A 55817-nucleotide genomic window follows, 5' to 3' on the forward strand; every position below is an offset into this window, starting at 1 on the left:
CGGGGGGGATGGGGTGGCTCGTGGCTGGGGTCGATTGCCAGACCGGCGCTCGTACCCATAGCGCTGCCCGCTTCCCCTCCCCCCGACAGCCTCTGAGCCGCACCGTCTTCGCGTCGACCGTCTCCCACCGCGAGGGCAGCCCCGCCGGGGTGTCGGTCGCCGGAATGCTGACCGCCAGAACCAGTCCGGCGAGCACCGCGGCCGCTGTCACGGCAGTGATCACCCGCCCGCGCACCGTGCGGTACCACGGACGCGGTCCGGCCGCGTCGGGGGTGGTCACGGCCGGACCGACAACGCTCCGCCCCGGCGGTCGGCCTCCGGTCTGCGGCGGGATCGACGACTGCGGATGCGCCACCGCGCGCAGCGCCTCCCGGACCCGCGCGGCGTTCGGGCGCGCCGCCGGATCCTTGTGCAGCAGCGCGGTGATCAGAGGCGACACCCGGCCCGCTTCGGGAGCGGCGGGGACTCGTCCCGCACGGCGAGCATCGTCGTGATCGAGTTGGCACGCCGGAACTTCCGACCGGAACTACGGGTGCTCGGCCGACGGACGCTCGACTGACGGACGCTCGGCCGACGGGCGCTCCGGCATCAGACGCGAGCCGCTGATCCTCTGACCGGAGACATCGTTCGGGTTGGAGAGCACGCAGTTCTCCAAGGACAGACAGCCGCAGCCGATGCAGTCGGTGAGATGGTCCCGCAGCCGCCCCAACTGATCGATGCGGTCGTCCAGTTCGGAGCGCCAGGCCGCGGAGAGCCGCGCCCAGTCCTCGCGGTTCGGGGTGCGCTCCTCGGGAAGTTCGGCGAGGGCGTCCCGGATGGTGGCGAGCGGGATGCCGACCCGCTGCGCCGCACGGACGAACGCGACCCTGCGCAGCGCGTCCCTGCTGTAGCGGCGCTGGTTGCCGCTGGTGCGGCGGCTGCTGATCAGGCCCTTGGCCTCGTAGAAGTGCAGGGCCGAGACCGCCGCGCCGCTGCGCGCGGAGAGCTGTCCGACCGTGAGTTCATGGAGTGTCTGTGGGATCTGGGGCACCCCTCCAACCCTACTGGCCCGCCTCCGGCCGGTCCGTCGTTGACAGGAACGCACCCGCCAACCATGCTGAGCAAGCGCTTAGACAGCGCGATGAAGGATGGACCGGAGCTGGAAGGGCAGGGACCAGGGACATGACAGAGCCGAGGATCTTCACGTCCGCGCAGGAGCTGCGCGACGGGGTGGGCGAGCAGCTGGGGCACAGCGACTGGCTGGAGGTGGACCAGAAGCGGATCGACCTCTTCGCCGAGGCCACCGGTGACCACCAGTGGATCCACGTGGACCCGGAGCGGGCCGCCACCGGGCCGTTCGGCACGACGATCGCGCACGGCTATCTCACGCTCTCACTGCTGCCGGCGCTCGTACCGCAGATCATGCGGGTCGAGGGCATGAAGATGGGCATCAACTACGGGACGAACAAGGTCCGTTTCCCGTCCACCGTGCCTGTGGGATCACGGCTGCGCGCCTCGGCCGTCCTGAAGAGCGTCGAGGAGGCCGGGGGCGGGGTGCAGGTCACCGCCGCCGTCACGGTCGAGCGCGAGGGCGGCGACAAGCCGGTGTGCGTGGCCGAGTCGGTGTCGCGCTACTACTTCTGACGTACCGCCGCTTCCGACCTACCGCGACTTCCGACGTACCGCCGCTTCCGACGTTCCGCTACTTCTGACGTTCCGCCGCGACCATGCGCAGCACGAGGTCGGCGTAGAGTTCGCCGACCTCGTCCGGCGTCCGGCTGCCCTGCGCGTTGAACCAGCGCGCCACATCGATGCAGAGCGAGAGCACCGCGAGCGTGGTGCCCGGGACGTCGGGGACGTCGAACTCCCCCGCCCGCACGCCTTCGCTGATGATCCGGCGCACCACCGCGTCGCTCCTGCGGCGCAGCTCGACGATCTCGGCGCGGTGCTCCTCGCCGAGGGCGTCGAGTTCGTACTGGACCACGCGGGCGGTGGTGTGCCGCTCGGCGTGCCAGCGGACGAAGCACCGTACGGCCTCGGCCAGCCGCTCGGCCGCCGTACCTCCGCCGTCGGCGGCCGCCTCCAGGACGAACAGGGCACGGTCGTGGCCGATCCTGCTGATCCGGTGGAGCAGCTCTTCCTTCGTCTTGTAGTGGATGTAGAGCGCGGCGGGGCTCATCCCCGCCCGGCCCGCGATGTCGCGGGTGGTGGTGGCGTGGTACCCGCGCTCGGCGAAGGCGTCGACGGCGGCGACGAGCAGCCGCCTGGCCGCCTCGGGCGTCACCTCGGCCCACGGCGCGCTGTCGCCGTCGGTCTCCTCCGCCGTGCTCATCGTCACTCGCCCCTCTCGTCAGCAGGACGAACACCATACCCCGAACCTGAGCAAGCGCTTAGGGTTCGTCCGGCGGGACCGTCAGAGCTTCTGGAAGGGGTCGTGCTCGGCGAGGATCTTCTCCAGCCGGGCCTGGTCGACCCGGCTGACGATCCGCCCCGCCTCCTGGCGGTCACGGATGACCTTGGCCAGGGTGAAGCAGGAGGTGACGAGGTAGAGGACACCGATCGCGAGGAATCCGCGGACCCAGGCGTCGGCGTCGAGGAAGTAGATACCGAGAGCCACCGCACCGATCGCCACCCCGAAGGAGGCGACGGCCTGGCCGTAGAAGGCCCCGGTGCCCTGCTGCTTGACCGTTGCTGTCTCACTCATGGCGCCCAGCATCGGCCGACGTGGCCGGCGCCACATCCGTTCCCGTACTCAGCCGGTACTCAGACGCCCGTTCGAGCGACGGTACGGGTCAGAAGGCGGAGACCCCCGTCAGCGCGCGGCCGATGATCAGCTTCTGGATCTGGCTGGTGCCCTCGTACAACGTCATCACGCGGGCGTCGCGCAGCAGCTTGCCGACCGGGTACTCGTCGATGTAGCCGTAGCCGCCGAAGACCTGGAGCGCGTTGTTGGCGGCGCGGACGGCGGCCTCGGAGGCGAAGAGCTTCGCCTTGGAGGCGGCGGTGGCGAAGTCCTCGCCGCGGTCGACGAGGTCCGCCACCCGCCAGGTCAGCAGCCGGGCCGCGTCGACGTCCACGGAGATGTCGCTGATGAGTTCCTGGACGAGCTGGTAGCTCGCGATGGACTTGCCGAACTGCTCGCGCTCGCCCGCGTAGCCCACGGCGGCGTCGAGGGCGGCCTGGGCGATGCCGACGCAGCCGGCCGCGACCGACATCCGCCCCTTGGCCAGGGCGGACATGGCGATGGAGAAGCCCTTGCCCTCCGGACCCAGGAGCGCCGACGCGGGCACCCGGACGTCCTCCAGGATCACCTCGGCGGTGGCCTGGCCGCGCAGGCCGAGCTTGCCGTGGATGGTGCGGCGAACGAGGCCGGGGGTGTCGGTGGGGACCAGGAAGGCGGATATGCCCTTGTGGCCGGGGGTGTCGTTGGTGCGGGCGAAGAGCAGCACCACGTCGGCCCAGGTGCCGTTGGTGATGAACATCTTGCTGCCGTTGATGACGTACTCGTCGCCTTCCCGGACGGCCCTCGTCGTCAGGTTTCCGGCGTCCGAGCCGGTGCCGGGCTCGGTGAGGCCGAAGCAGCCGATCGCCTCGCCCGCGGTGAGCCTCGGCAGCCAGTGCCGCTTCTGCTCCTCGTCGCCCCAGGCGGCGATGGTCTTGGTGACGAGCCCGAGGGAGACGGAGACGATGCCGCGGACCGAGGAGTCGCCGCGGCCCAGCTCCTCGGTGACCAGGCAGTACGCGAGGTGGTCGCCGCCCGAGCCGCCGTACTCCTCGGGGACGGTCAGCCCGAGGAAGCCGACGGAACCCAGCTTCTTCACGATCGACTTGTCGACGTTCTCGGCCCGGTCCCACTCCACGACGTGCGGGGCGATCTCACGGGCGACGAAGTCCTTGGCGAGCTGCCGGACGGCTTCCTGCTCCTCGCCGAGCTCCAGGTTCATCCTTCGACTCTCCACTTTTAATTAGCACTGCTAGTTTTTCGCTTGCAGGCCCTACTATGTGCCGCATGGCCCGACCGCGCAAGCCCCTCCTGAGCAGAGACCGCATCGTCGAGGCGGCGAGCGCACTCGTGGACTCCGAAGGGCTCGACGCCGTGTCCACCCGTCGGCTCGCGGCCGGACTCGGGGTCAGCGGACCCTCGCTCTACAACCACTTCCGCAACAAGGACGAGATCCTGGACGCGGTCGCGGACGCCGTGTCCGCGCAGGTCGACCTGTCGATGTTCGACGAGTCGGACACCCGCGACTGGCGCGCCGCCCTGCACGACTGGGCCGTCTCCTATCGTGCGGCGCTCACCGAGCACCCGCACATCGTTCCGGTGCTCGCCCAGGGTCCGGGCCGCCGGCCGGCCGGTCTCCGGGTCGCCGACGCGGTGTTCGGCGCGATGGTCAGGGCCGGCTGGCCGCCCGCCCAGGCGACGTACATCGGGGCCCTGATGCGGTACTTCATCACCGGTTCGGCACTGGGCTCCTTCGCCCGCGGCTTCGTCGACGACGAGACGGCGTACGACCCCGCCGACTACCCGCACCTCGGCCAGGCCCATCTGCTGGCCGAGCGCCGCCAGAAGGTCGACGAGGGGGCCTTCGAGACCGGGCTGCGGGCCCTGGTCGACGGTCTCTCGGTCCAGTACGAGCTGCTGGCGCCGGCCGGAACGGTTCGGCCCGCACCGAAGCGTTCCTGACGCATCCTGGTTCACATGGCACGCATGGCACACCCCGACCCGGCCGCGCCCCGGCTCGCCGCCCTGGCCGCGCTCCTCGCCGACGAGACCCGTGCGGCCTTCTGTCTGGCCCTGCTCGACGGCCGCGCCTGGACCGCCGGAGAGCTGGCCAGATACGCCTCCGTGGCACCGTCGACCGCCAGCGAACACCTCGGCAAGCTCGTCGCGGGCGGGCTGCTGGCCGAGGAGCGGCAGGGCCGCCACCGCTATCTGCGGCTGGCCGACGAACGGACCGCGCATCTCGTCGAGGACCTGGCTGCCCAGGTCGTCCCCGGCGCCGTACCCGAACGGCCGCGCACCCTGAGCGCGGTGAACGCGGGCAGCGCGATGGCCCGCGGCCGGACCTGTTACGACCATCTCGCGGGGCGGATCGGCATCGCGATCACCGACGCCATGACCGTACGGGGACTGCTGGAGCAGGACACCGGCTTCGCGCTGACCGAGGAAGGCCTGAGCTGGTTCGGCGAGCGGGGCATCGGCCTGGAGACCGGTTCGCGGCGTCCTCTCGTACGGAGCTGTCTGGACTGGACGGAGCGCAGGCCGCACCTGGCCGGGGTCGCGGGCGCCGCGCTGTGCCGCCACGTGCTGGACACCGGGTGGTGCGTACGGATCGGGTCAGGACGCGCGGTGAAGGCCACCCCGGACGGGGAGCGTGCGCTGTACGAACACCTCGGCATCGAGCCGGCAACAATTCGGTAGGGGCCGAACGGTCGCGGCCTTACGGTCGTGGCCATGACGACCCCGACCTCCTCCCCCGCCGGTCCGCCCGCTCCGCACCGTGACTGGCGGGCCGCCGCCGCGGCCGGTACCGCCGTGCTGCTGTGGGCCTCCGCCTTCGTCTCCATCCGCAGCGCCGGCGACGCCTACTCACCCGGTGCGCTCGCCCTCGGCCGGCTGCTCGCGGGTTCCCTGGCGCTCGGCACGCTCCTGGTGGCGCGGCGCGAGGGGCTGCCTTCGCGGGCCGCCTGGCCGGGGATCATCTGGTCCGGGCTGCTCTGGTTCGGCCTGTACATGGTGGTGCTGAACTGGGGTGAGCAGCAGGTCGACGCGGGCACGGCCGCGATGGTGGTGAACATCGGCCCCCTGCTGATAGCGCTGCTCGGGGCCCGGATGCTGGGCGAGGTGCTGCCCCGCAGGCTGCTGGCGGGCATGGCCGTGTCGTTCGCGGGCGCCGCGGTGGTGGGGCTCTCGATGTCCGGTGACGGCGGCGCGTCGGTGCTCGGCGTACTGCTGTGCCTGCTGGCCGCCGTGGCGTACGCGACCGGCGTGGTGCGCCAGAAGCCCGCCCTGCGGCACGGCTCCGCGCTGCAGGTCACCACCTTCGGCTGCCTGGTCGGCACCGTCGCCTGCCTGCCGTTCTCCGGTGCGCTGATCTCCGACGCCGCCGACGCACCGCTGTCCGCCACCCTGAACATGGTCTATCTGGGCCTCTTCCCGACCGCGCTGGCCTTCACCACCTGGGCCTACGCGCTCGCCAGGACCACGGCGGGACGGATGGGCGCCACCACGTACGCGGTGCCGGCACTGGTGGTGCTGATGTCCTGGCTGCTGCTGGACGAGGTGCCCGCGCCGCTCACCGTCGGCGGGGGGCTGCTCTGCCTGGCCGGGGTGGCGGTCTCCCGGACGCGTCCGCGGACCGGCGTGACGCGGCGGAATCCGGCCCGTGAGCCGGACCGGATGGCCGTGGACGATGCGGAACGTCGCGCTGCTCACGGCGAAACCCCCGGCCGCCTCCAGGAGCGGCCGGGGTCCCTTCCGGACGGGTCCTAGAAGACCACCAGGGCCCGCCCGCCCTTGCCGGCGATCATGTTGTCGAACGCCGCCGGGATGCCGTCGAGGGTGATGCGCTCCGTCACCAGGGCACCCAGGTCGAGCCGCCCCTCCCGGATATGTCCGGCCAGCACGGGCAGGTCCCGCGCCGGGTCGGAGTTGCCGTAGACGCAGCCGGAGAGGGTGCGTCCCCAGTGGAAGAGCTCCAGGGCGTTGAAGGTGACCTGCTGGTCCTTGCCGCCGATGCCGACGACCGTGGTCCGGCCGCCGCGGCGGGTCGACTCCCAGGCGGTGCGGATGGTGACGGCGCGGCCGACGCACTCGATGGCGGCGTCCACCCCCTGCTTGCCCGTGAGGGCCCGGATCTCACGGGCGGTGTTCTCCGAGGCGACCACGTAGTCGGTGGCGCCCGCCCGGCGGGCCAACTCCTCCTTCTGCGGGGAGACATCGACCGCGACGATGCGCGAGGCACCGGCGATACCGGCGGCCTGGAGCGCGGCCAGGCCCACTCCCCCGGCGCCGAACACGGCCACCGTCTCGCCCTCGCGCAGCCGCGCCGAGTGGTGCACGGCGCCGTATCCGGTGAGGACCGCGCAACCCAGGAGAGCGGCGTCGGTGAGCGGGATGCCGCCCGGAACGGGCAGGACGCAGCCCGCGGGGACCACCGTCTCCTCGGCGAACGCGGCGACGTTGAGACCGGGGTGCAGTTCGCCGCCGTCGTCCGCGCGCCGGGCGTGGACGGCGCCCGCACCGTTCAGGGCGTTCGCGCACAGCCAGACCTCGCCCAGCGTGCAGGCGTGGCAACTGCCGCAGGAGGGCGCCCAGTTGAGCACGACGCCGTCGCCCGGCGCCACATGGCCGACACCCTCGCCGACCGCGACGACGGTGCCCGCGCCCTCATGGCCGAGGACGGCGGGGACGGGCACCCGCATGGTGCCGTTGGACAGCGAGAGGTCGGAGTGGCAGACGCCGGCGGCGGCGAGGGCGACCCTCACCCGGCCGGGGCCGGGCTCCGGGAGTTCGATGTCGGTGATCTCCAGGGGAGCTCCGACGGCTGGCAGTACGGCGGCGCGGACCACGAACAGGCTCCTTGAGGGGCGGCAGCAGGGGAAACGGGCGGGGCGGAAGGGTCGGAACCGCAGGGACGCGGAACGGTCAGAACTGCAGGGACTTGGTCTGGAGGTACTCCGCGAGCCCGTGGGAACCGAGTTCGCGGCCGACGCCGGACTGCTTGTAGCCGCCGAACGGGGCGAGCGGGTTGAACCGGCCGCCGTTGATGTCGACCTGCCCGGTGTCCATCCGCCGGGCGAACGCCACCGCCTCCGCGTCGTCGCCCGCCCAGACCGCGCCCGCGAGGCCGTACACGGTGCCGTTGGCGATGCGCAGGGCGTCGTCCTCATCCTCGTAGCGGATGAGCGAGACGACGGGGCCGAAGATCTCCTCCTGGGCGATGGTCATCTCCGGGGTGACATCGGCGAACACGGTGGGGCTGACGAAGTAGCCCTGTTCGCGCGGGGCTTCGGGGCCGCCCGCGACGAGGCGGGCGCCCTCCGCCACGCCTCTCTCGATGTAGCCGCGCACCCGCGCGTGCTGCTTGGCGTTGACGAGGGGGCCGATGCGGTCGCCGTACTTGGCGGCAGCCTCCGCGGCGAGCGCGACCGCCTCGTCGTACTGCGAGGTGTGCACCAGCATCCGGGTCCAGGCACTGCACGTCTGGCCGGAGTTGCCCATGACGTTCGCGACGCCGACGCCGACGGCCTTGGCCAGGTCCGCGCTCGGCAGGATGACGTTGGCGGACTTGCCGCCCAGTTCGAGGGCGACGCGCTTGACGGCCGCGCCGGCCGTGGCGCCGATCTGCTTGCCGACGGCGGTGGAGCCGGTGAACGAGACCAGGTCGACGCCGTCGTGCTCGGCCAGGGCCTGTCCGGCGACCGGGCCCAGACCGGTGACGAGGTTGAACACGCCTGCGGGAACGCCCGCTTCATGGACGGCCTCGGCGAAGAGCTGGGCGGTCAGCGGGGTGTCCTCGGCGGGCTTGAGGACGACCGTGCACCCCGCCGCGAGCGCGGGGGCGACCTTGGCGACGATCTGGTGCAGCGGGTAGTTCCACGGGGTGATCGCACCGACCACACCGACCGGCTCGGCGTACACGGTGGAGTTGCCGACCTTCTCCTCGAAGGCGTACGAGGCGGCGAGCCCGGCGTACGAACCGGCCACCAGGACCGGTACGCCCGCGTGCACCGCCTGCGAGAACGGCAGCGGCGCGCCGAGTTCGGCGGTGACGGTCTCGGCGATCTCGTCCTTGCGGGCGACGAGCACATCGCGCAGGGCGGCGATCCGCGCGGCCCGCTCGGCGGGGGCGGTGGCCGCCCAGGCGGGGAGCGCGGCGCGGGCGGCCCGTACCGCGGCGTCGACGTCCTCGGCCCCGCCGGCCGGGACCTCGGCGATGACCTGTTCGTCCGCCGGGTTCACCACCGCGATCGTGTCCCGTCCCGCGGCGGGCCGCCAGGCTCCGTCGATGTACATGCCGTCGTGGGCCTTCATCGCTGTTCCTCCCGGACACGGTTGCGGACGGGGGCGTCCACAACCCCAAACTAGCGCTGTTAGTTTTCGGGCGCCAGAGACGCCCGTCACGCCGAGGGCTGCCGGCCGAGCTCCGCGTGCTCCGTACCGGGGTTCTCGAACTGGGTCCGGTACAGCTCCTCGTACCGGCCGCCCGCGGCGAGGAGTTCGTCGTGCGTGCCCCGCTCCACGATCTGCCCGTTCTCCACGACCAGGATGAGGTCGGCCGCCCGGACCGTGGAGAGCCGGTGGGCGATCACGACCGCCGTGCGTCCGGCGAGCGCCTCGGTGAGTGCTTCCTGGACGGCCGCCTCGGATGTGTTGTCGAGGTGGGCGGTGGCCTCGTCGAGGATGACGACGCGCTGGCGGGCCAGCAGCAGCCGGGCGATGGTCAGCCGCTGGCGTTCGCCGCCGGAGAGCCGGTAGCCGCGTTCGCCGACGACGGTGTCGAGCCCGTCGGGCAGCGAGGCGACGAGACCGTCCAGGCGCGCGCGGCGCAGCGCGTCCCAGAGGTCCTCCTCGGCGGCTCCGGGGCGGGCGAGCAGCAGGTTGGCGCGCACCGACTCGTGGAAGAGGTGGCCGTCCTGGGTGACCATGCCGAGGGTGTCGCGCAGGGTGTCGGCGGTCAGGTCGCGTACGTCGACGCCGCCGATGCGTACCGCGCCCTCGTCCGTGTCGTACAGCCGGGGCAGCAGTTGGGCGATGGTCGACTTGCCCGCACCGGACGAGCCGACGAGTGCCACCGTCTGTCCGGGCTCGGCGCGGAAGGAGACCCCGCGCAGTACTTCGTCGCCGCCGCGGGTGTCGAGGCTCGCGACGTCCTCCAGCGAGGCGAGCGAGACCTTGTCGGCGGACGGGTAGCCGAACCGCACCTGGTCGAACTCGACGGACACCGGACCGTCCGGGACCGCCCGTGCGTCCGGCTTCTGGTCGATGAGCGGCTTGAGGTCGAGGACCTCGAAGACCCGCTCGAAGCTGACGAGCGCGCTCATCACCTCGACGCGCGCCCCGGCGAGTGCGGTGAGCGGTGCGTACAGCCGGGTCAGCAGGAGGGCCAGGGCCACGACCGCGCCCGCGTCGAGCTGCCCGCGCAGTGCGTAGAACCCGCCGAGTCCGTAGACCAGGGCGAGTGCCAGCGCGGACACGAGGGTGAGGGCGGTGATGAACGCGGACTGGGCCATGGCCGTGCGGACGCCGATGTCGCGCACCCGGCCGGCTCTGACGGCGAATTCGGCGGACTCGTCGGCGGGGCGGCCGAAGAGCTTGATCAGGGTGGCGCCGGGTGCGGAGAAGCGCTCGGTCATCCGGGTCCCCATCGCGGCGTTGTGGGCCGCGGCCTCCCGCTGGAGCCTCGCCATCCTGGTGCCCATCCGCCGGGCCGGCAGCACGAACACCGGCAGCAGCACCAGTGCGAGCACGGTGATCTGCCAGGAGATGGAGAGCATGACGCCGAGGGTGAGCAGCAGCGTCACGACATTGCTGACGACGCCGGACAGCGTGTTGCTGAAGGCGCGCTGGGCTCCGATGACGTCGTTGTTGAGGCGGCTGACGAGCGCACCGGTGCGGGTCCGGGTGAAGAACGCGACCGGCATGCGCTGCACATGGTCGAAGACGGCGGTGCGCAGATCGAGGATCAGTCCCTCGCCGAGATTGGCCGAGAGCCAGCGGCTGACCAGGCCCAGTGCGGCCTCCGCGACGGCGATCACGGCGATGAGGAGGGACAGCCGGGTGACGGTGCCCGACTCCTTGCCGGACACGATCGCGTTCACGACGCGGCCGGCGAGAACGGGGGTGGCGACCGCGAGCAGCGCCGTCGCCACGCTCAGGATCAGGAACAGGGCGACCCGGCGCCGGTGCGGGCGGGCGAACGCGGCGATGCGCCGCAGGGTGGTCCGGTCGAAGGGGCGTCGGTCCGCTTGCGCGTTCATGACGTTGTGGAGCTGTGTCCACGCCGTGGTTTCCATACTCATGGGAGGAACGTACGACCTCCAGCGGACTTGAGGTCAACGGCCGGGTCCTGGCGGCAGTGAACTGCCATCGGCGGGTGTCAGGCGCGGTTGCGGTCGGCGTGACGCCGACCCGGCCGGGGTGCCGGTTCGGTCGGGGCGGCACCGGACTTCCGGGCCCGCCCGCCGCGTACGCCCAGTCCCGCCGCCGCGATCAGGAGGGCGCCGAGCATGACGAACGGCGCCGCGATGCCCGCCACCCCGGCGATCAGACCGGCGGACGCGGGGGCCGCGACCTGTCCCAGGCGGTTTCCGGTCAGCCGGAGGGCGAGCGCGGTGGACCGGGCCTCCGGCGGCGCGGCCTGGACGACGGTCGTCATCGAGAGCGGCTGCCCGACGCCGAGACAGAAGCCGAGCACGGCGAGCATCACGGCCAGCACGGCCACGGGGACGGGCAGGGCGATGCCCGCGCAGAGCACTCCGGCCAGCAGACAGGTCGTGGTGAGCAGCGCCGTGCGGCCGAGAACCCGGAGCATCGGGGTCATCACCAGGCGGCAGGCGATGGTGGCGGCGGCGCGCAGACTGAGCAGCAGTCCGATGGTGGCGGGGGCGATGCCCCGGTGTTCGCCGACGACGGGCAGATACGCGGTGAGGATGTCGGTCGCCGAGAGCACGGCGAGGCTGATGAAGATCCCGGCCGGGACGCCGCGGGCCCGCAGGATGCGGCCGACGGGGACCTTCGCGGCCGGGTCGGCCCGGCGGGCCGCGGGCGCGGACCGGTGCTCGATGCGCCGGAGCGAGCCGAGTGAGACGGCGGCGACGGCCGCCGAGACGAGCAGGGCGAGTGCGCTCGTACGGGCCATGGCACCGTCCCGCTCGGAGATCAGATACCCCGCGGCGATCGGGCCGATGAGCTGGCCGAGGGAGGCGCCGATGGTGAAGTGCCCGAAGTTGCGGTCCTGTTCGGCCGGGGCGGACTGACGGGCGACGATCGACTGGGCGCCGATGACGAAGCAGAGGTGGCCGAGCCCCATCACACCGCTCCAGGCCGCCATCGCCGTCAGCGAGTCCGCCCGGCCGCTCAGGGCGCAGCCGCCCGCGATCAGGACGACGCCGAAGGGCAGCAGGGGCGCACACCGGCCGTGGTCGGTCCGGCGCCCGAGCGGGACGGCGGCGAAGAGCGGGAGGAGCGCGTACACCCCGGTGATCACACCGATGGAGCGCTCGTCCGCACCGAGCGAGAGAGCCCGGTAGGAGACGGCGGGCCGGGCCATCGACACCGCCCCCTGCGCGAAGGCGAAGGCGATGACGAGGCGCAGCAGCCAGCCCCTGCCGGGCTCCTGGAGGGTGCGCACGGTCAGATGATGCCGAACAGGAGTCCGGCGCCGAGCACCACCAGCGAGGTGAGCGCGGCCCACTTGACGGTGAACCTGGTGTGGTCGCCGAATTCGACCTTCGCCATGCCGACGAGCACGTAGACGGCCGGGACCAGCGGGGACGACATGTGCAGGGGCTGGCCGACCAGGGAGGCGCGGGCGATCTCCAGCGGGGAGACACCGTGGGCGGCACCCGCCTCGGCGAGCACCGGAACGACACCGAAGTAGAAGCCGTCGTTGGACATGAAGTACGTCAGCGGGATGCTGAGGATGCCGGTGACGATCGCCATGTGCGGGCCCATGCCGTCGGGGATCGCGCCGACGAGCCAGTCGGCCATGTGCTCGACCATGCCCGTGCCGGAGAGGACGCCGGTGAAGACGGCGGCCGCGAAGACCATGCCGGAGACGTTGAGGACGTTGTCGGCGTGGGCGGCGATCCGGGCCCGCTGGTCGGGCATGTGGGGGAAGTTGACCGTGAGGGCGAGGGCCGCACCGAGCAGGAAGAGCACCGGGATCGGCATCAGTTCCATGATCATCGCGGTGAGCAGGGCGACGGTGAGGCCCGCGTTGAACCAGTAGAGCTTGGGGCGCAGGGTGGCCCGGTTCGGGTCCAGGCCCTTGAAGCCCTCGTCCTCGTCCTCGTCCTCGTCCTCGTCCGGCCCGGACTCCCCGGCTCCGTCGCCGTCGCCGTTCGCGCCTGCACCCGTGCCCGTTCCGGCTCCGCCGGAGTTCTTGCGGGTACGGTCGCCGCCGCCGCCCGCCCCGACGAGAACGGTCTCCGACTCCGCGGCCGTCTCGGTGGCCAGCACCTCGTCGAGGGTGAGCATGCCGAGCCGCTTGCGCTCGCGTCGGCCCAGCACGACGGCGAGGAGCAGGACGGCGACCAGTCCGATGCCGAGCGCCGGGATCATCGGGACGAAGATGTCGCCCGCGTCCAGCTTGAGCGCGGTGGCGGCGCGGGCGGTGGGGCCGCCCCAGGGAAGGGTGTTCATGACGCCGTTCGCCGTGGCGGCGACACCGGTCATCACGACCAGGCTCATCTTGAGGCGCTTGTAGAGCGGATACATCGCCGAGACGGTGATCATGAAGGTGGTGGAGCCGTCGCCGTCGAGGGAGACGATGGCGGCGAGCACGGCCGTACCGACGACGATCCGCATCGGGTCGGCCTTGCAGAAGCGCAGGATGCCCCGCACGATCGGGTCGAAGAGGCCGACGTCGATCATCACGCCGAAGTAGACGATGGCGAACATCAGCATCGCGGCGGTCGGGGCGAGATTGCCGACGCCTTCGATGACGTAGTCACCGAGCTTCGCGCCCTGCCCTACCGCGACGCAGAACAGCGCGGGGATCAGGACCAGCGCCGCGATCGGCGACATCTTCTTCAACATGATCAGGACCAGGAAGGTCGCAATCATGGCGAAGCCGAGGATTGTCAGCATGTGGATACCTATCGCTCACCCTTGAACTCCCACCGGACTCGGCGGTGCGGATGACGTTAGGGCGCGGTTCGCAGCGTTAACAAGATGTTGACATGCGAGCAATACGAGCAAAACCCCAGGTCAACGCGGGGATCACGGCTTGGGCACAACCGGCGCCCCCATCGGCGCATTCGCCCGCGCCCCCGTCGGCGCCTTCCCCGTTATCTTCTTCCTGGCCCTGCAAGAGGGCCGCTGGCCTCCGGGCCCGGTATGGCTTTTCCCCTGTCCGCGATGACCTGAGGGGTGGTGTCGCCGGGCCCGAGGGGTGCCGTCGGAGACGCTGATGAGAGGTCCGGCCACCGTCCGGCCCGGCGCAATGCCGGGCAGTCCGCGGACGGCAGGTCTGCATCTGGTCGAGGGTGCTCGCGGTGAACAGGGCCCGGGTGCGCAGGGCGGAGAGCAGCGCGGAGGGGTAGAGGGCGCCGGCCACGGTGTGCACGTTCGGGTTGCCGAGGACGACGCCGACCGCCCGCTGCCCGTGCTCCTCGGTCAGGGCGGGCAGGGCGCGGGCGATCGTGTCGAACGCCTCGTTCCAGGTCGCCTCCGTCAGGACGCCGTCCTTGCGGACGAGCGGGGTGCGCAGCCGGTCGGGGTCGGCGTCGAGCCCGCCGATGGACGCGCCCTTGGGGCAGATGAAGCCACGGCTGAAGACATCCTCCCGGTCGCCCCGGGCGCCGGTGACCCTGGTCCCCTCGATGGTGAGGCCGAGCCCGCAGGTGGCCTCGCAGAGGGGGCAGATGCGCAGGGCGGTACGGGGGCTGCTGGGGTCGTGCGACATGGGCCCTCCCCGGGGCGAGCGGCAGCGGCGGCGCGCGTACGTCGGCAAGCAGGGCGAGCATACCGACCGGTACGCACGGTGGGGAGGTGCTGACGCCACGAGCTTGCCCGGGGCGGCCGGACGGTGTCGCCCGGTCAGTCCAGGACGCGCGCCAGGTAGGCCCGGAGCAGGATGCGGGTCTCGGCGACGATGGCCCGGTCGCCCGACGGGTCGGTACGGAAGGCGAGTTGGAGGAGGGCGTCGGCGGCCTCGACGCAGACCAGGACGGTGCGCAGCAGATCCTCGTCGGGGGCGCGGCCGAGGTGGCCGGAGAGCAGTTCGGTGAGCCGTCCCGCGACCCGCTGGTTGGCGTCGCCTGCGGGGTCGTCCTCGGGGGCCGGCGCGCCGAAGTCGACGAGGGCGAATCCGGCCACGGAGCGCTTCATCGCCAGGTATTCGTCCAGCACGGCATCGATGGCGCTGCGCCAGTCCGCGGTCGGGATGACGGCCAGGCGGGAGGTGATGCGTTCGGCGTAGCTGTCCAGATTGCGCCGGGCCAGCGCGTCGGCCAGCGCGCGCTTGTTGGAGAAGAACCGGTAGACGGAGCCGATGGGGACCCCGGCACGGATGGCCACGGCCCGAGTGGACAGCTGCTCGTAGCCGGTCTCGTCGAGGAGTTCGGCGCAGGCGTCGAGTATCCGGGCGAGGCGCTCGGCGCTGCGCTGCTGCACGGGGGCGCGACGGAGGTTCGTGTTCGCATGGGGCACGGGCTCCATGATGCCGTGGGCCTCCTCCGGTGCGGGTGGCCGGTGGGTTCCGGTGCGGTCGCGGGCGGGTGGCCACCGGTCTCCGGCGCGGTTCTCACGCGATGAGCAGCGACAGCCCGCCGATGGTGTACGTGATCATCAGGACCAGCAGCGGGAGTTGTCCCGCGACGGCGCGGCCGGGCGGGAAGAGGCGCACGGACCGGTCGTGGGCGGCGATGACGCCGAGTACATGGCCGAGGACGATCGCGGCGACCTGGAGCGTGGCGACACCGCCGGGGCCCAGGGGCGGCTCGGGCGGGACCGGATTGTCGGTGCCGGATGCCACCATGACGGTGCGTGGACCTTCGGTCACGAAGAGTGTGAAGTAGTGGGCGACGAGATAGCCGAGCGCGATCGGGACGAGCGAGTGGGCGAAGGCGGTGAGCGGGTGGCGCAGTCGACCGGAGATCAGCCGGACGGCGCCGGCGCAGAGAGCATAGAGGGTGGCGACGAGGGCGACGGCGCCCAGGAGTCCGAGCGTGGCCGCGGTGGTGCGGCCCAGGGGTGAGGTCTGGACGGTGGTGATCCAGGACGGGGAGTCGGAGAAGCCGTCGTAGGCCGTGGAGCCGAGCATGACGCACACGGTGGCGACGAGTCCGGCCGTCTGCGGGGTGGCGTCGAGTCCGTTGAACGGGGAGCGGAGCACGAGGCGGCGGTCGGCGGGGCGGCGGCCGAGCGGGGAGAGCCGGGCGAGCAGTCCCGAGTAGACCTCGAAGGCATCCGCCCGGTCGAACCACCCGGCCCCGTGGCGGGCGGCGCCCGCGAGGTGGACGGCGGCGTAGAGGGAGAGGAAGAGGAGGAGGGCGGTGGTCGACGCGGGGTCGGGGGCGACGAGTTCGAGCCAGGTGAAGGCGAGGAGCCCGGCGGCGGCGGGCCACAGACCGAGCCGTGCGGGAAGGGGCCGGCCCGCGGCGGGGTCGCGGCCCAGCGTGCGGCAGACGAGGAGGTGGACGGTGCGCAGCGGGTTGACCGATCGCCAGACGGGACCGAGGAGGAGCGACGCGGGGACGAGCCCGACCCAGAGGAGTACGTACACGGCGCCGGGACCCGGGTTGCGGTCCGGGTCGTCCGGGCCGAGGAGGAGGTGGAGTGCGACGTACAGGGCGGCGGCGAGACCGAGCGCGCGCAGCGCGATACGGGTGGGGCGGGCGTCGGCGAGGCGCTGGACGGCGTACGGGAGCGGGCGGCCCGCCCGGTCGCCGCAGAACCGGGAGGCGGACCAGAGCAGGCCGAGCGCGAGGAAGGAGACGAAGAGCGCGGCGAAGGCTCCGGCGAAGGCGTAGAAGGGGGACAGCGGAAGGTCGTGCTGGGCGCCGATGCCGTGGGCGAGGACGCTCACCGTACGACGAGTTGGGTCAGGAGCAGGTCGGACTCGTGGGTCTCGACCTCGAAGAGCCCGCTGCGGTCGGCGGTGAAGGTCAGGGTGACGGTCTTGCCCGCGGGCAGCCGGGCCTCCTTGTCGTAGCCGTGGACATGGAGGGTGTCGGCGCGGTCGCTGCGGACCCGGAGCTCGACGATCCGGCCCTTCTCGATCTCGGTGCGGCCGGGATCGGGGCTGACCCTGCCGTGGGAGACGACGATCTCAACTGTCGTGTCGGGCTGGGGTGTTGCGGTTCGCTGCTCCTCCGGGGAGGTGGCCGTCGCGGAGGGCGCGGCGAGGGAGGTGGTGGCCTGGACCGGGGTGGCGTTCACGGCCCAGGCGGTGTGGTCGTCGGCGTAGAGCCGTGCGGTGAGGCCGGTACCGCCGCCGGCGGAACGGACGAGAGAGGCGGGGAGGTGGTACCAGGAACCGTAGACGCGGGCGAGGGGGTGGCCGTCGAGGAACAGCCGGGCGTGGCCGCGCCCGAGGAGGGCGGCGCCGCCCACGCTGTCCGGGGTGAACCTGAAGTTACGTACGGAGAGGTGGACGTTCCACCCGTCCTCGGAGTCCGGTCGTACGGCGACCGTCACCGAGGGGGCACCCTCGGCGTCGACCTGGCGCAGCCGGTTGCCGGAGCCGTCGTCGGCGGCGAGCAGCCGGCCGACGCTGCCGCCGGCCTGTTCATGGCTGGTGCCGGGTTTGTGATGGGTGGTGGCCCGCCCACCGCAGGCGCTCGCACCGAACACGAGGGCGCCCGCGGTGAGCACGGTGACGGCGGCGAGGACCGGCCGAGGGGCCCGGACCGGCCGGACCGACAGCGACGGTGTGGTGGAACGCTTCACGATGCGTCTCCTTCCGGGGCGGGGCGCGAAGTCGGGGCGGGGCCCGAGGCCGGGGCCGGGACGGCACCGGGGGCCGGGGCCGCGGAATCTTCCGGCGGGTTGCGGTCGCCGTGGCGGGCGGCGGCGATCACGGCCCACACCACCCAGACCACGCCGAGCAGTCCGCGCACCCAGGCCGGGCTGAGCGGAATCCACGGGATCATGAAGACGGCCTTGTCCACGGCGTCGAGCAGCGTGAGCGCACCCAGCACCACCGTGGTCCAGCCCAGCCAGGGCCGCTCCCTCCGGAGCACGAGACCGATGCCGGTCCACCACACCCCGGTCAGCAGCAGCGCCAGCGCGGGCACATAGGAGGCGGCCAGCCCCGTCGTCGATCCGGCCACGTCGAGCCCGAGGCCGATCACGCCGAGCCCCGTGGCCACCGTCGCGAGCCGGCTGCCGCGCAGTCTGCGCCACCACAGCACCCCGCCGACCAGCGCGAGCACCACCGCGACCGCCAGCGCCACCTGCACCTCGATGCGCTCGATGCCCCGAGCCCCGTACCAGTCGCAGCCGGCCGGCAGCCGGCGCGCCTGCACGTTGTAGTCGGCGCAGACCAGCAGCTGGGCAAGCTTGACCGGTTCGCCGACGAGCCGGTCGGTGCTCCCGGACACGGCGCCGCGCTCGGAACCGCAGGTGGGCAGGGCGCGCGGGGAGGACGGTCCCGCGTTTGCCTGCCAGCAGTTGCCCTCGCCCTGGCCGTCCCACCACACGTCGGTGCGGTTGGGCCGGGAGTTGCCCGCCTTGTCCCTGCCGAGGTGGTTGCCCGCGTACCGGTTGTGGTGCGAGGTGTCGGCCTGCTTGGACAGCGCGCCCTCGCCGCGGATGAAGGCGGGGACGGCGGTCAGGACGAAGGCGGCGCGCCGCTGCCCGTAGATCCAGTTGTTCTCGTACAGGTTCCAGTTGCCACCCGCGGTGATGATGCCGGAACCGGGCGGCATGGAGATCTGGGGGCAGACGACCCCCTCCTCGTAGCCCCGGTCCACGGGCGGCTTGGCGCAGGTGCCATCGGCGACGTAGGGGTAGTAGTCGGCGTTGTTGTCGTGGATCAGGTTGCGTTCGAAGCGGGCGTGGTTCTGCGGCAGGCCGGGGTGGCCGGGGAAGGCGCTGTCCATCGAGGCGCCGCCCATGTTGTGGTCGAACTCGTTGTCGTGGACGTAGACGGAGTCGCCCGCGGTGCCGGAGTAGCCGACCATGTTGTGGTGGCTGCGGCAGCCGGTGATCTCGATGGAGTAGCGCGGCACGTCGTAGCCGTACGCGTCGTTGATGTTCGACGCGCTGCCGGGGTAGATGCCGGAGTCGCCGTTTCCGTACGACTCGCAGTTCTTGTACAGCCCGTGGTCGCTGGCGAAGGTCAGGAAGCCGTACTCGTCGTTCCACCGGGTGAGGACGGAGTCGATGACGAAGCCGTCCTGGGCCAGGACGTACAGGGAGTTGAAGGTGGTGCGCTGAGCGGTGAAGTTCCTGAAGTAGATGCCGTCGGAGCCGTCCGCGCGGATCGCGTTGAGCTTCTGGTACTTGGCGTCGACGACCACGTCCGTGCGCTCGGCGCCGGTGCCCTCGATCTGGAGGTTCTTCTTGCCGAGGATCGCCACCAGGTTCTGGTTGTGCGGGCACCGAGCCTGCTGCGCGTACGACAGGATCTGGTAGCCGAGCTGGGAGTTGGGCGCCTTCAGCCGGGCGCACTCCCCCGTCGGCTTGGGCAGCGAGGGCTCCTCCTCGTACAGGCCGGGCAGGATGGCGATGTTCATGCCGGGCCTGTCGACCGCGTCGACGGCCTGTTGCAGATGGCGGTAGCCGGACTTCTGGCACCGGTCGAAGAGCTTCAGGTTCCGGGTCCGCAGCCCCTCCGGGAAGCCGGACACCCGGCGCTCGAAGTCCGCCCGGCCGCTCTTGCAGACCAGCAGATCGGGTTCACCGGTGCGGTACGCGGGGACGCTGCCGGTTCCGTCGGGCAGGGTGACCGGCCGTTCCTCGTGCGCCTGGGCGGCCGGGGCCGCGAGCAGGGCGGCGACGAGCGCCGCCAGAACCACCAGAAGTCTTCGTGTCCACGACATGTGCGGGAGAGTAGAGCATTGTTCAACTTTTTGAACCCCCCTGCGCATCACGTATTTGGAAGGCTCCGGGAACCTCCGGGAACCCGTGTGCGTCACGAATGCCGTTGACTCACCTCGATCCGATTCCTACGGTTACCCATAGGATTCCTTCGGCACCGGGAGCGCACATGAGCGGCAACGAGCAGGCGAAGAAGACGGCGGAAGCGCTGGAGCATTCCGCCGGTTTCGGCAATCAGCACAGCTCGGAGGCGGTTGCGGGGGCGCTGCCGCACGGCCGCAACTCCCCCCAGCGCGCACCCCTCGGGCTCTACGCTGAGCAGCTGAGCGGCTCGGCCTTCACCGAACCGCGCGCCCACAACCGCCGTTCCTGGCTCTACCGGATCCGCCCGTCGGCCGCTCACCCCCCGTTCGTCCGGATCGACAACGGGGCGATCCGGACCGCCCCGTTCACCGAATCCGTGCCCGACCCCAACCGGCTGCGCTGGGATCCGCTCCCCGAGCCCACGCCCGGGACGGACTTCCTGGCGGGCCTGTGGACCCTCGGCGGCAACGGCGACGCGACGCAGCGCACCGGAATGGCCGTGCACCTCTACCACGCCGACTCGTCGATGACGGACCGGGTGTTCAGCGACTCGGACGGCGAGCTGCTGATCGTCCCGGAGCGCGGCGGCCTGCTGCTCCCTACCGAACTGGGCCTGCTGCGTGCCGAACCTGGGCATGTCGCGCTGATCCCGCGCGGCGTCCGTTTCCGCGTGGAGCTGCTCGACGCCACCGCCCGCGGCTATGTCTGCGAGAACTACGGCCAGCCGTTCACCCTCCCCGACCTCGGCCCGATCGGCGCCAACGGCCTGGCGAACGCCCGGGACTTCCTCGCTCCCGTCGCGGCGTTCGAGGACGACGACCGCCCGGTGGAGGTGGTCAACAAGTTCTGCGGGAACCTCTGGTCGGCGACCTACGACCACTCACCGCTCGATGTGGTCGCCTGGCACGGCAACCACACCCCGTACGTCTACGACCTGCACCGCTTCAATGTCATCGGCTCGATCAGCTACGACCACCCCGACCCGTCGATCTTCACGGTGCTGACGTCGCCGTCCGACACCCCCGGTCTGGCCGGTGTCGACTTCGTCGTCTTCGCACCGCGCTGGCTGGTCGGCGAGGACACCTTCCGGCCGCCGTACTTCCACCGCAATGTGATGAGCGAGTACATGGGCCTGATCGAGGGCGCGTACGACGCGAAGACGGCCGGCAAGGGCGGTTTCGTGCCGGGCGGCGGCTCGCTCCACAACATGATGTCGGCGCACGGCCCGGACCGGGAGACCTTCGACCGGGCGAGCGAGGCGGAGCTGAAGCCGCAGAAGATCGACGACGGCCTCGCCTTCATGTTCGAGACCCGCTGGCCGGTGACGGCGACGGGGCAGGCGGCGACCGCCGGTCATCTGCAGCACGGCTACGACGACGTGTGGCAGGGTCTGAGCCGCAACTTCAGGCCGTAGGCGACACCGCCGCTCCCGGCCCGGTCCGAACGAAAGGCCCCAGGTGCCTCAGACGCCCAAGATCTCCCCGGGGCCGGCCTTCGCCCCCGATTCGCTGGTCCTGAACCGCAAGCTGCCGCTGTGGTACCAGGTCTCGCAGTCGTTGCGCGCCTCGATACTGGGCCGCGCCAGGGACGCCTCGGCCCGGCTGCCGACCGAGGAGCAGCTCGCCGCGCACTACGGCGTCAGCGTCCTGACGATGCGCCAGGCGCTCAAGGAGCTGGAGACCGAAGGGCTGATCAGCCGGCACCGGCGGCGCGGCACCTTCATCGAGCCGCGCGCCCGCCGGGTGTCGCCGGTCCGGCTGCTGGGTTCGATCGATGCGATCGTGGCCCAGCAGTCGGGCGAGCGGACCACGGTGCTCGGCCACGGCCCGGTCGCCGTGCCGGGGGATCTCACCGAGTACTTCCCCGACTGCGCGGAGGTGGTCAGCTACCGCCGGCTGCGCCACGACGGCGACAGCGACGAGCCCACCAACTGGGCGGAGAACGTGGTGCGTCCCGAGATCGCGTCCCGCCTGGACGTCGCCGATCTCGAACGCTGGCCGATGACCAAGGTGCTGCGCGACCGGGTCGGCGTCCGTATCGCGCGCATCACCGACACGGTCGAGGCGCGGCTGGCCGACCCGGCCACCGCCGAACTCCTCCAGGTCCCGCTGCTGAGCCCGATCCTGTTCTACACGGGCGTGACGTACGACGAGAGCGGCCAGGTGGTCGACGTGGCGCAGATCCGCTACCGGGGCGACCGGTTCTCCTTCTCGGTCACCGTGGAAGCGCACTGACCACTGTGGAGGCGCACCGACCGCCGCGGAAGGGCGCCGACGCACTGCCTCGTGCCGCGGGGGCGCGGCTACGATGCCCGGGAAGGCGGGCGGACGTGGCGACGGGGAGGACGACACGGTGGCAGCACGGGCGGCGGGCGGCTCCGGTGACGGCCAGGACGCGGACGCCCCGCTTCTCGACGACCTCATGCCCTGGTCCGTACGGCCGCTGCGCACCGGCCGTCCCTGGGTGATCGCCCCCGACGCCGCCTCCCTCAGAGCGCGCTGGGAGCGGCTGGTGCGGGCCCCGGCCGGCGAACGCGAGCGGCTGTTCCGGGCGACGCGTTCCCGTACCCCGCGGACTCCGGTGGCGGCGCTGCCCGGACAGGCCACCGGTACCGGCCGGTTCGCCCGCGAGGAGGGACCATGCCCCGAGCCGGTACGGATCGCGCACGGCCCGTTCGACGAGCAGTGGCTGCTCCCCGACCACCGGCTGATCGACGCCGCCCGTCCCGAGCTGTGGCGGGTCGCCGACGCGCACCAGCTCTTCGCCGTGGAGCACGGGTACGTGCCCCAGGACACCGGCCCCGCCCTGTCCGTGACGGCGCTGCTGCCGGACGGCCACTCCGCCGCGGGCCGGCCCGGCCGGATCCGGCCGCTGTACCGGCGCCCCGAGGGCCACGAGCCCAATCTGGCCCCCGGGCTGCTCGCCCTGCTGCGCGCCCGCCACGGGGACTCGGTGACCGCCCGTTCGGTGCTGGCTTGGGCGCTCGCGACGGCCCGCCACTCCCCCGCCGGATGCGTGGTCCCGCTGCCCGCCGACACCGCGCGCTGGTCGGCCGGGGTGGAGCTGGGGCAGGAGCTGCTGCGGTTGCAGCTGCGGGGCGCCCGGGGCGGGGAGCGCCCGCGGCTGCCCGGCGGGCGGCGGCCCTATGTGCGGGCCGCGGTTCCGCCCGTGCCCGCCGGGCTGGCGTACGCCCCGGACGACGAGACGCTCATGCTGGGGACGGGCCGCATCTCGCCGGTGCCTGCCGGGGCGTGGGAGTTCCGGGTGGGCGGGGTGCGGATGCTGGAGCTCTGGTTCGAGCGGCGGTCGGCGGCCGGTGCGGAGGGCGTGGACGGCCTGGAGGCGGTCCGGCCCCGGGCCTGGCCCCGGGAGTGGACCTCCGAGCTGTTGGAACTGATCGCTCTGCTCGCCCTGTTGGACGGGCTCCGGCCCCGGCAGGAGGGTCTTGCCGACGGTCCGCAGCTCACGGCCGCCGATCTCCGCGCGGCGGGCGTCCTGCCCGTCGCGGCCACGGCCCGGCGGCCCGCGTCGGTGCTCGGTCATCAGGAGGAGGGCCCGGACGGGCAGTTCGCGCTGCTGTGACAGGGCGACCGGGCCCGCCCGCTACCGGTCGAAGGAGTCCAGCACCCGGTGGAGCGCCCGGTCGAAGACCCCGTCCAGATCGATCGGCCCCGGGTCCTCGGCGAATCCCGCCGCCATCCGCGGATACTTCCCGGTCGCGATCTGGCTGATCAGATAGCCGGTGCGCGCGGCGTTCTCCTGCTCCTCGGACCAGGGCAGCGACCGGCTGCGCTCCGCCGTGGCGATCTCGTTGGCCACATAGGTGGTGATCACGCCGTTGACCATCGCGATGAGTTCCATCTTCTCGCCGAACCGTGCGTCGACCCCGTCCAGACAGCTGAGCGCGTACTCCAGGTACCGCAGGGCATTCGGACTGAAGCCGTACACGGGTGACATCAGCCGGGGCACCCAGGTGTGGCGATGCATCATCGCGCGGGTCTGGTGGGCGAGCGCGACGAGGTCGGCGCGCCAGTCGCCGGACGGCTCGGGGAAGTCGTACCCGTCGCTGACCGCGTCGAGCATCAGCTCGTGCAGGTCCTCCTTGCGCGGCACGTAGTTGTAGAGCGACATCGTGCCGCAGCCGAGCTCCGCCGCGACCTTGCGCATGGACACCGCGTCGAAGCCGTCCGCGTCGGCGATGCGGACGGCGGCCGCCGCGATGTCCGCTCGGCTGAATGCGGGCCTGGGGCCCCGGCCCGCGCGCTCGGGGCGCGCCCAGATCACTTCGGGTACAGCGGGTCGCCCCACCATCGATCATCACCTCGCTCACCATCGTAGTTACGTACACCGTACGTAGTCCGGTACGGTGGGCTGCATGACAACTACGTACGCTGTACTTAGTGAAGGTCTGGAGAAGCGCTACGGCGATGTCCACGCGCTGCGCGGGCTCGACCTCGCGGTCGCCGAGGGCACCGTCTGCGGAGTGCTGGGGCCGAACGGCGCGGGCAAGACCACCGCCGTCCGGGTGCTCACCACACTGACGACGCCGGACGGTGGCAGCGCCCGGGTCGCCGGCCACGACGTGGTGCGCGAGGCGGCCTCGGTCCGCTCGGCGATCGGCGTCACCGGGCAGGACGCCTCGGTCGACGGCGAGCTGTCCGGCCGGCAGAACCTGCGGCTCTTCGCCAAGCTGCAACGGTTCCGCGGCGACGCGGCACGCGCCCGCGCCGACGAGCTCCTGGAGCGCTTCGAGCTGACCGAGGCGGCCGACCGCCCGGCCCGCACCTACTCGGGCGGCATGCGCCGCCGCCTCGACCTCGCCGCCAGTCTGCTGACCCGCCCGCGGGTGCTCTTCCTGGACGAGCCGACCACCGGTCTCGACCCGCACAGCCGCAACCAGATCTGGGCGGCGGTACGGGAGCTGGCCGGCCGGGGCACGACCGTCCTGCTCACCACGCAGTATCTGGAGGAGGCCGATCAGCTGGCCGACGACATCGTGCTGATCGACCGGGGCCGGGCCGCCCATCGCGGCACCCCCGCCGAGCTGAAGTCCCGCATCGGCAGTTACGCCGAGGTGGTCGTCGCCCATGAGTCGGCGCTGCTCCCGGCGGCCGGCGTGCTCGACCAGCTCACCGGCGCCGAACCGGTGCTCGACCACGAGCGCCGCACCGTGGGCGCCGTCGCAACCGACACCACGCTCACCCTCCCCCGTATCGTCCGCGAGCTCGACACGGCGGGCGTACCGGTGATCGACGCGAGCCTGCGCCCGCCGACGCTCGACGAGGTCTTCCTCCGCCTGACCGACCGCGGCGACGGCCGCACCTCCCCGCCCCTGAAGGAGACGGCAGCATGAGCAGCACGACACTGGTCCACGAGCGGCCCGCCACGACCGCCGCGAGCACCCCCGTCGCCGACGCCCTGGCCGTGCTGGGCCGCCATCTGCAGCGGATCAAGGCGGCCCCGGGCGTGGTGATCCTGACCCAGACCATGCCGATCACGATGCTGCTGTTCTTCGGGTACGTGTTCGGCAGCGCGCTGGCCATGCCGGGCCAGGAGTACCGCGCGTTCCTGGTACCGGGTCTGCTGGCCGCGACGGCGGCCAACGGCATCATGGTCGGGATGTTCCAGTCCTCGCAGGACTGCCACCGCGGGGTGATGGACCGGTTCCGCACACTGCCGATGAGCCGGCCCGCCGTGCCGTTCGGCCAGACCGCCGCCGATCTGCTGACCACGGCCATCGGCATGGTCCCGCTGATCCTCGTCGGACTCGCGGTCGGCTGGCGGATCGAGGGCGGGCCGCTCGCCGCCCTGGGCGCCTTCGGGCTGCTGCTGCTCCTCCGGTTCGCCACGTCGTGGCTGGGCTGCTGGCTGGGCCTGCTGATCCGCAACGAGGAGATCGCCGGTCAGCTGGGCAGCGCCACCTTCATCCTGCCGCTGCTGTCGAGCGCCTACATCCCGACCGACAATCTGCCGGGCTGGCTGCGGACGGTCGCGGAGTGGAACCCGATCAGCGCCATGGCCTCGGCCACCCGCGACCTGTTCGGCAACGCGTCCCCGGCCGCCGACGCCGCCTGGCCGGTCGCCCATCCGGTGGCCGGGACGCTCGCCTGGTCGGCGGTGCTCCTCGCGGTGTTCGTGCCGCTGTCCGTACGGCGTTACGCGCGCGGCGGCGAGTGACCGTCGGGACGCCTTACCGGGGCAGCGCGCAGGGCCGGTCCAGGGCGCCGAGCAGGCTGATGAAGCTCGACTCCAGGAAGGCCCCGAGCTCCGCCGGCGCGTCCGGTTCCCCGCGCGGCCAGCTGGTCACGGCCTCCTCCGCGAACGCCGTCCAGGCGCGGGCGGCGACAGCCAGTCGCGGCGAGTCCGGCATCCCGAGCCGCCGCTGCCCCTCCGCCACCCGCCGGGCGAGGGTGGCCCTGGTTCCGTCGACGATGTCCTCCACCACGGGGTGACTGCCCGCGGCGCCGCGGACCAGGGCGAGATAGACCTTGCGGTGCTCCAGTACGTACCGCACGAAACCGGCGATGAACGACCGCAGCCAGGGGACGGGTCCCAGCGAGGGGTCCGGTTCCGTGGCTGCGACGAAGTCGTCGCACTCCTGCTGCACCACGGCGCGGTAGAAGTCGCGCTTGGAGTCGAAATAGTGGAAGAGCAGTCCCCGCGAGATACCGGCCCGCCGCGCCACGTCGTCCGTGGAGAGTTCGTCCAGCGACCGCTCGGCGAGCATGTCCAGGCCGATGGCGACCAACTGGGCCCTTCGTTCGTCGGGGCTCAGGCGCGCGGCTCGCTTTTCGGACATACGTACAGTCTAGAAGTACTTCGGCGTCGAAGTATTTACCGAAGTACCCGCTGAAGCATTCACCGAAGTCTTCCCGGGACCGCGGCCGTCACCCTCCGGCGCCCGGTGAACACACCGAAGCGCCGCCGTGGGCCCTGGGGATGACGGGAGGGCGGACAGCAGCGCAGCGCCGGGACGGTGCGATCACCTGCGGCCCCGAGCGGGAGGCCGGGCGACGAACCCTGGCCGGGGAGCCCGGACGGAGGACCGGTGGGCGGTCGTGACGGGCCGTCGGGTCAGTGGCGGCTGCCGAAGAGCGAGCGCCGGAGTCGTCGCAGCGGCGCGAAGAGCGAGACCCGCGCGCTCTTGCTCCGGCGACGGTGGGCGGCATCGCGCGAGGTGAGCTCGCGCATCAGCAGTGTCGCCTCGGCGGCCTCCCGCTGTGACACGGCGGGACCGCCGAGCACCGCGAGATGGCGGTCCAGGCGCGAACTCGTCGCACCGCTCCCGCATGTGATGGCAGGCACACGCGGCCTGCTCCGCATCGCTATCTGTTCCATGTCACTCCCCACCCGTACGAGGGCACCCGGCCCGGGCAGGTTAACCCTATCGCCCCGCAGTGACACTCGTGTATCCCGGTCGCAGGATTGCACACACACATACGGAGGTTGACACCTCACTCATGAATCTGCCTGATTTCAGGGCGAGTTGGACAGAACGGAAACGGACGAAGTCGCTCCGCCCACGGGCCCGCCACGGGCCGTCGGCCGGCCGCGCACCCCGCCGGACGGAGACCCCGGTGAACAGGGGCCCCCTGCCCGTCAGACGGCTGAACGGGCCCGGCACATGCGCTGGTGACTCAGGCCGCCGAGTTGAGGACGGGCAGGTAGCCGCCCGACTGTCCGGCGGCGGTGGGGTGGTAGGACTCGCCGATGTTGAGCCAGTTGAGGCTGTGCAGCCAGGCGCTCCCGGAGCAGATCTCGTGACCGGTGAACTTCCCCGCGACATCGGCGAAGGCGAAGCCGTGGTCGGCGGCGCGCTTGGCGGTCGCCGCGTTGAGGTAGTCGGCCGCCCCGTTGATCGCGGTGCGCACCTTGTCGCTCAGGCCGACGGCACAGGTGCCGCCGATCTCGTAGAAGCGCGGGTAGCCGAGGACGACGACACGGGCGGACGGCGCCTTGGCGTGGATCGCCGAGTACACCGAGTCGAGGTTGCCGGGCAGGGTGGTGTCGACATAGCCGCGGGCCGTGGCGATCCGGCTGAGGCAGGTGGCCTCCGACTGGAGGACGCAGGTGGTCATGACGTCGGCGAAGCCCGCGTCATTGCCGCCGACGGAGATCGAGACGAGATCGGTCGAGGAGTTGAGGGGGCCGAGCTGATTGGCCTTCACATCACCCGAACGAGCACCCGAGCAAGCGGTGAAGGCGAACGAGGCGGGCGAGTTGGCGGCGGCCCAGAGGGCGGGATACGCCTTGGTGCTGCGCTTGCAGTCACCACTGGCGCTGTCGTAGCTGCCGGACCCGACACCCGAGGAGTACGAGTCGCCGAGGGCGACGTAGTCGACGGCCTGAACAGACGTTGCGGCGCCGGCGGTGGCCGCTCCGGTCAGAGCGAGTACGGCACCGAGCAGGAGCGAGGACGAGAACGCCGCGAGTCTGGACATTTTCATGGAACCTCCCTGGGACCGACCGACGGGATCTCCGCCCGGTCTGCCGAGTCCGTGGTAGCAGTACCGGCACCCCTATTGGAAGTGTGCATGCCAAGTTGCTCCAATGATTCGGGTTCCCTTCCGCGCCCTCTTGAGGCTGCGTCATGTCCGTGACCACTGCCGGGAAAGGGGAGGAAGGTAGTGAAACCCGGGTGCGCCGGGTACCCCCTTGCCGGATCATGGGCGCCATGTCTGCCAACCCCGAGTCCGCTCTGCCGATCCGGCTCACCGTCGATGACAGCGATTCCCCGTCAGATGTGGTCGACGCGCTGTTCCTCGGCCGTTTCGCGACGGGCGAGCAGCCGTACTCGCACAGCTCCACCCTGGACCGTGTCAAGGCCGGGGCGACCCTGCTGCCCCCGGCCGCCAAGGTGCTGCGCGCCGCCCGCGACGACGACCGCAGTGCCACGCTCGCCGAGGGCGACGGCTGGACGCTGCTCGTCTCGCGGTGGAACCGCGGCGCCGATGTCACGGTCACCGCGACCAGCGCGGAGCTGGCCCAGCAGATCCTCGGCCAGGCGACGGACGGCGCCCTGGACGAGCCCGAACCCCAGCCCGAGAACGTGACGATGGGCTTCTGGTACGTCTCCCCGCGCCGCGGCCCGCACCGCACCACCCGGCAGATCGCCGCCGGCACCTGGGACGAGGTCCGCGGCAACTACACGGCGCCGGTGGCCGATGCCATGGACCGGCTGATGAAGGTCACGCCCGACGACATCTCGGGCCGGCTGCTCCTGCTGCACGGCCCGCCGGGCACCGGCAAGACGTCCGCGCTGCGCACGCTCGCGCGCTCGTGGCGGGACTGGTGCCAGGTCGACTGCGTGCTCGATCCCGAGCGGCTCTTCAACGACGTCGGCTACCTGATGGACATCGCGATCGGCGAGGACGAGGGCACGTCCAAGGGCCGGTGGCGGCTGCTGCTCCTGGAGGACTGCGACGAGTTGATCCGCGGCGAGGCCAAGCACACCGCGGGCCAGGCGCTGTCCCGGCTGCTGAACCTCACCGACGGGCTGCTCGGGCAGGGCCGCAATGTGCTGGTGGGCGTCACCACCAACGAGGACCTGGAGCGGCTCCACCCGGCCGTGGTCAGGCCCGGCCGCTGCCTCGCCAGGATCGAGGTGGGCTCACTGACCCGCAAGGAGGCGGTGGCCTGGCTGGGCACGGAGGAAGGACTCGGCCGCGAGGGCGCGACGCTCGCCGAGCTGTACGCGCTTCGGCGCGGAAGCGGTCCCGCGTCGGTGCCGAAGCAGGACTCCGGGGCGGACGCGGGCCTGTATCTCTGAGCCCCGCGGCTGTATCCCCGGGCCCCGCGGCCCCGCCCCACCGCCCCGTCCCCCGGCTCACCCGGCCCCGTACGCCGCCCGTACCGCGTCCTGTGCCAGGGACAGCGCCTCGGCCCGGGACAGGCCCAGCCGCCGCGCCTGCTCCGCGTACTCCTGTGCCGCGGCCGCCGCATGACGGTCCGCCGCGTCACCGGCGGCGGCGACGAACGTGCCGTTGCGCCCACGGGTCTCGATCACCCCGTCGGCCTCCAGCGCGCGGTACGCCTTCGCGACGGTGTTCGCGGCGAGGCCCAGTTCCTCGGCGAAGCCGCGTACCGTCGGAAGTCTGAAACCGACGGGCAGCGCGCCGGAGCGGGCCAGTTCGGAGATCTGCGTGCGCAGTTGCTCGTACGGGGCGGTACCGGCATCCGGATCAAGGGCGATCTTCAGGGTCACGCCCCGATTCTCCCCCACGTCCGCCCCACCGCCGGAAATTCGGGAGCGACCGGCGGCGGCCCACGCGTAACGTCCGGCCCATGACTGTCATCGTTCGCGACTTCCTCCCCGCCGACGCGGAGGACTGGGTGCGGGTCCGGCGTGCCGCCCTGCCCTTCATGGTGACGACGCCCGAGTGCGTCACCTTCGAACTGGCCTCGGCCCACCCGGACAAGCGCTCCCGGCTGCTGGTCGCCGAGGAGGACGGGGAGCTCATCGGGACCGCGCAGGTCGGCCTCGTCCACGACAGCACCGAACCCGGACAGGGGTTCTGCAACACGTACACGCATCCGGATCGCACCGGGCGCGGGGCGGGTGCGCTGCTGCTGCGCACGGCCGAGGAGTACCTGGCGCGGGAGGGCGCGACCGCGATCTACACCTGGGTGCTCGCCACCCCGTCGAACCTGGCCTTCGCCGAGAAGCGCGGCTACGCGTCGAGCCGCCCGGCGCACTTCCTCCACCTCGACCTGGCCGGCGGATCGCTGCCGCCCCGTCAGGAGCTCCCGCCGGGCGTCGAGCTGCGTACCGCCGCGGACTTCGCGGACGACCCGCGCCCGCTCTTCGAGGCGGACGCCGAGACCACGGCCGACGAGCCGAGCGACACCCCGATGGAACTGACCGACTACGAGGACTGGCTCAATCACACCTGGCGCGCCCCCGCGCTCGACCACGAGCTCACCTCGGTCGCGGTGGTGGACGGGGAAGTGGCGGCGTTCAGCGTCGCGGAGACCGATGGCCTGACCCGGTACATGTCCGGGATGACCGGCACCCGCCGGGCGTACCGCAACCGGGGCCTGGCCAAGCTCGCCAAGAACGACTCGCTGCACCGGGCGCGCGCCGCCGGGTACACGGACGCATACACCGGAAACGACGCGGACAACGGCCCGATGCTGGCGATCAATCGATGGTTCGGCTACGAGATCTGTGCCACGGAGGTGCGCCATGTCCGCAGGCTCGGCTGAGACCGCGCTGGTGGTCGCCCTGGTGAAGGCCGGGCGGACCAAGATCCGCTACCCCGCGGATGTGATCCGCGACGACGGGGTCCGGGTGACGGTGCGTGCGCCGTGGGCGGCGCCCGGGGTCCGTGACTTCGGCTTCGTACGGTTCGAGCCTGGCGACGTCTTCACCGAGCACTACTGGCGCGACCGCTGGTTCGCCGTGAAGGAGGTCCGTACCGGCGCGGGCCGGCTCAAGGGCTGGTACTGCGACATCACCCGCCCCGCGGTGCTGCGGGACGGGGAGCTCCTGGTGGAGGACCTGGACCTCGATCTGTGGGTGTCGGCGGACGGCTCGTCCGTACTGCGGCTGGACGAGGACGAGTTCGAGGAGAGCGGTCTCGCCGGACGCGATCCGGCGGCGGCCGGTGCGGCGCGCCGGGCACTGGACGAGCTGGAACACCTGGCCCGCACGGAAGGCCTCGCGGCCCTGCTGGTCTGACCTCGCGGAGGTACGCGTTCAGGGGTCCGGGCGGATCGCCGTGACCGCGTCCGTGATCGCCCGGGGCGTGCGCTCGGCCAGGGTCAGGTAGCAGCGGCCCAGGTCGTCGGGGGTCCGCAGCGAACCGGGGCCGGCCGCGGCCATCTCGGCGGAGGCGTCCAGCGGGGCCCGCAGGACCCGCAGGCCCGTCTCCTCGGCCGCGGCCCAGGAGGAGACATCTAGATGTATAGATGTCTCAGGTGTGGGGGTCCGGCCCCGCGAATGGCCTGCACGTGAACATCGGCGAAACGGCCCCGGTGCGGTGCCCGCCCGGGTGGGCACCCGGCCCCCGCCGGGGCGCGAAGGTTCGTACTATCCAGGGGTGTCGAACCACCGAAGGACCAGTCCGCGCTATCTCCAGTTGGCCCGCCTCATCCAGGAACGCATCGACGCCGGGGAGTTCCCGGCCGGCTCCCGGCTGCCGAGCGAACCCGAGATGTGTGCCGAGTTCGGCGTCAACCGCCTGACCGTCCGCGAGGCCGTCGCGGAACTGGAGCGGGCCGCCGCCATCGAGATCCGCCGGGGCATCGGGACCTTCGCACGCCTGCCCGTCGCCCGGGTGTCGATCACGGTCGACCCCCGCAGCCAGCGGTTCGACATGGGCAGCACACATGCCTCACTGCCCGAGTCCACCGCCGAACGGGGCCTGGACGTCCAGGAGACGATCACCGCCGTCCTGCCGGCGGGTGCCACCGCGGCCGACGAGGAGGCGGCGCGCCATCTGGGCCGGCCCGCCGGTGTCCTCGCCCGGGTGGAGACGGTGTTCTCCAGCGGCTCGGAGTGCTGGGGCATCAGCAGCTACTGGATACCCCGCGCCCTGCTGCCCCGGGAACTCACGGCCCCCGGACCGGTGGAGAACCTGGTCCGCGCGCTGGCCGACAGCGCCGGCATCACCCTGGAGTACGACTGGCGCGCCTTCAGCGCGATCGGGGCCGACATCGGGGACGCCGACCTTCTGGGCGTACCGGCCGGAAGTCCGCTGCTCGTCCGCGAGGGCGTCAGCTGCACGCCCGACGGCGAACCGGTGCTCCATGTCCGTCGGCGCATCCAGGGGGAACGCGCCCGATTCGTCCTGCACTTCCGCGAATCCGGACCGGATCCCCGCCCCGGGCCGCACGACGCGCACAGCTGACGGGCGACGCGTCCGGCCGGCCCGACCGGCCAACACCTCCGACGGGCCGGAGGGAACGGGGCCGCGCCGTCCGTGGTCAGTACGCCCGGTCCCGGCGCCACTCCCACACATCGGTGTACGGCGCCGGTTCCTCCGGCGCCGGGCGGGCCTGCCGGACTCCGGCGACTAGCTCCACCTCGTACCCCGCGGCGTCCTCCAGATAGGCGGCGATGTGCCCGTCGCCGCCCGCGTGCGGGTAGCGGTCCTCGAAGAGTGGCCGCCAGCCGTGCTCCGGGGCCCTTGCCACCAGGGCGTCGAGGGTGGCCCGGTCCCGGACGTGGAACGCGAGGTGGTTGAGCCCGGGGCGGTGCCGGTCGTGCGGCCCCGGAGTCAGATCGGGCGACTGCTCGACCACCACGTAGCTGTCGCCGCGCCGCCAGCTCCGCCCGTGTTCCCAGCGCTGGTACGGGACATGGCCCAGCTCTCCGAGCAGCCAGCCCCACCCCTGCTCGGCCACCGCCAGATCGGGCGCCCACAGCTCGATGTGATGCACCGAGCCGGTGCCGGACCCGCCGGCCGGCAACGGGACGGCGCGGCGGACGCCGTGCGGCTGGTACGCCACGGTGTCGCCGTCCTCGTGCCAGTGGATGAGGAAGTGCTCCCCCGCCCGGTATCCGTCCAGCCCCGCCCGGCAGTAGGCGACGATGTCGTCCGGGAGGGCGTCCAACGGGAACCAGGCCAGCTCGGAGCACTTGTCCGGCTCACGGTTGTACGGCTCGCGGCCGGGGTCGTACTCCGCCTCGAAGAACCAGCCGGTCCTGGGCCTGCCGCCGGGACCGCGGTGCTGCATGACCAGGGCGACCCGCAGCTCGTCCGGGCCGAGTTCGACGCCGATCTCCTCGGCGGCCTCCCGGATCACCGCCTCGCGGACGTCCTCGCCGTCCTCGACATGTCCGGACGGGCCGTTGAACAGCCCGTCCGCGTACCCCGTGCCGGCCCGGCGGGCGAGCAGGACCTCGGGGCCGCGGCGGAGGATCAGATGCACATCGACGACCTCGGTGTGCCGGTGCGGCGGTTGGGCGCGGGCCACCAGGGTGTAGCGCTCGTCGTCGACCCGCTTGCCCCACAGGTTCGGATCGTCGGAGAGCCGCTCGTGGTGGATGCGTTCGGTGAGTTCCGAGAGCAGTCCGGTCAGCCGCCCGGCGGAGAGACCGACGCCGCCCCAGACGCCTTCGACCAGGATCAGCCGGCCGCCCGGCCGCAGCAGGGTGAACCAGTGGCGCAGGGCCGCCGCCGGGTCGGGCAGCAGCCACACCACATGTCTGGCCATGATCACGTCGAACCGCTGATTGCCGACCGGCGGTCGGGCCGCGTCGCCGGTGAACACCGCGGTGCCCGTCCCGGCGAGCTTGGCCCGTGCCTGCTCCACCATGCGCGGGGAGCGGTCGACGGCGGTGACCCGGTGCCCCTGCCCGGCGACGAGCAGGGCCAGGCTCCCGGTGCCGCACCCCAGGTCGAGCACCTCGGAGCGCTCGCCGGGCAGCCAGCTCTCCAAGCGCTGCGCCCAGGCGTGCCGGACCACCGGGTCGAGCAGCCCGTGGTCGGGTTCCTCGTCGAAGGAGTCGGCTGCGGAATCCCAGTCGATCGTCGTCATGGGTAGATCGTGCCAGCCACCACCGACAGCCGTGCCGCTCCGTACGAGGGATCATCGGTACGAGGGACCCGTCGGGCACGAGGGATTCCCCGGCCGGGGTGTCCGGACCCCTCGTACCGCCGCTTCCCCTACCCGACGGCCGAGGCGCAGGTGGTGGGGCTGGCGTGCGCCGGGTCCAGGGCGTTCGCCACCTCGTGGTAGGCGATCCGGTCGACGGTGCCGATCGCGACGTGCTCGGAGAGGTCGACCGGGCACAGGTCCTGGAGCAGGACGTTGTGCACGTCCGGCCCGTCCAGGAACTGCGTGCGGTACGGGGTCACGACCTCGTCGTACCTGGTCGCAATGACGGTGTAGTGCACTCCGGGCACGGTGTCGGGGACCGAGTTGAGCTTGGTGATGAACGGGGAGCCCGCCACCTGGTCGGCGAGACCGGGTGTGTTGGCGTTCAGCAGGTCCGCCGCTCCCGGGAAGTACGGCAACAGCTTCGTCAGACCGAGCAGGGTGGTGCCGTGGTTGTCGGGGGCGAGCCCGATCATGGCGTTCACCTTGGCGGCCCCGCCGAGGAACTTCAGGTAGTAGTTCGGCATCATGCCGCCCTGGGAGTGGCCCACGAGGTCGGCCTTGCCGGCGCCGGTGGCGGCGAGCACCTTGTCGACGAACGAGGCGAGCTGTCCGGCCGACTTGTCGACCGGGCCGAGGCCGTTGAAGACCGGCACACCGGGCAGTTGCCCGTAGTCGAGCGAGTAGACGCAGTAGCCCCGGTTGACGAGATAGGGGGCGAGGACCAGCCAGTTGTCGATCGAGTTCCCGAAGGTTCCATGGACCAGGACGACGGGGCGGGGATGGGCTGCGGAGGGCTTGCAGGAGTAGTCGTTCCAGCCATGGGAGGTGACCGTGGCGGCGGTGGGGGTGGCTGCAGCGGCAGCGGCCGTGGGGGTGGCGACTGCGGCGACGGCGAGGAGCAGTGCGGCGAGGGTCCTCCGCGCACGTGGGGTACGCGGCGCACGTGTCCAGGGCAGCATCGTGTGGTCTCCTTGCGGCTCAAGGGAGTTGCGATGTCTGTACATCCTGCGGCCCGGACCACAAGTTCCGACTGCTGATTCTTCCGTGTTCCCGTGTCAAATTACGCGTGAGTAGGGTGGCGTGGGAAGTTACGCGTCGGTAAAAAGTGACGGTCCATCAATCGGGCGAGCCGGAAGCGGGATCGGGGGCGTGGCCAGAAGCGTGGTCAGGCCGCGAGCCGCCCCGGCATCACGGCCCGTGGGCCGTACCTGGCCCGCAGCCGGTCCGCCACCGCCTCGATCCGGCGCGCCCGCTCGTCCACCGGGTCGAAGGACAGCTGGTGCGTGGCCCGCTCGCGGTCCGTCAGCCCCTCGGCGCGCAGCCCGATCCCCCGCACCCGGGCCCGTTGCAGCGCGAACGAGTCATGGATCCGGTACGCGAGGGCGGTGAGCGCCGCGGAGTGGGCGGTGGGTTCCCGGAGCGTACGGCTGCGGGCCAGCGTCGAGTATCCGGTGCGGTCGGCGTAGCGCACGGAGACCGCGAGGCCGCGGCAGACCTGCCCGTCCCCGCGCATCCTGGCCCCCAGCTCCTCGGTGAGCGACATGAGTGCGCGGCGCTGCCGTTCCCGGTCCAGCTCGTCGCGCGGGAAGGACCGTTCGGCGGCGATCGACCGGGCGGCGGCGCCCGGCACGACCGCCGTGCGGTCGATCCCGCGCGCCCGCTCCCACAGTTCGCGGCCGGTCCGTACGCCGGTGATCCGCTGGAGGGTGCCGAGCGGGGCCGCCGCGATCCGGCCGACGGAGTCGAGCCCGTACCCGCACAGGGTGCGGGCCGTCGCCGCCCCGACACCGTCCAGGGCCGCGGCCGGCCGGTCCGCGAGGAACTCCGCTCCCCCGCCCCCGGGCACCACGAAGGTCGTCCCGGGCGCGGCCTGCCGTGCCGCCGTCCTGGCCAGCATCGGGTTCTCCGCCGCCCCGATCGCGCAGTCCACGCCGTGCAGGGCGAGCGCGCGGATCCGGATCACCGAGGCCAGCCCCTTCACGTCCCGCCCGAAGTAGCGCAGCGCGCCGCGCACATCGGCGAGCGCCCCGTCGGGCGGAACCGCCTCGACCACCGGGGTGAACGCGCCGAGCAGGGCGAGCAGCCCCTCGTAACCGGCGCTGTCCGGGGGGCCGCCGCCGACCTTGCGGAACCGCAGGTACAGGATTCCCGGCGCATCGGGTGCGGTGCTCATCCCGCGCTCCCCGGGCTCTGGTGCCACAGCTTCCTGCCGGTGGCGACGCCTTCGCCGGGCGGCTGGAGGTCGGACCAGGGGTTCATCTCGTACCCCGTCGGCAGCTGGATGCGGCGGCCGCCGTCACCGCCCCCGGAGGGGAGTTCCTCGGACGGGGGTTCCGCCGCCAGCCGGTCCGCGACCGCGTCGAGTCCGCCGGTACGCCGCAGCTCGGCCAGTTCCGCCAGGTTCCAGGCTGCCGCGCCGACCACGCTCAGGCTCCGCGGTCCGCGTCGCTGCACCACTCCGCGCACCAGCAGCAGCCAGGAGTGGAAGACGGTGTGCGCGCAGGCGGCGTGGCTGTCGTCGAAGAAGGCCAGGTCGACCAGGCCCGTACCGTCGTCCAGGGTGGTGAAGACGACCCGGCGGCCGGAGCGGACCGGCGGGGTCTGGGTGGCCGCCTTGGCGCCCGCGACCAGCACGGTGTCCCCGTGCCGTGCCTCGCGCAGCCGCTTGGCGGAGACCGCGCCGAGCTCCTTCAGGAAGGCGTGGTGATCGTCCATCAGATGGCGGGAGACATCCATGCTCAGGACGCCCAGCTCGGCGCTGAGCCGTTCCGCTTCGTTGAGGTCGGGCAGGCCGATGGAGCCGGTCCGGTGCCCGCCGCCGAGGGGGAGCTGCGCGCCGGAGGTGCCGGAGCCCGCGCCCCGCTGGGCGCGGTGCAGTTCGGACAGGTGCAGCAGCAGATCGCGCCGGTTGGCGCCGAACGCGTCCAACGCGCCCACCCGGGCCAGCCGTTCGGCGGCCGGCCTGCCCGGCCTGGCCCGCTGCCAGAAGTCCAGCAGCGAGGTGTAGGGCTGCCCGGCCTCGATCCGGGCGACCTCGGCCTCGCTGATGCCATGGACGTCCGAGAGCGCGAGCCGCACCCCCCAGATGCCCTTCCCTCCTCCATCATCGGACACCAGTTCGATTCGATGGGCGGCCGCCGACCGGTTCACGTCCAGCGCCAGCACCGGCACCCCGCGCCGCCGCGCGTCCGCGAGCAGCAGCCGCTTCGGGTACATCCCGGGATCATGGGTGAGCAGCCCGGCGTAGAAGGCCGCCGGGTGGTGCGCCTTGAGCCACGCCGACTGGTACGTCGGCACGGCGAAGGCGACCGCGTGCGCCTTGCAGAAGCCGTAACTGCCGAACGCCTCGATGATCTCCCAGGTCCGGGCGATCACTTCGGCGCCGTACTTCCTCTCCGCCGCCCGCTGCGCGAACCACACCTTGATCCGGCCCTGCGAGTCGGGGTCGGAGAGCCCGCGCCGGACCCGGTCGGCCTCGTCCCGGCCGCAGCCGGTCATGATGTCGACCATCTCGATGATCTGCTCGTGGAAGACGACCACTCCGTACGTCTCGCGCAGCGGCCCTTCCAGATCGGGGTGCGGGTAGCGCACGGGGGCCCGGCCGTGCCGGGCCTCGATGAACGGCCGCACCATGTCGGCGGCGACCGGCCCGGGGCGGAACAGCGAGATGTCGACCACCAGATCGTGGAAACCGGCCGGCTGGAGCCTGCCGACCAGATCGCGCTGGCCCGGCGACTCGATCTGGAAGCAGCCCAGCGTCTCGGCGCTCCTGATCATCCGGTACGTCTCCGGGTCATCCGGCGGCACGGCGTCCAGGTCCACGTCCTGCCCCGAGGCCCGCCCGATCTCCGTGACCGCGTGCGCCATCGCCGACTGCATCCGCACACCCAGCACATCGAGCTTGAGCAGCCCCAGGTCCTCCACGTCCTCCTTGTCGAACTGCACCATCGGGAAGCCGTCGCCGCTGGTGGGCACGACGGGTGTACGGCGCAGCAGCGAGGCGTCCGAGAGGAGCACCCCGCACGGGTGCATGGCGATACCGCGCGGCAGTCCGTCCAGCGCCTCCACCAGCTCCCAGAGCCGCCCGTACCGGTCCTTCTCCCGTGCCACTTCACGCAGTTCGGGCAGTTCCTCCATGGCCGCACGGGCGTCGCGGGCCCGGATGTGCGGGAAGGCCTTGGCGAGCCGGTCGGTCTCGGCCGGGTTCATGGAGAGCGCGGCGCCCACGTCCCGGATGGCGTGGCGCACCCGGTAGGTCTCGGGCATGGCGACGGTCGCGACCCGTTCGGTGCCGAAGCGGCCGATGATCGCGCGGTAGACGTCGAGCCTGCGGGCGGATTCCACGTCGATGTCGATGTCGGGCAGCACGAAGCGGCGCCTGGAGAGGAAGCGCTCCATCAGCAGCCCGTGCTCGACCGGGTCGGCGTGCGCGATCCCGAGGAGATGGTTGACCAGGGAGCCCGCACCGGAGCCCCGGGCGGCGACCCGTACCTCCATCGCCCTTATGTCATCCACGACCTGAGCGACCGTCAGGAAGTAGGAGGCGAAACCGTGGTAGGCGATGATGTCCAGCTCCTGGTGCATCCGCTCCCAGTAGTCGCGCCTGCGGTCGTAGCCGCGCAGCACCATGCCGGCGGCGGCGCGGGAGGCCAGCACCCGCTGGGCGGTGCGCCGCCCGGCGCCGACGAGCTCCGGTTCGGGGAAGTGGACGGCGCCGAGGCCGAGGTCGCCCTCGGGGTCGACGACACAGGCGTCGGCGGTGCGCCGGGTCTCCGCGAGCAGCCGCTCCCCGGCGTCCCGGCCGAGACCGGCGGCCGAGGCGATCCGCCCGGCGGTCTCCGCCATCGCGCGGGCGTCCTTCAGCCAGCGCTCCCCGCTGTCGAGCGGGGAGCGGCGGGGGTCGACGGGGACCAGCCCGCGGGCCGCGTCGAGCACATCGGCGACCGGGCCCTGCCCGGCGTCGGCGTACCGGACGGCGTTGGTCAGCACGGCCCGTACTCCCTGCTCGGCGGCGAAGCCGACGGTACGGGCGGCGAGCCGCAGCGATCCGGGTCCGGTGCCTTCGCGCCCGTGGTGGACGGCTTCGAGGCGCAGGTCGTCGCCGTAGATCTCCCGCCAGCCGGCGAGCAGCGCGGCGGCCCGGTCCGGGCGGCCGGCGATCAGCGCCCTGCCGATGTCGGAGGCGGGGCCGAGCAGCACGGTGAGCCCTTCGGCGGGCAGCTCGGACCGGCCGACCAGGGGCTGTCCGGCGCCGTCGGGCGCGGGGGCGTGGGCGGCGGTGACGAGACGGCACAATTCCGCCCAGCCCCGGGCTCCGTCCCGGGCGAGGAAGGTGGCCCGGGACGCGGATTCATCGACGAAGGCGCCGCCGCGGACCGGGGTCCGCAGCCGATGCGTACGCCCGCCGTCTCTCGTATGCTCCGCCGCCGCGGGACCCACCGCGAGCTCCACCCCGAAGAGCGGCCGCACCCCGGCACCCTCGCAGGCCTTGGCGAAGCGGACCGCGCCCGCGAGCGTGTCGCGATCGGTCAGTGCCAGAGCGTCCATCCCCCGCCGGGCGGCGCGCTCCGCCAGCCGTTCCGGATGCGAGGCCCCGTACCTCAGGGAGAACCCGGAAACGGTACGCAGATGCGTGAACCCGGGCACCTGCACCTCCTGAACGATCCGTACTCACCACCCCCTCGTTCTCCACCATAGACCAAGTTTCGAACATTCGTACGATATCCGGAGCGCGGAACGGTCTCCCGGCCCCGACCGGTGATCGGCAAGGGTTCCGGTCAGCCATTCGGCCCAGCCCCGACTGCACGAACGGCCGACGCCCCGGAACGTGGGGGCATGACTTTCGCTGACGAGGTGAAGAACGCCGTCACTCCACGGGCCGCACTGCTCGTCATCGGTGTGCTCGGACTGCAGCTGCTGTTCATCGCGTCCTACGTCGGGGCGCTGCACAGACCGAAGCCGACGGACGTACCTTTCGGCGTCGTCGCGCCCCGGCAGGTTTCCGCACAGCTCCTCACCGAGCTGAAGAATCTCCCCGGCGGCCCGCTGGACCCCCGCGCGGTCACCGACGCGGCCACCGCCCGCGAGCAGATCCTCGATCGCAGGATCGACGGCGCCCTGGTCGTCAGCCCCCAGGGCACGACCGACACCGTGCTGGTCGCCTCCGGCGGCGGCACCTCGCTGGCCACCACCCTGACGAAGATCATCACAGAGGTCGACCGGACCCAGCAGCGCACCGTACGGTCCGTGGACCTGGCCCCGGCCTCCAACCAGGACTTCAACGGGATCTCGTCGTTCTACCTGGTCGTGGGCTGGTGTGTCGGCGGCTACCTCTGCGCCTCGATCCTGGCGATCAGCGCGGGCTCCAAGCCCGCCAACCGTCAGCGCGCGGTGATCCGGACCGGCGTCATGGCGCTGTACTCGATCGTGGGCGGAATCGGCGGCGCGATCATCATCGGCCCGATCCTCGGTGCCCTGCCCGGAAGCTTCTGGGGCCTGTCGGGTCTGGGCGCGCTGACCGTCTTCGCGGTCGGCATGATCACCCTCGCCCTCCAGGCCCTCACCGGCATCGTCGGCATCGGCCTGGCCGTCCTGATCGTGGTGATCGCGGGCAACCCGAGCGCCGGCGGCGCCTACCCGCTGCCGATGATCCCGGACTTCTGGCGGGCGATCGGTCCCGCGCTGCCCCCCGGGGCGGGCACCTGGGTCGCGCGCTCGATCGCCTACTTCAAGGGCAACGCGGTCACCGGCCCCCTGCTGGTGCTGTCCGCGTGGGCGGTGGTGGGCACGGCCGTCACGCTCCTGGTCGCCATGCGCCGCACACCGGAGGAACTCACCGGCGAGCGGCCACCGTTCGGCTCGAATCCCGCCTGACCAGGCCTCGCGGGCGCGTCATTTCAGGTGCTGCGCCAGCTTCTCCAGCCGGCCCGCGAGCGAATCCCCCTGGGCTGCGACCTTCGTGGCCTTGCCGGACCAGAAGTCCGGGCTCGTCAGCCGCCCGTACCGCACGGCCCACGCCGCCGCCTCGCGGTCCAGCCGCTCGGCCTTCATCCGTATGTCGGCCTCCGCCGGTGCCGCGAGCACGTTCAGCTCCTCCACCAGGCGTTGGACCTTCCGCACGAGCGGGCTGGTACGCGGGCCGGACCGGCGGTCCGCACCGGCGGCGGCCCGCCGATCGGGAGCGTCCGCCGAAGAGCCGCGCCCGGGAGCAACGGACGCTTGAGCAGGGGCCGTACCGTCCCGCGGGGGCTGCGGCACCGGCCGGTCCACCACAGGACCCGGAGCCGTCCCCACAACGGGGCGACGGCTCGTACGCCTTCGCCTCTCCACGCCGGGAACCCGCAGGCCCTCGGGCGTCATCGCGCAGGCGTCGAGCGGCACCCAGTCGGTACTGCTCCGCGCCTCCTCCGCCCTGATCCGGATACGCCGCTCCACCCCCTCGGTCTCGAAACGGAAGCGAAGTACGTGGCCGAACGTCCCGTACATCTCCGCCATGGTCTCCGGGTGGGCGGAACCCGGCCCGAAAACCCAATCCAGGCTTGCCGCGTCGCGCTCCAACTCCTCGCGCGCGGAACGCCATTCGGGGTGCGTCAGCCTCCGGAACTGGAAGCGCACCCGCTGCCGGCTGTCACGGACCCGGAAGTCGACCGCGTCACCCGGACCCGTACCCAGATCACGCAGCACGGCCCGCGCGTCGACACCGCTCCTGCGGGCCCAGCGGGCGAGGTCCTGCTTGATGAAGAGGTGGTCCGCACTGTTCGCGCCGTTGGCCTTGCGGTGGCAGGAGGTATTCGGTGCGTGGGCGAAGTGGCAGACCTTGTCCACGTAGAGCCGGTCGGACAACTTGTTGCCGCAGCCACCGAGCTGGGTGCCGCACCAATAGCTGTACGTCGGATGCCGCCGACGCAGACGCCGGAGCTCGTCGGCCTCTTGCGGCAGAACGATGCCCAGGCCCGACGCGGCGCTCCCGATGACCGCGGTCTGCACCAGCCGACGATCCGATTCGGCCATGGCGCCCCTCCCCCGAACAGTTCACACAATCCGCTCTTTCCTGTACATGCATTGAAGCATGCACGCAGGTCACGATAAAGATCGATTCGATCCGGACAATGGGCTGACCAGGCACTCGGTCTTCGTCCGAGCTCCCGGAAACGGCAGATGAGGGTCCATGCCTGTACGCACCCCTTTCGTCATGCCCGAAGCGCCCTCCGACCGGGACCGTGCCTCCCAACTCGACATCGCCGGCGAGCTGACGGCCCTGCTGCGCTCCACCACCACCACCACCGAACCCCGCCCCGACATTCAGCTAAAGGCGCTGACGCTGGCCGTGGCCGCCGATCTGCCCGTACTCCTGTGGGGCGAGCCCGGCATCGGCAAGACCTCCGCCCTCACCCAGCTCGCCGCCTCCCTGGACCTTCCGCTGACCACGGTCATCGCCAGCGTGCATGAGCCGTCCGACTTCTCGGGGCTGCCGATCGTCGGGGACGATCCCGCGGAAAAGGGCGTCCCGATGGCCCCGCCGGACTGGGCGGTGCGCCTGGTGCGGGCCGGCCGGGGGCTGCTGTTCCTGGACGAGCTGTCCACCGCGCCGCCGGCCGTCCAGGCCGCCCTGCTCCGCCTCGTGCTGGAGCGGCGGATCGGTGCCCTGCAACTGCCACCCGGGGTCCGGATCGTGGCCGCCGCCAATCCGCGCTCCTCGGCGGCCGACGGCTGGGAGCTGGGCCCGCCGCTGGCCAACCGGTTCGTGCATCTCCAGTGGACCCACGACCACGAGGTCGTGGTGCGCGGCCTCGGCGGGACCTGGCCCAGGGCGACACTGCCGCGGCTCGCCCCCGAGCGGCTGCCGGAGGCCGTGGACTTCGCCCGCCGCGCGGTGTGCGGGCTCCTCACCGCCCGCCCGGCCCTCGTGCACCGGCTGCCCAGCGGTGAAACGCGCCGGGGCGGTCCCTGGCCGTCGCCCCGGAGCTGGGACATGACGCTGTGCCTGATCGCGTTCGCGACCGCGGCCGGCTCCTCCAGGGACGTGCTCTCCCTGCTGGTCAGGGGCACCGTGGGTGACGGTCCCGGGCTGGAGCTGCTGGCGAGCCTGGACCGGATGGACCTGCCGGACCCCGAGACGCTGCTCGCCGACCCGGCGGGGGCCGAGCTGCCCGAGCGGGGGGATCTGCGTCAGGCCGTGCTCGACGGTGTGGTGGCGGCGGTCCGCAATCGCCCGGAGAAGTCCCGCTGGGACGCGGCATGGGCGCTCCTGGTCCGGGCGCTGGAGACAGGAGCCCCGGACGTGGTGGTCGTCCCCGCGACCACGCTCGCCTCGCTGCGCCAGGAGGACTGGGACGTCCCGGCATCGATCGAACAGCTCGCCGGAGCGGTGTCCCTGTCCCGGCGGGCGGACCGGGCGGCTGCCCGGACGGCGGACCGGGAAGCGGTCACCGCGAAGGCCGGCCGATGACCCCTGACGTGCCGATGGTCCCGGACGCACCGGGAACGCTGGACCTCGACAAGCTCTTCGCCGCCCGACTGCAAGCCGTCCGGGCCCGCCCCTACTTGGCGACGGCCCTGTTCGCCCTGGGTGTCGTGGAGTCGCGGCGGGTACCGACGATGGCCGTCGACCGGCACTGGCGGTGCTATGTCTCGCCCGGTTTCGTGGACCGGACCCCGGTGGAGGAACTGGCCGGGGTCTGGGTGCACGAGGTGTCGCACCTGCTGCGCGACCACCACGGGCGCAGCGACCGGGTCGCACGGGAGCGCGGGCTGACCGGCCCCGCGGAACGGCTGCGGATGAACATCGCCGCCGACTGCGAGATCAACGACGACGTGTTCGGTGAGGGGCTGGCCCGGCCGGAGGGCGTCGTCGATCCGGCCTTCCTGGGGCTCCCCGAGGGCCGGCTCATGGAGGACTACCTGCGCCGGTTCCGGCTCGGGCCGCATACGCAGGACCTGGCCTGGCTGGACTGCGGCAGTGGCGCCGACGGACTGGAGCGGGAGTGGGACCTGGGGCCGGACGGCGCGCACGGCCTCAGCGAGCAGGAACGGGACGCGGTCCGGTTCCGGGTGGCGCAGGGCATCACCGGCCGTCCGGGGAACGCCTCGAAGGGGTGGAAGCGGTGGGCGGAGGAGGCCTTCCACCCGCCGCAGCCGCGGCGGGAGTTGCTGGGTGCGGCGGTACGTTCGGCCACCTCCGGGTCCGGCGCGGGCGAGGACTACACGTACGGCCGCCCGTCGCGGCGCTCGGCCGGTGTGCCCGGTGCCGTGCTGCCGAGCCTGAGGCGCAGACCGCCCCGGGTCTCCGTGGTCATCGACACGTCCGCTTCGGTCAGTGACACCGAACTGGGCAGCGCGCTCCTGGAGGTTGCCGCGATCTCCCGCGCCGTCGGCGGCCGTCGCGACCTGATCACCGTCCTTCCGTGCGACGCGGCGGCCCGGGTCGCGCATCCGCTGTGCCGTGCCGAGGGAATCCCACTGGTGGGCGGCGGGGGCACGGATCTGCGCTCGGGCTTCGCCAGGGCCCTCCGGATGCAGCCGCGGCCCGATGTCGTCGTGGTCCTGACCGATGGCCAGACCCCCTGGCCGAGCACACAGCCGCCGTGCCGGACGGTGGTGGGCCTGTTCCCCCGGTCGTGGGACGAGGACGACGATCCCCACTACGTCCCGGGCTCCCCGCCCGAGTGGGCGCGAACGGTCGTCATCGGCGCGGCTCCCGGGAGGCGGTGAACCCGCGGCCGACGCCGCCGACCGGTCGTACGGGTCCAGTACGGGTGCCGTACGGGACTCGAAGGCCGCGGGCGCCGGACCGGTGCTGCGGGTCGGTCAGGGCGAGTGGGCGGCGTTCGTGGGCCTCGCGCGCGGTTGGCGGACACGCCCTCGCCCTCGCAGGGCAATACGCCTACGGCCGGCCCGGCGTGCGACGAGAGGGCGGGGGCGGCGGCACCTCGGTGGGATCGTGCAGCGTACGGACGATGATGTCGCCCCTCGTGTGTCCGGCGACGGTCGCCGCCTCGGCGTGGTCACGGGCCGCCTGCTGCAAGGCATCGGCCACCACCCGGGCGGCCGCGGCGGTGCCGCCGTGGCCGGTGCGGTAGAGCGTCCGTGTGATCTGGCTGCCGGTGACGGGCAGCGTCGTCACCGTCACCTGCTCCAACCGGGCCGCGAAATGCGCCGGCAGGACCGCGGCCCCGAGCTGCCCGGCCAGCAGCGTCTGGACGGAGATCATGTGGTCGGCCAGGTGCTCGACCGACGGCACGATCCCGTGGACGCTCGCGAACCGGGCGAAGGCACGGCCACGAGCGGAGTGCGCTGGGGCGCTGATCCACGGACGGCCGGAGAGTCCGGCGGCGGCGGTCGGCACGTCCCAGGTGGCCGGGACGACCACGCGGTAGTAGTCCTCGCTCAACACCTGCGCCCGCACCGAGGGCGGCAGCGGCAGCGCGGTGTCCCGGTCGTCGGTGACGACCAGGACGTCCAGCTCGCCCAGCCGCAGCTGCCGCAGGCCGTCCGGCAGCCCGGCCTCGACGAACCTCGGTTCGACCCGCGGATGCGACCTGGCCAGCAGCCGCAGCGCCCGGACCGCGATCCGGGCAAGCACCCACGACGTGGCCCCGATCGCCACCGGCCCCTGGACGGCCTGCTGGTTCACTGAGCCCAACTGCTGTGCCGCGGCGGCGAGCTCCTGACTGATGCGGTCCCCGGTGGCGGCGAGCATCCGGCCGGCCGCGGTGAGTTCCAGCCGTGGGCCCGAACGGTCGACCAGTGGCAGGCCCACTTCTCGTTCCAGGCTTGCCAGTTGCTGCGAAACCGCCGACCGCGTATGGCCGAGCACGCGTGCCGCCGGAGCGAGACCGCCGCTCCGCGCGATCGCGCTCAGGACCAGCAGGCGCCTGGGGTCGAGGTCCATGCGCGCCGCCCTCCTCCGTGTCAGGGGATGTGCCACGGACTGTACCGACGCACCGCCAGTCCCTCTGTCGAGGGGGGTTAAGCACCGCTGTGCAACGGGGCTGCCTCGCGGCCGTACAGCTGCGAGACTCACCGATATCCCGAGGGCTTCGGCCGGCATCCGCCCTGGCACAGGCATGCCCGAAGCCCGGTCATGTCCCGTTCACAAGGAGGCCGCACATGGCCAGCTCCGTTCCGAAGCGCGTCCGAGTGTCGTCCGCCCCGCGTCCCGGTCGGCCCACTGTCGCGCTGGCCGTGGTCTGCGCCCTGCTGGGACTGCCCCTGGTGTCGGCCTGCGGCCCTTCCGCCGACTCGTCCAACGGCCCTGCCGCCCCCACTGCCCGGAGCGGGCCCTCCGACGGCGGCACCAACGGGGACAACGGGAACGACGGGAACAGCGGGAACAGCAGCAGCTCGTGGGCGCTCAGTGCCCCGCAGGTCGCGGCCGGCTATCCGCAGGGTCAGCCACCGGCGGACATGGTACGGAGGTTCGACGACGACACCCGGAAGAACGCCGCGCGTCTCGACGTGTCCGGCACACCGGTACGCGCCTATTACGACGACCGGGCGGACGGCGCGTGGATCTTCTACACGGGGGTCACCGGCAGCGGCTTCGAGCCCGACCACCTGCACGACATCCTCAACCAGCTCCCGGCGGTCCACGACGACGGCGCCGGCGACCGGACCACCATCAGCGCCATCGACGCCAAGCCAGGCCCGCACGGCGGCCGGGCGATCTGCAACACCGTCCTCCTCCAGACCGACATGCTCGCCACAGCGGTCTCCACCTGCTCCTGGTTCACTCCGACCACCGCCGCCGGCGTCACCCTCATCACCAAGGCCGACGGCACCAGCACCAAACTCGGCTTCACCGCCGCCGATGTCGCCCCGATCATGCGGGCGATCCGCGCCGAGGTCGAGGTCCCGCGGCGGTAGCGCCGTCGGCCGGCACCGGACGGAACGACGAGCGCGCCCCAGAACACCCCTTGCGGTTTCCCAACGCGCCATCCCGGTAAGGGCTCTGATGAGCCATCATCGAATCGGGCGGGAAAAGTCGGGCACGCGGTGCCCGCACCTTACGGAGGAGGCGCCAAGTGCGTAGTCGGGTGCGCGCGGACGACGGGCGGCATCTGGTGGTGGAGCGTCTCGGGGATCCCCGCGGCAGACCGGTCTTCCTGCTGCACGGAATGCCCGGCAGCAGGCTCGGTCCGGCTCCGCGCGGCATGGTCCTCTACCAGCGCAAGACCCAGCTGATCACCTACGACCGGCCGGGCTACGGCGAATCCGACCGGCTGCCGGGCCGCTGCGTCGCCGATGCCGTCCAGGACGTACGGGCCATCGCGGACCACCTCGGTCTCGATCGGTTCGCCGTGGTGGGCCGGTCCGGTGGCGCCCCGCACGCCCTGGCCTGCGCGGCGCTGATGCCCGAGCGGGTGACCCGTACCGCCGCGCTGGTCGGGCTGGCCCCGTGGGGGGCCGACGGTCTCGACTGGTTCGACGGGATGGCCGCCTCCAACGTGCTGGCGTACTCCACCGCGGCGGCCGATCCGGACGGTCTCGCGGAGTCGTTCATCTCACGGTCCGCGGTGATCAGGAAGAACCCGGTCCGGCTCATCGACGATCTGCGCCAGGAGCTGACCGAATCCGACCGGCTGGTGGTCAACGACGCCGGGGTCCGCACCATGCTGCTGCGCAACTACCGCGAGGGGCTGCGCACTTCCGCCTGGGGCTGGATCGACGACGCGCTCGCGTCAGCAATCCGTGGGGGTTCGACCCCGCGGACATCACGGGTCCGGTGATGCTGTGGCACGGCGAGAAGGATGTGTTCTCGCCGGTGGGCCACTCCCGCTGGCTGGCCGTACGCATCCCGAGCTCCACCGTCGTGGTGGAACCGGCGGCCGCGCACTTCGACGCCCTGCACGCGCTGCCCAGGATCCTGAACTGGCTGCTGGACCCGCCCACCCGCTGAGCGGCGGGCGGATGAGACGAGGAGCGTCCGGCGGCGGCCGGACGCTCCTCGGGGCTCATACCGCCATCGGTTCCAGTTCACGCTCGAACCGGCGCTCGTCCCGGGCGATCCGGCTCATCGGATGGTCCTCGCCGAGCTGCCGGGACAGCTCCTCGGCCGTTTCCGCCCGCAGCCGCATCGCCTCGTCCTTGCGCCCCATCGCATCGAGGGTGACCGCCATGTTCGACTTCATGGCCAACGTCTCCGGGTGGTGTGCCCCACGACGGTACGGGCCGCGTTCTCGGCAGCCGTGGCCGTCGGTTCGGGGGCCGCGCGCTCAGCGGACACATCGCGCGGTACGACGCGGAAACCGGCCCGGGTGAGCACGGATTCGATCCAGTCGGCCCACATCCGGTTCTCCGCCACATAGCTGAGGAAGAGATCGGCCGGCAGCGCGGCCTGCGCCTGGTGAACGCGTCACGGATGCGCAGCCGTACCTCTTCGCCGACCGGTGGCATCGAGGTGATCCGCTGGTCGGTGATGACGGAGGTGAGCCGTTCGAAGGCGGAGAGCAGGGAGTTGGTGAGGCCCGCCTCGTCGCCGAAGGTCGCGAGGGTCTCCTCGTAGGCGTAGTAGGGGCGGTACGGAATCTCCACCGCGCCCCAGTAGGCGGTGAGTTCGTCCCCGGACAGGTCGCGCGGCAGCCGGTCGAACTTCAGCCGGGCCAGCGCCCGTCCGGCATCCGCCTTCTCCTTCTCGCCCTCGTCGATGCGCATCGGGACGGGGAAGATGGAGATGGGGCGGCCGGTGTAGCGCTCGGAGATCTGCCGGGCGACGGAGGCGGCGCCGTCGATGGACTGGTCGCTGAGCGTGAAGCAGTCGACGAGGACGTCGGGGAGGTGGACGGTGCAGATGTCGGCGATGTCGCTGAGGCCGGTCCGGCTGTCGATGAGGGCGTAGTCGTAGTTGGCCTTCATGTCGTCGCGCAGGGCGTCGAAGAAGTGGCCGCCGCCGAGGCGGTCGTAGAAGTTGTCCCAGTCGAAGGTGGAGACGGTCGCGGAGTATTCGCGGTTCTGCCGCCCGGCGGAGACGAAGTCGAGCGTGCCGCCCTGCGGGAACTCCCAGCCGAGTGCCTCGGGGGTGAGGGAGACGGCGTGCGGCTGGATACGCGCGTAGTCGCGGTGCCAGTCGTCGGCGCGCTGGACGGGGCTGGTCGCGGCCCACGCGTACTCGGTGATCAGATCGATGACGCCGGTGGTGGCACCGAGTGTCGAGGGGTCGAGGAACGGATGGAAGAACCGGTGGAGCCCCGGCGCCTCCAGGTCCCAGTCGACGGCCAGTACCCGTTTTTTTCCGTTGGCGGCGAGTATCCAGGCGGTGTTGGCCAGGGCCATGGTGCGCCCGGTGCCGCCCTTGTACGAGTAGAAGGTGACGATGCGCCCGTCACGACTGGCCGTCATCCGTGTCCTCCGCATCCGTCGCAGGGTCGTGTGTCTCGGGGGTGTCGTTCATCTGCGCCATCGGCCCCATCAGCCGTGTCCGTTCGGTGTGTCCGCCGCCGGTGGCGGGTGGGTAGACCGCCGCGTGTCTCAGGTACTGCTGGGCCGCCACTTCGACCACCTGCGGCAGGATCTGCCCGAAGGCCTCCATGCTGGGCACGCCCTTGGCGGCGGCACGGCAGTAGGCCCGTCCTTGGCGCATCTTGGTCGGCATGGTCTGTTCGAGTTTCTCGGTCAGCTCGGCCTCGGCCGCCATGCTCTCGTGGTCCTCGCGGTTCCACGGCACGACCATCGTCACCCAGGGGCGGTTCTCGGCGTCGAAGGCGGCGAGCCTCCGGCGACGGTCCTCGTCCTGGAGGGCCCAGCGGTCGACGAGCAGGATCTCCGGCCTGCTGGGCGGCTGTTTGCCCTCCCCTTGCCCGGCCTCCTCGTCGAAGGAGGAGATGGTCGCCTGGTAGTTGAGTGAGCGCACCAGGTCCTCGGCGACATAGGCCAGGGGGCGCGCGGCGGCCGGGTGGTAGGGGTTCCACTCCTGCGGATTGTCGCCGTAGTAGTCGGCGTTGCGCCCCGGAGGCAGGTCGTGCCGGGTGGCGGCGGCGATGGTGACCTGCATGGGACGGGGGCCGCCGACCGCGCTGTTGGGCGGGCCGAAGGCGCTGGGGGCCAGCCGGTAGTCGACGGGGCGGCCGGTACCGATCCTTATGGTGTCGGCGACATTGACGATGCGCTTGGCGAGTTCGTACACCGCGCGCTCGTACTCCTCGGCGAAGAGCCTGAGCTTGATCAGTCCGTAGAGACCGTCACTGACGTAACGGTCCCCGAAATCACGGTGGTTGAACTGTAATCGCGCGGCGGGGCCGGGGAGTTGACTCGGCGGTACCGGCACCCAGAGCGCCGGCACGATCGCCTCGGCCCGCTGGTTGGATCGGGCCCGGTGATGGATGGCGCGCTGGGCGAAGGCGTACCACTCCTTGCCGCACATCTCGCTCGCGAAATAGCGCGGCGAGAACAGCGGAACAAACACCCGGCAGGTGGCGAGCACCTCGCCGAGCCGTTCCGACCAGCCCTCGCCGGAGCGTATCTCGCGGTCGATGAACCCCGCGGGCGCGCCCGCGGGCAGATCCGTCATGGCCATCACATGGTCACAGAGATCCTTGAAGAGGCGTTCGACCCACATATCGGGGTCGGTTCCACGGCCGTAGCCCGGCGTATGGGCATAACTCAAGAAGAAGTACGGCCGATGGTCCGCCGCTCGCTGCTGCGGTGTTGCGTGCACACGACCCCCGTCCTGTGTGAGCACCCGCCCCCGTTGCTCCTGCGTGACCGACCTGCCCCACATCCTCTCAAAAGCCGCGGGGTGAGCGGGAGCCCCCGCCCGGGATTCGGACGGGGGCTCTGGCTCGGTCGGCCGCTTGTTCGAGGGGCGGACCGGGGGGGTGCCGGTACGTCAGTAGACGCTGACCCCGTACGCGCTGAGCGCCTCGGTGACCGGCTGGAAGTACGTGGTGCCACCGGAGGAGCAGTCGCCGCTGCCGCCGGAGGTGAGACCGATCGCGTTGGAGCCGGAGTAGAGCGGGCCGCCGGAGTCGCCGGGCTCCGCGCAGACGTTGGTCTTGATCATGCCGTAGACGATGTCGCCGTTGCCGTAGTTGACCGTGGCGTTGAGGCCCGTGACGGAGCCGCTGTGGGTGCCGGTGGTGGAGCCGCGGCGGGTGACGGACATGCCGACCGTGGCGTTGGCCGCGCCGGTGATGTCGACGCTGCCGACGGTGCCCTCGTGGGAGACCGAGGCGTTGTCGTACCGGACCAGGCCGTAGTCGTTGGTCGGGAAGCTGGAGCCGACCGTCGGGCCGATGCTGGTCGAGTTCGACGAGTTGGTGTACCAGGGCGGGTTGCCGTCGGTGCAGTGACCGGCGGTCAGGAAGTAGTAGGTGCTGCCGCTGCGGACGTTGAAGCCGAGGGAGCAGCGCCAGCCGGGGGCGTAGATCGCGTCGCCGCCGGAGAGCAGTTTGCTGATCTTCCCCGTGGTGCGCTCGATCTTCAGGGCGCCGGCGTTGGCTCCGGCGGACTGCTTGATCTGCTCGATCTCGGCCTTCGAGACCGTGCGGTCCGCGGTGACCACGAGCTTCTTGGACACCGGGTCGATGTTCCATGCGGTGCCCGCCACATCGGCGCCGAGCACGGCGTCGCTCGCGGCGGAGAGCTGCTGGGCGCTGAAGGTGGTGTTGGTGTCGGCCTGGGCGCTGGGGACGGCCAGTGCGGCGACGGCGACAAGACCCGCGGCGATGGCGACGGTCCTGGTGCGTCTCGCGGTGCTGCTGAGGGGGGTAGTGCGCTTGATCCTCACTTTTCATTCCTCCCGAGGGGAAGTCGGGGGTCCGCCTGTGGGGTGGTCGGACCCGTGAGGCGCAGTCGTCGGCACGACCATGGGCCCGCGATGCGGACATGCCGTGCTCCTGACAAGCGCTGCTCGGGAGTATTCAAGGCGTCAACTTGTGGCGCAAGGGGGCCTGCTGGCCTGAACCTGTCGCACCGCACGGGAACGGCCCAGGCAGCGCATGGGCTGCCTGGGCCGCTGTCCCGACGGAATATGGCGGTGCGTCAGTTGTCGACGCGGTTGCGCTCCCCCGCCTCGACGGCGACGGAAAGGGTGTTGCCGGGCGGCGGGAAGGGGCAGATGAAGTGGTCCGCGAAGGCACACGGCGGCAGCAGCGCGCGGTTGAGGTCGACCGTCACCCTGCCGTCCTCGTCGGGCGCCGCGGGCCGCAGGAACCGGAAGCGGTAACTGCTGTTTCCGCTGGTGGCATCGGCGAAGACCGCCCAGAGCGAGCCGTCGGGCTCGACCGCGACATGCAGCGTGTGCTCCGTGCCGTCGACCTCGAAGGCGATCTCGCCGGCGAGTCCGAGACCGCGCTCGACCCCGTCGGCGTTCTCGACCCGGACCGTACGGGCGCTGTCGTACGGGCGGAAGGTGCCCGGGAGCGCCCAGCGGGCGTCGTACGGGGTGGCCTCGATGGCCCGGAAGGCGCGCCGCGCCGGGGAGTCCGGGTCGAAGTCCCGTACCGCCCAGAGCCCTTCGCGGCTCAGCACGACCAGCCGCCGCTCGCCGTGCGCGACGCGGGACTCGTCGATCGGGCCGCGGTCGGCGGTGAGCCGGACCTGGCCGGTGAAGGGCTCGCCGTCGACGGTCAGCCCGTCCGCGGCGGAGGCGCTGAGCACCAGCTCGTCGCCGTCCTCCCGCCACTGCCCGGGTACCTCGGGGATGCGGCCCTCCGGGTGGTCGGAGAGCCAGTGGGTGCCGGTGAGGGAGAGCGGTCCATAGGGGCCGGCGACCGTGGCGGTGCGCTCCTCGTGCCAGTGCTTCCAGTCCTGTGCCGCCTGCTCGAATCCGTGCGGCTGCGGTGCGTCCGTGCTCATGCGATCAACCTTTCCATACCGGCTCGGCGAGCCCGAGATGCGACCGCAGCGTGGGACCGGTGTATTCGGAGCGGAACACCCCGCGCTCCTGGAGGAGCGGGACGACCCGGTCGACGAAGTCGTCCAGGCCGCCCGGGGTGAGGTGCGGTACGAGAATGAATCCGTCGGCGGCGTCGGCGGCGACGAACTCGGTGAGCTGCTCCGCGACCGTCCGCGGGCTGCCGATGAAGGACTGCCGGCCGGTGGTCTCGATGACGGTCTGCCGGATGGACAGCCCCTTCTCCTCGGACAGCGCACGCCAGCGCGCCGCGACGGCGAGGGGGTCGCCGTGCTTGACCCGGCCCTGGACCAGCGAGGATTCGGGGTCCGGGTCGATGTCGGGCAGCGGCCCGTCGGGGTCGTACGAGGAGAGGTCACGGCCCCAGATCTGCTCCAGGGCCAGCAGCGCCGTCTGCGGGGAGATCTGTTGGCGGCGGATCTCGGCCGCTCTCTCCTGGGCCTCGGCGTCGCTGTCGCCGAGTACGAAGGTGACCCCGGGCATGATCTTCAGCTCGTCGGGTTCCCGGCCGTACTTCACCAGCCGCGCCTTGACGTCGGCGTAGAAGGTGCGGCCCGCCTCCAGGGTGCCGTGCCGGGTGAAGATGACATCGGCGGCCGATGCGGCGAACTCGCGGCCCTCCGGGGAGTCCCCGGCCTGGATGACGACCGGATGGCCCTGTGGGGAGCGCGGGACGGTGAACTCGCCCTCGATGGCGAAGTGCTGCCCCTGGTGCCTGAACGGGCGCGGGGTGCCGTCGGGGGTCCAGGCGTCCCACAGCTCGCGGGCGGTGGCGACGAACTCGGCAGCCCGGGCGTAGGGGGTCCCCCCTGTTCGAGCGGAGCCGAGAACTTGGGGGAGGTCGGCCCGGTCGAGGTAGCCGCCGCGCCGGAAGTTCTCCCCGGTGAAGGCGTCGGAGGAGGTGACGACGTTCCAGGCGGCCCGTCCGTCGCTGAGGTGGTCGAGGGTGGCGAGGCGGCGGGCCAGTTCGTACGGCTCGTTGAAGGTGGCGTTGACGGTGGCGGCGAGGCCGAGCCGGTCGGTGACGGCCGCCAGTGCGGCCAGCACGGTGAGGGACTCGGGACGGCCGACCACGTCCAGATCGTGGATGCGGCCGTTGTGCTCGCGCAGCCGCAGCCCCTCGGCGAGGAAGAAGAAGTCGAACGTGCCGCGTTCCGCGGTGCGGGCGAGGTGTTCGAAGGAGGAGAAGTCGATCTGACTCCTGGAGCGGGGGTCCGCCCAGACGGTGGTGTTGTTGACGCCCGGGAAGTGGGCGGCGAGATGCATCTGCCTCGTCGCGGTGCTCATGCCCGTCCTCCTTCGAGGGCGTACCGGTTGGTGGGGCGGGCCAGCCCCAGGTGCTCGCGCAGGGTGCCGCCGGGGTAGAAGGTGCGGAACAGGCTGCGGTGCTGGAGCAGGGCCACGGTGCCGTTGACGATCCGTTCGAGGTCGCGCCCGGGGGTGATGGGCGTGAGGTGGAAGCCGTCCGCCGCTCCGCCGCGGTGCCACCGGGCGATCAGTTCGGCGAGGTCCACCGGACCGCCCCGGTAGTACGAGCCGCCGGCGGCGAGCGGTGGTCCGCTCTCCAGTCCCGGTTCCGGGGCGGTCTCGGCGTCGCCGAGGTCGACGGTGAGCGCGACCAGGACCCGGAGCGTGTCGGGGTCGCGTCCGTGCGCCGCCGCGCGCCGGCGCAGATCGGCACGGGCCGCGGCGGCCTGCTCGGGGGCGGTGGCCCGGACCAGGACGACATCTCCGTGGCGGGCCGCGGTCTCCCGGGCCGGGCCGCTCGTCCCGTCGACGACGGTGACCGGGTGCCCCTGCGGGGGCCGGGGCACGATCGCCGGGCCCCGGACGGAGAAGGAGGCGCCCTCGAAGTCGACGTAGTGCAGCTTGCCGCGGTCGATGAAGCGTCCGGTGGCGACGTCCCTGATCTCGGCGTCGTCCTCCCAGCTGTCCCACAGTCGGGCGCCCACGTCGGCGCTCTCACCGGCCTCGCGCCACAGCTCGTCGGCGGGCGCCGCCGGACGTCGGCCGAAGAGCCGGGCCTCGGCCCCGGTCGTCGACACATCGATGTTCCAGCCCGCCCGGCCGCGGCTCACCCAGTCCAGGGTGGCCACGGCGGACGACACGTGGAACGGCTCGGTGTGGGTGGTGGTGACGGTGGGCACCAGGCCGATCCGGCCGGTGGCGGGCGCGACCCGGGAGAGCACGGCGAGCGCGTCGAGTCCGGGTCTGGCGAAGGAGTCGCCGAGCGTGACGAAGTCGAGGGCGCCGTGCTCGGCGAGCCGGGCGAGGCCGATGTAGTGCCCGGGGTCGTAACGGGGCGGACCGCCGATCTCGGCGGCCAGGTGAAGGGGCGCGGTGGCAGGCATGGGTGATACCTCTCAAGGCTCTCTCGGGGCTCTCGTGGGGCTCTCTCGGGGCTCTCTCGGGCTCAGCTCTCGGGCCTGGGCAGACCGGGCGGGTTGATCTCGGACTTCGTGACGGCCTCGTCGGTGAGCCCCCAGCGCTTCAGCACCTCGGCGTACGAGCCGTCCCGCACGATGTGGTCGATGGCGGCCGCGTACGCCCCGACCAGGCCGCTGCCCTTCTTCGTGGTGGCGGCGATCTTGCCCTGGAGCCCGTCGCCCGCGCCCGACAGCGTGCCGACGATCTCGGACTGGC

The 55817-nt window shown here is 72.1% G+C and carries 49 protein-coding genes and 5 pseudogenes (1 of these 54 only partly in view); 19 read left to right on the forward strand and 35 right to left on the reverse strand.

Annotation, left to right across the window (positions count from 1 at the left end; genetic code table 11):
- Together ACFVX4_RS11625 and soxR are read right to left on the reverse strand one after the other, a co-directional pair.
- Window positions 1-439, reverse strand: a pseudogene (locus ACFVX4_RS11625) (hypothetical protein); the annotation flags it as partial.
- Window positions 440-526: 87 nt separating this feature from the next.
- The gene (gene soxR, locus ACFVX4_RS11630) at window positions 527-1030 is read right to left on the reverse strand and encodes a redox-sensitive transcriptional activator SoxR (protein ID WP_389974679.1); all 504 of its coding nucleotides are present in this window, start codon (window positions 1028-1030) and stop codon (window positions 527-529) included.
- Window positions 1031-1161: 131 nt separating this feature from the next.
- On the opposite strand from soxR, the gene ACFVX4_RS11635 reads away from it, so the two are divergent.
- Entirely contained in the window at window positions 1162-1623 is a 462-nt protein-coding gene (locus ACFVX4_RS11635) for a MaoC family dehydratase (protein ID WP_389974681.1), read from the forward strand.
- A 58-nt stretch (window positions 1624-1681) separates the two neighbouring features.
- On the opposite strand, the gene ACFVX4_RS11640 is transcribed toward ACFVX4_RS11635, so the two are convergent.
- From ACFVX4_RS11640 to ACFVX4_RS11650, 3 genes are all read right to left on the reverse strand, one after another.
- Window positions 1682-2311, reverse strand: a complete 630-nt coding sequence (locus ACFVX4_RS11640; protein ID WP_385326398.1) for a TetR/AcrR family transcriptional regulator — start codon at window positions 2309-2311, stop codon at window positions 1682-1684.
- 81 nt (window positions 2312-2392) lie between these two features.
- On the reverse strand, window positions 2393-2683 hold the full coding sequence (locus ACFVX4_RS11645) for a YiaA/YiaB family inner membrane protein (RefSeq protein WP_389974684.1): 291 nt from the start codon (window positions 2681-2683) through the stop codon (window positions 2393-2395).
- Window positions 2684-2771: 88 nt separating this feature from the next.
- Complete coding sequence (locus tag ACFVX4_RS11650; protein ID WP_389974687.1) at window positions 2772-3923, reverse strand: acyl-CoA dehydrogenase family protein; 1152 nt, start codon at window positions 3921-3923, stop codon at window positions 2772-2774.
- A 65-nt stretch (window positions 3924-3988) separates the two neighbouring features.
- On the opposite strand from ACFVX4_RS11650, the gene ACFVX4_RS11655 reads away from it, so the two are divergent.
- The 3 genes from ACFVX4_RS11655 to ACFVX4_RS11665 are packed head-to-tail and all read left to right on the forward strand — an operon-like array spanning window position 3989 to window position 6472.
- Window positions 3989-4663: a TetR/AcrR family transcriptional regulator gene (locus ACFVX4_RS11655; protein ID WP_389974690.1), complete on the forward strand. Its 675-nt coding sequence runs from the start codon at window positions 3989-3991 to the stop codon at window positions 4661-4663.
- 15 nt (window positions 4664-4678) lie between these two features.
- Complete coding sequence (locus tag ACFVX4_RS11660; RefSeq protein ID WP_389974693.1) at window positions 4679-5401, forward strand: ArsR/SmtB family transcription factor; 723 nt, start codon at window positions 4679-4681, stop codon at window positions 5399-5401.
- Window positions 5402-5434: 33 nt separating this feature from the next.
- On the forward strand, window positions 5435-6472 hold the full coding sequence (locus tag ACFVX4_RS11665) for a DMT family transporter (protein WP_389974695.1): 1038 nt from the start codon (window positions 5435-5437) through the stop codon (window positions 6470-6472).
- On the opposite strand, the gene ACFVX4_RS11670 is transcribed toward ACFVX4_RS11665, so the two are convergent.
- From ACFVX4_RS11670 to ACFVX4_RS11715, 10 genes and pseudogenes are all read right to left on the reverse strand, one after another.
- The gene (locus tag ACFVX4_RS11670; protein ID WP_389974698.1) at window positions 6469-7551 is read right to left on the reverse strand and encodes a Zn-dependent alcohol dehydrogenase; all 1083 of its coding nucleotides are present in this window, start codon (window positions 7549-7551) and stop codon (window positions 6469-6471) included. The two genes, ACFVX4_RS11665 and ACFVX4_RS11670, sit on opposite strands and share 4 nt — an antisense overlap.
- Before the next feature lie 76 nt (window positions 7552-7627).
- The gene (locus ACFVX4_RS11675) at window positions 7628-9016 is read right to left on the reverse strand and encodes an aldehyde dehydrogenase family protein (RefSeq protein WP_389974701.1); all 1389 of its coding nucleotides are present in this window, start codon (window positions 9014-9016) and stop codon (window positions 7628-7630) included.
- 86 nt (window positions 9017-9102) lie between these two features.
- A complete protein-coding gene (locus ACFVX4_RS11680) occupies window positions 9103-11004 on the reverse strand; it encodes an ABC transporter ATP-binding protein (protein WP_389974704.1) in 1902 nt (633 codons plus the stop codon).
- Between the two features lie 77 nt (window positions 11005-11081).
- Window positions 11082-12341, reverse strand: coding sequence for an MFS transporter (locus tag ACFVX4_RS11685; RefSeq protein WP_389974864.1), 1260 nt, complete (start codon window positions 12339-12341; stop codon window positions 11082-11084).
- Entirely contained in the window at window positions 12338-13795 is a 1458-nt protein-coding gene (locus ACFVX4_RS11690) for a CitMHS family transporter (protein WP_389974707.1), read from the reverse strand. Before ACFVX4_RS11690 ends, ACFVX4_RS11685 begins: the two co-directional genes overlap by 4 nt.
- 385 nt (window positions 13796-14180) lie before the next feature.
- Window positions 14181-14579 (reverse strand): annotated as a pseudogene (locus tag ACFVX4_RS11695) (molybdopterin-dependent oxidoreductase); the annotation flags it as partial.
- 167 nt (window positions 14580-14746) lie between these two features.
- Entirely contained in the window at window positions 14747-15367 is a 621-nt protein-coding gene (locus tag ACFVX4_RS11700; RefSeq protein WP_389974710.1) for a TetR family transcriptional regulator, read from the reverse strand.
- 85 nt (window positions 15368-15452) lie between these two features.
- Window positions 15453-16736 carry a hypothetical protein gene (locus ACFVX4_RS11705; RefSeq protein ID WP_389974713.1) on the reverse strand — a complete coding sequence of 428 codons (1284 nt, stop codon included), beginning with the start codon at window positions 16734-16736 and terminating at the stop codon, window positions 15453-15455.
- Complete coding sequence (locus tag ACFVX4_RS11710; RefSeq protein WP_389974716.1) at window positions 16733-17599, reverse strand: hypothetical protein; 867 nt, start codon at window positions 17597-17599, stop codon at window positions 16733-16735. The genes ACFVX4_RS11705 and ACFVX4_RS11710 overlap by 4 nt, the downstream gene beginning before the upstream one ends.
- On the reverse strand, window positions 17596-19695 hold the full coding sequence (locus ACFVX4_RS11715) for a right-handed parallel beta-helix repeat-containing protein (protein WP_389974718.1): 2100 nt from the start codon (window positions 19693-19695) through the stop codon (window positions 17596-17598). Before ACFVX4_RS11715 ends, ACFVX4_RS11710 begins: the two co-directional genes overlap by 4 nt.
- A gap of 167 nt (window positions 19696-19862) precedes the next feature.
- On the opposite strand from ACFVX4_RS11715, the gene hmgA reads away from it, so the two are divergent.
- The 3 genes from hmgA (at window position 19863) to ACFVX4_RS11730 (ending at window position 23359) form a co-directional block, all read left to right on the forward strand.
- Window positions 19863-21191 (forward strand): homogentisate 1,2-dioxygenase, encoded by a 1329-nt coding sequence (gene hmgA / locus ACFVX4_RS11720; protein ID WP_389974720.1) that lies wholly within the window; start codon window positions 19863-19865, stop codon window positions 21189-21191.
- A 43-nt stretch (window positions 21192-21234) separates the two neighbouring features.
- Window positions 21235-22011: a GntR family transcriptional regulator gene (locus tag ACFVX4_RS11725; RefSeq protein WP_389974723.1), complete on the forward strand. Its 777-nt coding sequence runs from the start codon at window positions 21235-21237 to the stop codon at window positions 22009-22011.
- A 118-nt stretch (window positions 22012-22129) separates the two neighbouring features.
- The gene (locus ACFVX4_RS11730; RefSeq protein WP_389974726.1) at window positions 22130-23359 is read left to right on the forward strand and encodes a type ISP restriction/modification enzyme; all 1230 of its coding nucleotides are present in this window, start codon (window positions 22130-22132) and stop codon (window positions 23357-23359) included.
- 21 nt (window positions 23360-23380) lie between these two features.
- Here ACFVX4_RS11730 and ACFVX4_RS11735 read toward each other — a convergent pair whose 3' ends face one another.
- Window positions 23381-24088 carry a TetR/AcrR family transcriptional regulator gene (locus ACFVX4_RS11735; RefSeq protein WP_389974729.1) on the reverse strand — a complete coding sequence of 236 codons (708 nt, stop codon included), beginning with the start codon at window positions 24086-24088 and terminating at the stop codon, window positions 23381-23383.
- A gap of 64 nt (window positions 24089-24152) precedes the next feature.
- On the opposite strand from ACFVX4_RS11735, the gene ACFVX4_RS11740 reads away from it, so the two are divergent.
- Together ACFVX4_RS11740 and ACFVX4_RS11745 are read left to right on the forward strand one after the other, a co-directional pair.
- Window positions 24153-25130, forward strand: a complete 978-nt coding sequence (locus ACFVX4_RS11740; RefSeq protein ID WP_389974732.1) for an ATP-binding cassette domain-containing protein — start codon at window positions 24153-24155, stop codon at window positions 25128-25130.
- Window positions 25127-25954 (forward strand): ABC transporter permease, encoded by an 828-nt coding sequence (locus tag ACFVX4_RS11745; protein WP_389974735.1) that lies wholly within the window; start codon window positions 25127-25129, stop codon window positions 25952-25954. Before ACFVX4_RS11740 ends, ACFVX4_RS11745 begins: the two co-directional genes overlap by 4 nt.
- Window positions 25955-25967: 13 nt before the next feature.
- On the opposite strand, the gene ACFVX4_RS11750 is transcribed toward ACFVX4_RS11745, so the two are convergent.
- The 3 genes from ACFVX4_RS11750 to ACFVX4_RS11760 all read right to left on the reverse strand — a co-directional run bounded on the left by ACFVX4_RS11750 (window position 25968) and on the right by ACFVX4_RS11760 (window position 28224).
- Window positions 25968-26576 (reverse strand): TetR/AcrR family transcriptional regulator, encoded by a 609-nt coding sequence (locus ACFVX4_RS11750; RefSeq protein WP_389974738.1) that lies wholly within the window; start codon window positions 26574-26576, stop codon window positions 25968-25970.
- A 275-nt stretch (window positions 26577-26851) separates the two neighbouring features.
- A complete protein-coding gene (locus ACFVX4_RS11755) occupies window positions 26852-27115 on the reverse strand; it encodes a hypothetical protein (RefSeq protein WP_389974741.1) in 264 nt (87 codons plus the stop codon).
- Between the two features lie 299 nt (window positions 27116-27414).
- Window positions 27415-28224: an SGNH/GDSL hydrolase family protein gene (locus ACFVX4_RS11760; protein WP_389974744.1), complete on the reverse strand. Its 810-nt coding sequence runs from the start codon at window positions 28222-28224 to the stop codon at window positions 27415-27417.
- A gap of 227 nt (window positions 28225-28451) precedes the next feature.
- Here ACFVX4_RS11760 and ACFVX4_RS11765 point away from each other — a divergent pair, with 227 nt between their 5' ends.
- Entirely contained in the window at window positions 28452-29546 is a 1095-nt protein-coding gene (locus ACFVX4_RS11765) for a DUF5925 domain-containing protein (protein WP_389974747.1), read from the forward strand.
- A 57-nt stretch (window positions 29547-29603) separates the two neighbouring features.
- Here ACFVX4_RS11765 and ACFVX4_RS11770 read toward each other — a convergent pair whose 3' ends face one another.
- The gene (locus ACFVX4_RS11770) at window positions 29604-29981 is read right to left on the reverse strand and encodes a GntR family transcriptional regulator (RefSeq protein WP_266421409.1); all 378 of its coding nucleotides are present in this window, start codon (window positions 29979-29981) and stop codon (window positions 29604-29606) included.
- 80 nt (window positions 29982-30061) lie between these two features.
- Here ACFVX4_RS11770 and ACFVX4_RS11775 point away from each other — a divergent pair, with 80 nt between their 5' ends.
- Both ACFVX4_RS11775 and ACFVX4_RS11780 read left to right on the forward strand, forming a co-directional pair.
- On the forward strand, window positions 30062-30982 hold the full coding sequence (locus ACFVX4_RS11775; RefSeq protein ID WP_389974750.1) for a GNAT family N-acetyltransferase: 921 nt from the start codon (window positions 30062-30064) through the stop codon (window positions 30980-30982).
- A complete protein-coding gene (locus ACFVX4_RS11780) occupies window positions 30963-31457 on the forward strand; it encodes a DUF402 domain-containing protein (protein ID WP_389974753.1) in 495 nt (164 codons plus the stop codon). The genes ACFVX4_RS11775 and ACFVX4_RS11780 overlap by 20 nt, the downstream gene beginning before the upstream one ends.
- A gap of 18 nt (window positions 31458-31475) precedes the next feature.
- On the opposite strand, the gene ACFVX4_RS11785 is transcribed toward ACFVX4_RS11780, so the two are convergent.
- Window positions 31476-31601: a hypothetical protein gene (locus tag ACFVX4_RS11785; protein WP_389974756.1), complete on the reverse strand. Its 126-nt coding sequence runs from the start codon at window positions 31599-31601 to the stop codon at window positions 31476-31478.
- Between the two features lie 217 nt (window positions 31602-31818).
- Here ACFVX4_RS11785 and ACFVX4_RS11790 point away from each other — a divergent pair, with 217 nt between their 5' ends.
- Complete coding sequence (locus tag ACFVX4_RS11790) at window positions 31819-32628, forward strand: GntR family transcriptional regulator (protein ID WP_389974759.1); 810 nt, start codon at window positions 31819-31821, stop codon at window positions 32626-32628.
- 76 nt (window positions 32629-32704) lie between these two features.
- On the opposite strand, the gene ACFVX4_RS11795 is transcribed toward ACFVX4_RS11790, so the two are convergent.
- The 4 genes from ACFVX4_RS11795 to ACFVX4_RS11810 all read right to left on the reverse strand — a co-directional run bounded on the left by ACFVX4_RS11795 (window position 32705) and on the right by ACFVX4_RS11810 (window position 39970).
- Window positions 32705-34261, reverse strand: coding sequence for a trifunctional class I SAM-dependent methyltransferase/NUDIX hydrolase/VOC family protein (locus ACFVX4_RS11795; RefSeq protein WP_389974762.1), 1557 nt, complete (start codon window positions 34259-34261; stop codon window positions 32705-32707).
- Between the two features lie 128 nt (window positions 34262-34389).
- Window positions 34390-35283 (reverse strand): esterase/lipase family protein, encoded by an 894-nt coding sequence (locus tag ACFVX4_RS11800; RefSeq protein ID WP_389974765.1) that lies wholly within the window; start codon window positions 35281-35283, stop codon window positions 34390-34392.
- Between the two features lie 206 nt (window positions 35284-35489).
- Window positions 35490-36497 carry a hypothetical protein gene (locus tag ACFVX4_RS11805; protein ID WP_389974768.1) on the reverse strand — a complete coding sequence of 336 codons (1008 nt, stop codon included), beginning with the start codon at window positions 36495-36497 and terminating at the stop codon, window positions 35490-35492.
- Window positions 36494-39970, reverse strand: coding sequence for a DNA polymerase III subunit alpha (locus tag ACFVX4_RS11810; protein ID WP_389974771.1), 3477 nt, complete (start codon window positions 39968-39970; stop codon window positions 36494-36496). The genes ACFVX4_RS11805 and ACFVX4_RS11810 overlap by 4 nt, the downstream gene beginning before the upstream one ends.
- Window positions 39971-40159: 189 nt before the next feature.
- Between ACFVX4_RS11810 and ACFVX4_RS11815 the strand changes: the two genes are divergently transcribed.
- Window positions 40160-41197: a DUF3533 domain-containing protein gene (locus tag ACFVX4_RS11815; protein WP_389974774.1), complete on the forward strand. Its 1038-nt coding sequence runs from the start codon at window positions 40160-40162 to the stop codon at window positions 41195-41197.
- A gap of 18 nt (window positions 41198-41215) precedes the next feature.
- On the opposite strand, the gene ACFVX4_RS11820 is transcribed toward ACFVX4_RS11815, so the two are convergent.
- Window positions 41216-42334, reverse strand: coding sequence for a hypothetical protein (locus ACFVX4_RS11820; protein WP_389974777.1), 1119 nt, complete (start codon window positions 42332-42334; stop codon window positions 41216-41218).
- Between the two features lie 157 nt (window positions 42335-42491).
- On the opposite strand from ACFVX4_RS11820, the gene ACFVX4_RS11825 reads away from it, so the two are divergent.
- The 3 genes and pseudogenes from ACFVX4_RS11825 to ACFVX4_RS11835 all read left to right on the forward strand — a co-directional run.
- Complete coding sequence (locus ACFVX4_RS11825; RefSeq protein WP_389974780.1) at window positions 42492-43772, forward strand: AAA family ATPase; 1281 nt, start codon at window positions 42492-42494, stop codon at window positions 43770-43772.
- Window positions 43769-45034 carry a VWA-like domain-containing protein gene (locus ACFVX4_RS11830; RefSeq protein ID WP_389974783.1) on the forward strand — a complete coding sequence of 422 codons (1266 nt, stop codon included), beginning with the start codon at window positions 43769-43771 and terminating at the stop codon, window positions 45032-45034. Before ACFVX4_RS11825 ends, ACFVX4_RS11830 begins: the two co-directional genes overlap by 4 nt.
- Window positions 44958-45152: pseudogene (locus tag ACFVX4_RS11835) on the forward strand (DUF397 domain-containing protein); the annotation flags it as partial. The gene ACFVX4_RS11830 and the pseudogene ACFVX4_RS11835, both read left to right, overlap by 77 nt.
- 54 nt (window positions 45153-45206) lie before the next feature.
- On the opposite strand, the gene ACFVX4_RS11840 reads toward ACFVX4_RS11835, so the two are convergent.
- Entirely contained in the window at window positions 45207-46214 is a 1008-nt protein-coding gene (locus ACFVX4_RS11840) for a LysR family transcriptional regulator (protein WP_389974786.1), read from the reverse strand.
- Between the two features lie 218 nt (window positions 46215-46432).
- On the opposite strand from ACFVX4_RS11840, the gene ACFVX4_RS11845 reads away from it, so the two are divergent.
- Window positions 46433-47188 carry a hypothetical protein gene (locus tag ACFVX4_RS11845; RefSeq protein ID WP_389974789.1) on the forward strand — a complete coding sequence of 252 codons (756 nt, stop codon included), beginning with the start codon at window positions 46433-46435 and terminating at the stop codon, window positions 47186-47188.
- A 158-nt stretch (window positions 47189-47346) separates the two neighbouring features.
- Window positions 47347-48221: pseudogene (locus ACFVX4_RS11850) on the forward strand (alpha/beta fold hydrolase).
- Between the two features lie 55 nt (window positions 48222-48276).
- Here the strand turns inward: ACFVX4_RS11850 and ACFVX4_RS11855 are convergent.
- The 8 genes and pseudogenes from ACFVX4_RS11855 to ACFVX4_RS11890 form a co-directional block, all read right to left on the reverse strand.
- The gene (locus ACFVX4_RS11855; protein ID WP_389974792.1) at window positions 48277-48453 is read right to left on the reverse strand and encodes a hypothetical protein; all 177 of its coding nucleotides are present in this window, start codon (window positions 48451-48453) and stop codon (window positions 48277-48279) included.
- Between the two features lie 26 nt (window positions 48454-48479).
- Window positions 48480-49660 (reverse strand): annotated as a pseudogene (locus tag ACFVX4_RS11860) (KGGVGR-motif variant AAA ATPase); the annotation flags it as partial.
- Entirely contained in the window at window positions 49644-50999 is a 1356-nt protein-coding gene (gene fsxC / locus ACFVX4_RS11865) for an FxsC protein (protein WP_389974794.1), read from the reverse strand. The pseudogene ACFVX4_RS11860 and the gene fsxC, both read right to left, overlap by 17 nt.
- Before the next feature lie 147 nt (window positions 51000-51146).
- Window positions 51147-52046, reverse strand: a complete 900-nt coding sequence (locus ACFVX4_RS11870; protein ID WP_389974797.1) for a S1 family peptidase — start codon at window positions 52044-52046, stop codon at window positions 51147-51149.
- A gap of 254 nt (window positions 52047-52300) precedes the next feature.
- Window positions 52301-53116 (reverse strand): DUF1684 domain-containing protein, encoded by an 816-nt coding sequence (locus ACFVX4_RS11875; RefSeq protein WP_389974800.1) that lies wholly within the window; start codon window positions 53114-53116, stop codon window positions 52301-52303.
- A gap of 4 nt (window positions 53117-53120) precedes the next feature.
- Complete coding sequence (locus tag ACFVX4_RS11880; protein WP_389974803.1) at window positions 53121-54461, reverse strand: NtaA/DmoA family FMN-dependent monooxygenase; 1341 nt, start codon at window positions 54459-54461, stop codon at window positions 53121-53123.
- Complete coding sequence (locus ACFVX4_RS11885) at window positions 54458-55525, reverse strand: LLM class flavin-dependent oxidoreductase (protein ID WP_389974806.1); 1068 nt, start codon at window positions 55523-55525, stop codon at window positions 54458-54460. Before ACFVX4_RS11885 ends, ACFVX4_RS11880 begins: the two co-directional genes overlap by 4 nt.
- A gap of 62 nt (window positions 55526-55587) precedes the next feature.
- A protein-coding gene (locus ACFVX4_RS11890; RefSeq protein WP_389974809.1) for an ABC transporter substrate-binding protein crosses the window boundary here: on the reverse strand, window positions 55588-55817 show its final stretch. The gene runs 745 nt beyond the window's last position; the window shows 230 of its 975 coding nt (coding positions 746-975); its start codon lies beyond the right edge, outside the window; its stop codon occupies window positions 55588-55590.

Source organism: Streptomyces sp. NPDC058240, from assembly GCF_042882135.1.
Taxonomy (GTDB): Bacteria; Actinomycetota; Actinomycetes; order Streptomycetales; family Streptomycetaceae; genus Streptomyces.

Excerpts from the sequence above, each read along its gene's own strand:
- ACFVX4_RS11635 (WP_389974681.1), top strand. The coding sequence starts at position 1,162 with ATGACAGAGCCGAGGATCTTCACGTCCGCGCAGGAGCTGCGCGACGGG.
- ACFVX4_RS11640 (WP_385326398.1), bottom strand. The coding sequence starts at position 2,311 with ATGAGCACGGCGGAGGAGACCGACGGCGACAGCGCGCCGTGGGCCGAG.
- ACFVX4_RS11645 (WP_389974684.1), bottom strand. The coding sequence starts at position 2,683 with ATGAGTGAGACAGCAACGGTCAAGCAGCAGGGCACCGGGGCCTTCTAC.
- ACFVX4_RS11650 (WP_389974687.1), bottom strand. The coding sequence starts at position 3,923 with ATGAACCTGGAGCTCGGCGAGGAGCAGGAAGCCGTCCGGCAGCTCGCC.
- ACFVX4_RS11655 (WP_389974690.1), top strand. The coding sequence starts at position 3,989 with ATGGCCCGACCGCGCAAGCCCCTCCTGAGCAGAGACCGCATCGTCGAG.
- ACFVX4_RS11660 (WP_389974693.1), top strand. The coding sequence starts at position 4,679 with ATGGCACGCATGGCACACCCCGACCCGGCCGCGCCCCGGCTCGCCGCC.
- ACFVX4_RS11665 (WP_389974695.1), top strand. The coding sequence starts at position 5,435 with ATGACGACCCCGACCTCCTCCCCCGCCGGTCCGCCCGCTCCGCACCGT.
- ACFVX4_RS11675 (WP_389974701.1), bottom strand. The coding sequence starts at position 9,016 with ATGAAGGCCCACGACGGCATGTACATCGACGGAGCCTGGCGGCCCGCC.
- ACFVX4_RS11680 (WP_389974704.1), bottom strand. The coding sequence starts at position 11,004 with ATGAGTATGGAAACCACGGCGTGGACACAGCTCCACAACGTCATGAAC.
- ACFVX4_RS11690 (WP_389974707.1), bottom strand. The coding sequence starts at position 13,795 with ATGCTGACAATCCTCGGCTTCGCCATGATTGCGACCTTCCTGGTCCTG.
- ACFVX4_RS11700 (WP_389974710.1), bottom strand. The coding sequence starts at position 15,367 with ATGGAGCCCGTGCCCCATGCGAACACGAACCTCCGTCGCGCCCCCGTG.
- ACFVX4_RS11715 (WP_389974718.1), bottom strand. The coding sequence starts at position 19,695 with ATGTCGTGGACACGAAGACTTCTGGTGGTTCTGGCGGCGCTCGTCGCC.
- hmgA (WP_389974720.1), top strand. The coding sequence starts at position 19,863 with ATGAGCGGCAACGAGCAGGCGAAGAAGACGGCGGAAGCGCTGGAGCAT.
- ACFVX4_RS11735 (WP_389974729.1), bottom strand. The coding sequence starts at position 24,088 with ATGGTGGGGCGACCCGCTGTACCCGAAGTGATCTGGGCGCGCCCCGAG.
- ACFVX4_RS11740 (WP_389974732.1), top strand. The coding sequence starts at position 24,153 with ATGACAACTACGTACGCTGTACTTAGTGAAGGTCTGGAGAAGCGCTAC.
- ACFVX4_RS11745 (WP_389974735.1), top strand. The coding sequence starts at position 25,127 with ATGAGCAGCACGACACTGGTCCACGAGCGGCCCGCCACGACCGCCGCG.
- ACFVX4_RS11750 (WP_389974738.1), bottom strand. The coding sequence starts at position 26,576 with ATGTCCGAAAAGCGAGCCGCGCGCCTGAGCCCCGACGAACGAAGGGCC.
- ACFVX4_RS11755 (WP_389974741.1), bottom strand. The coding sequence starts at position 27,115 with ATGGAACAGATAGCGATGCGGAGCAGGCCGCGTGTGCCTGCCATCACA.
- ACFVX4_RS11760 (WP_389974744.1), bottom strand. The coding sequence starts at position 28,224 with ATGAAAATGTCCAGACTCGCGGCGTTCTCGTCCTCGCTCCTGCTCGGT.
- ACFVX4_RS11765 (WP_389974747.1), top strand. The coding sequence starts at position 28,452 with ATGTCTGCCAACCCCGAGTCCGCTCTGCCGATCCGGCTCACCGTCGAT.
- ACFVX4_RS11775 (WP_389974750.1), top strand. The coding sequence starts at position 30,062 with ATGACTGTCATCGTTCGCGACTTCCTCCCCGCCGACGCGGAGGACTGG.
- ACFVX4_RS11780 (WP_389974753.1), top strand. The coding sequence starts at position 30,963 with ATGTCCGCAGGCTCGGCTGAGACCGCGCTGGTGGTCGCCCTGGTGAAG.
- ACFVX4_RS11785 (WP_389974756.1), bottom strand. The coding sequence starts at position 31,601 with ATGGCCGCGGCCGGCCCCGGTTCGCTGCGGACCCCCGACGACCTGGGC.
- ACFVX4_RS11795 (WP_389974762.1), bottom strand. The coding sequence starts at position 34,261 with ATGACGACGATCGACTGGGATTCCGCAGCCGACTCCTTCGACGAGGAA.
- ACFVX4_RS11800 (WP_389974765.1), bottom strand. The coding sequence starts at position 35,283 with ATGCTGCCCTGGACACGTGCGCCGCGTACCCCACGTGCGCGGAGGACC.
- ACFVX4_RS11805 (WP_389974768.1), bottom strand. The coding sequence starts at position 36,497 with ATGAGCACCGCACCCGATGCGCCGGGAATCCTGTACCTGCGGTTCCGC.
- ACFVX4_RS11815 (WP_389974774.1), top strand. The coding sequence starts at position 40,160 with ATGACTTTCGCTGACGAGGTGAAGAACGCCGTCACTCCACGGGCCGCA.
- ACFVX4_RS11820 (WP_389974777.1), bottom strand. The coding sequence starts at position 42,334 with ATGGCCGAATCGGATCGTCGGCTGGTGCAGACCGCGGTCATCGGGAGC.
- ACFVX4_RS11825 (WP_389974780.1), top strand. The coding sequence starts at position 42,492 with ATGCCTGTACGCACCCCTTTCGTCATGCCCGAAGCGCCCTCCGACCGG.
- ACFVX4_RS11830 (WP_389974783.1), top strand. The coding sequence starts at position 43,769 with ATGACCCCTGACGTGCCGATGGTCCCGGACGCACCGGGAACGCTGGAC.
- ACFVX4_RS11840 (WP_389974786.1), bottom strand. The coding sequence starts at position 46,214 with ATGGACCTCGACCCCAGGCGCCTGCTGGTCCTGAGCGCGATCGCGCGG.
- ACFVX4_RS11845 (WP_389974789.1), top strand. The coding sequence starts at position 46,433 with ATGGCCAGCTCCGTTCCGAAGCGCGTCCGAGTGTCGTCCGCCCCGCGT.
- ACFVX4_RS11855 (WP_389974792.1), bottom strand. The coding sequence starts at position 48,453 with ATGAAGTCGAACATGGCGGTCACCCTCGATGCGATGGGGCGCAAGGAC.
- ACFVX4_RS11875 (WP_389974800.1), bottom strand. The coding sequence starts at position 53,116 with ATGAGCACGGACGCACCGCAGCCGCACGGATTCGAGCAGGCGGCACAG.
- ACFVX4_RS11880 (WP_389974803.1), bottom strand. The coding sequence starts at position 54,461 with ATGAGCACCGCGACGAGGCAGATGCATCTCGCCGCCCACTTCCCGGGC.
- ACFVX4_RS11885 (WP_389974806.1), bottom strand. The coding sequence starts at position 55,525 with ATGCCTGCCACCGCGCCCCTTCACCTGGCCGCCGAGATCGGCGGTCCG.